Consider the following 57,671-nt stretch of genomic DNA (forward strand, 5'->3'; position numbering starts at 1 on the left):
ACTACCGCGACATCGGCGAGCGACGTAACAGCCTGCCGTATGAAATCGATGGTGTCGTGTTCAAGGTCAACAGCCTGGCCGCCCAGCGCGAGTTGGGCTTCCGTGCGCGTGAGCCACGCTGGGCGATTGCCCACAAGTTCCCGGCCATGGAAGAGCTGACCGAGGTGCTGGACGTCGAATTCCAGGTTGGCCGCACGGGGGCGGTAACGCCTGTAGCGCGCCTGAAGCCGGTCAAGGTTGCGGGTGTGACCGTGTCCAATGCCACCTTGCACAACATGGACGAAATCGCCCGCCTGGGCCTGCGCATCGGTGACACGGTAATCATCCGCCGTGCCGGTGACGTTATCCCGCAGGTGATGCAGGTGGTGCTGGAGCGTCGCCCGGAAGATGCCCGCCCGGTCGAGGTGCCGAGCGCGTGCCCGGTGTGTGGCTCGCAGGTCGAGCGTACTCAATTGGTCAAACGCAGCAAGGGCAAGGAAACCACCAGCGAAGGCGCGGTGTACCGCTGCGTTGGCCGCCTGGCCTGTGGCGCCCAGCTCAAGCAGGCGATCATTCACTACGTGTCGCGCCGTGCCATGGACATCGATGGGCTTGGTGAGAAGAGTGTCGAGCAACTGGTGGACGAAGGCCTGATCGGCTCGCCGGCAGACTTGTACAAGCTGGAATTTGACCAGATCGTTGGCCTGGAAGGTTTCGCCGAAGTGTCCAGCAAGAAGCTGCTGGATGCCATCGAGGCCAGTAAGCGCCCGGCCTTGGCGCGCTTCATCTACGCTTTGGGCATTCCGGATGTAGGCGAAGAGACTGCCAAGGTGCTGGCCCGCTCGCTGGGCAGCCTGGCGCGCGTGCAGCAGGCATTGCCGCAGGTGCTCACCTACCTGCCGGACATCGGCCTGGAGGTTGCCCACGAGATCCACAACTTCTTTGAAGACGAGCACAACCGCAAGGTCATCAAGCAACTGCTCGATAGCGGCATGCAACTGCAGGACGAGGGCGAACTGGCTGCCGAATTCGCCGCCAGCACCACCCTCGCCGGCATGATTGCCAAGCTCGACATTGCCTCGGTCGGCCCGACCGGGGCCGAGAAGCTGGTGGCCAAGCTCGACACCCTGGAAAAGATCATCGCCGCCGACGGCATCGACCTGCGCCAGGCCCTTGCGGCCAAGCAGGCGGATGCCGTGCGTGAGTTCTTCAAGGATGAAGCGAACCAGAAGCTGGCGCGGGACATCGAAGCGCAGTTACTGGCGTTCGGCATGCACTGGACCAGCGAGAAAAAAGTGGCCGAAGGTTTGCCGCTGGTAGGTCAGACCTGGGTGCTCACCGGTACCCTGGAGCGCATGAGCCGCGACATCGCCAAGGACAAGCTGGAAAGCCTGGGGGCCAAGGTGGCGGGTTCGGTGTCTGGCAAGACCCACTGCGTGGTGGCCGGGCCAGGGGCGGGGTCCAAGCTGGCCAAGGCTGCCGAGCTGGGGGTGAAGGTGCTGGACGAAGATGCCTTTGTCACCTTCCTGGCCGGGCAGGGGGTCACGGTTTAAAGGCCGGCGTGCGTTTCTTGTGGGGGCGGGTTTACCCGCGAAAAGGAGGGGGCTGCCACGTCAGCCCTGACAAGTCATTGAGAAATGATGACTTTTTCTCCCGCTAGAGGTTGTATCTGCCCCCAAGACCGGTACAATGGCGCCACTCGCTGCTCAGCGAGGCATGTAGTGGTGGCCCCATCGGTCCCCCCGCATTGATTACCCGTTAACCTGGTCAGGCCCGGAAGGGAGCAGCCATAGCGGGAACATCGAGTGCCGGGGTGTGGCTGGTGGGGCCGCCTCCATTTCCGGGGTCGGAAAACCTCAAACTGCGGCGAACGCCTTCTTACTTTCCTGCTTGTCGTTCAGTGCCCCTGCCGCAGAGAGCTTCATCAGCCTTTGGAATTTCGGGCATGCCAAATGATCTTCTTCCGGACATTGCGCTGCGTGCCGCAAGCCCTTGCTCATCGCCTGTAACCGCTTGATCCGCGCATCCAGCTCGTCCGCCTTGGCCATCAGCATCTGCCGGTTCACCTGCAAGTCCACCAGCATCGCCCCCACTTCATCCAGCGAAAACCCCGCAGCCTGCCCCAGGGCGATCAGCGCCAGCCGGTCCGCCACATCGGCTGCAAACTGCCGCCGTTGGCCGTGCCCGGCGAGTGACTTGAGCAAACCTTTCTTCTCGTAGTAACGCAGTGTCGAGGCGGGTACGCCTGTGCGTTTGGCGACGTCGGCAATGTCCATTTAGGGCCCTTGACTTGAAGTTGACTTCAACTTCTATGCTGCGCGTCATGGTGATGACCGTCAATCTTCGAGGGCTTGTTCTATGACGATTACTGCGATGTTTTCAGCTGCATTGCCGATTGGCATGGGTGCCACGGTGGTGATGGACGTGTGGGGGCTGCTGCTGCGGCGCTTGGGTGTTGCCACGCTTGATTTCGCCATGATTGGGCGTTGGGCGGGGCATTTGCTTAACGGTCGTGTACTGCATCAGGCGATTGCCAAAGCCGAACCCGTGCGATATGAGTTAGCGTGGGGGTGGGTGATTCATTACGCCATCGGTGTGCTGTTCGCAATGCTGCTGGTTGTGATCGTAGGGGAGGGCTGGTTGCTGTCGCCTACTTTGTTGCCTGCAGCAGTTGTTGGCGTGGGTACGGTCGTGGCACCGTTGTGCTTCATGCAGCCGGCGATGGGCGCGGGATTCTTTGCGTCCAGGACGCCGAAGCCTGTGCGAAACTGTCTTAAGAGCCTGGCCACGCATCTTGTGTTTGGCGTGGGGATGTTCTTGAGTGCGGGATTGCTGGCATCGGGCTGGCTTATCAAGTGACGGCGAATGCGCCTGGGTTAGTCGCTGACTATGTTCCACCCGTGGCAAGAGCGGTATCGCTGTCTTCCAATAGCGGTTGTAGTCAGATTGCCTGCTTGCTTGCTGACGCAGGTCAGGGGTGAGCTACAGTCATGGGGTCCGGATTGTCTATCCCCCCATACCGCTGCATTATTCGCTCGACCTCCCCCGATTGCTTCAGTCGCACCAGCGCCCGCAGCACTCCCTGGGTCGGTATCGCCGGGTCATTGCGCACCATGCACCCCAGGTCCTGTTCCTCCAGCACTGCCAAGCCCTGCAGTTGCTGTTCTGCCGGCAAGCCCTGGTTGAACCACTGCAAAGACAGTTGATTGCTCACTGCATGCCGGTACCGACCCGCATGCAGTTTCTGCAGCACCAGCAATTGGCTGCGGCTGTCTTCACGGCGCAACTGGCCCTGATCCAGCAGCGGCTGCAGGGTCGAGTAGGTGTAGCCCAGTACCGTGCCGATAGCCTGGGGTGGCAGTTGCTCCGGGGGCATTGGGGTGCTGTCGCCGACACGACCCACCAACACGTCACGCTGGTGTATCAGCGGGATACTCCAGACAAAATCCCCGGGGCGGTCATTGAACCACTGGGCGCTGACATAGCAGCGCACATCGATATCGCCGTTGTTCATGGCCTCCTGCAGGCGAAGGCGGGCCATGACGTGATACTGGGGGCGTACGCCCACTTCCTTGGCCAGCGCTTGTATCAGGTCATACACCAGGCCTTCCACCGGCTGGTTGCCTTCTATGCGTACTAGCGGCATGCTCCAGCTCTCTGCAACGGAGAAGCGCAGCACGGGCTGTTCAGCCAGGCTGTGCATGGGCCAGAGCAGTAGCAGGGCCAGCAAACTTCGCAAAGGCGTATCCTCCCTGAACAACGCGCCTGCCTCAAAGCTTAGACGACTCGCGCAGGGTGCAATTTTGCCCCCGCTCCGCTAGCATTAGCGCTCTTCCGCTCTATCAGGCTACGATGGTTTTTCGATGAGTTATCAGGTTCTTGCACGTAAATGGCGTCCGCGCTCGTTCCGCGAAATGGTCGGCCAGGCCCATGTGCTCAAGGCCTTGATCAATGCCTTGGACAACCAGCGCCTGCACCACGCCTACCTGTTCACCGGTACCCGCGGCGTGGGCAAGACGACCATCGCCCGTATCATCGCCAAGTGCCTTAACTGCGAAACCGGCATCACCTCCACGCCGTGCGGCACCTGTTCGGTGTGCCGGGAGATCGACGAAGGCCGTTTCGTCGACCTGATCGAAATCGACGCCGCCAGCCGTACCAAGGTCGAGGACACCCGCGAACTGCTCGACAACGTGCAGTACGCCCCGAGCCGTGGGCGCTTCAAGGTCTACCTGATCGACGAAGTGCACATGCTCTCGACGCACTCGTTCAACGCCTTGCTCAAGACGCTGGAAGAGCCGCCGCCCTACGTCAAGTTCATCCTCGCCACCACCGACCCGCAGAAACTGCCGGCCACCATCCTGTCGCGCTGCCTGCAGTTCTCGCTGAAAAACATGAGCCCGGAGCGGGTAGTGGAGCACCTCAGCCACGTACTGGCTGCCGAAAACGTGCCGTTCGAACCGGATGCCCTGTGGCTGCTGGGCCGCGCGGCCGATGGTTCGATGCGTGACGCCATGAGCCTGACCGACCAGGCCATCGCCTTTGGCGAAGGCAAAGTGCTGGCCGCTGATGTGCGGGCGATGCTTGGCAGCCTGGATCATGGTCAGGTCTATGGCGTGCTGCAGGCCTTGCTGGAAGGCGATGCCCGGGCGTTGCTGGAGGCCGTGCGCAACCTGGCCGAGCAAGGGCCGGACTGGGCTGGCGTGTTGGCCGAGATGCTCAATGTGCTGCACCGCGTGGCCATTGCCCAGGCGCTGCCCGAAGCCGTGGACAACGGCCAGGGCGATCGCGAGCGGGTACTGGCGCTGGCCTCGGCGCTGCCGGCCGAAGACGTGCAGTTCTATTACCAGATGGGCCTGATTGGCCGCCGAGACCTGCCGTTGGCCCCGGACCCGCGTGGCGGCTTCGAAATGGTGCTGCTACGCATGCTGGCGTTCCGCCCGGCCGATACCGATGAAGCGCCGAAACCGGTGCTAAAGCCAGCGGGGATCAGCCAGGCCACAGCTGATCCTGCAACGCCGGTGGCAGCGCCAGCGGTAGCCGTGGCGCCGCCTGTCACGGTTGCGGCAGACCCTGTTGTGCCGGCTGTGGCGCCGCAGGCCCAGGAACCTGCGACGGTCGAGCCTGCGCCCCAGCCTGTGGTCGAGCCCGTTGTGGTAGCCGAACCTGTTCCGGTCGCAGAGCCCGAGCCCGAACCTGAGCCTCAAACCGAAGCTGAGGCAGAGGAGGTGCTCGACCTGCCGTGGGAGGCGCCAGCAACGGCCGTCGCGCCGGTCGTGGCTGAGCCTGCTGCAGCACCTGTTACCCTGGTGGCGCCCCAACAGGCCGCGCCGGCCCATGACCTTGAGCCGCCTTTCGATCCGTCCGCCTACGCTTCAGTAGGCATGGACCGCGACGATGAGCCGCCGCTGGACGAAGATTATTACGGTGGCGAAAGCGACCCGGTCGGCTTCAGCTACCTGGACGAGCTGGCTGAGCACATCCAGGAAGAGACACCCAAGCCATTGGCCGAACCGCTGCCTGCGGCCAAACCGGCCACTGGCCTTGCCCTGCAATGGCTGGAATTATTCCCGCAGTTGCCTGTGTCCGGGATGACAGGCAACATCGCGGCAAACTGTACGCTGATTGCTGCCGATGGCGACGATTGGCTGTTGCACCTGGACCCTGGCCAAGGTGCGTTGTTCAACGCCACCCAGCAGCGGCGCCTGAACGAAGCGCTCAACCAGCACCTGGGGCGCACGCTGAACCTGCGCATCGAGTTGATCCTGCCCGAGCAGGAAACCCCGGCTCAGGCCGCCGCGCGCAAGCGCGCCGAGCGCCAGCAGGACGCGGTCACCTCGATCGAGCAGGATCCGTTGATCCAGCAGATGATCAAGTTGTTCGGTGCCAAGGTGCGGCAGGATACTATTGAGCCTGTAGAGGCCCTGGCCAATCAGGGCCAGTAACGGATAACCATGCGGCCGGCCCTGCGCCGGGCCGCATCACATGACCCAATCGAGGTATACCCCCATGATGAAAGGTGGCATGGCCGGCCTGATGAAGCAGGCCCAGCAGATGCAGGAAAAGATGCAGAAGATGCAGGAAGAGCTGGCCAACGCTGAAGTCACCGGCCAGTCCGGCGGTGGTCTGGTGAGCGTGGTGATGACCGGTCGTCACGACGTCAAGCGTGTCAGCATCGACCAGAGCCTGATGTCGACCGACGAGGACGACAAGGAAGTGCTGGAAGATCTGATCGCCGCCGCGCTGAACGATGCGGTGCGCAAGGTTGAGCAGAGCAGCCAGGAAAAGATGGGCGGCATGACGGCTGGCATGCAACTGCCGCCGGGCTTCAAGATGCCGTTCTAAGGGCATTGCCATACCGAAAACCGCCGCTGAATCCAGCGGCGGTTTTTTTTGCAAAGATTTCACCCACGGCGCGGTCTACTGATTTGACGCCACTGCCCTCGCTGGGTATAAACCGCCTCTTATTGAATTGTCAGGCCTTTCTCATGAGCTTCAGCCCCCTCATCCGCCAACTGATCGACGGCCTGCGTATTCTGCCCGGTGTCGGCCAGAAAACCGCCCAGCGCATGGCCCTGCAACTGCTCGAGCGCGACCGCAGTGGCGGGCTGCGCCTGGCTCAAGCGTTGACCCAGGCCATGGAAGGTGTAGGCCATTGCCGTCAGTGCCGTACCCTGACCGAGCAGGAGCTGTGCCCGCAATGCGCCGACATACGCCGTGATGACACCCAGCTGTGCGTGGTCGAGGGGCCGACCGATGTGTATGCAGTGGAGCAGACCGGCTACCGTGGTCGTTACTTCGTGCTCAAGGGCCACCTGTCGCCGCTGGATGGCCTGGGGCCGGAGGCGATTGGCATTCCGCAACTGATGGCGCGTATCGAGGAGCAGGGCACCTTTACCGAGGTGATCCTGGCGACCAACCCGACTGTGGAGGGGGAGGCGACAGCGCATTACATTGCGCAGTTGTTGAGCGAGAAGGGGTTGGTGGCTTCGCGGATTGCCCATGGGGTGCCGCTGGGCGGAGAGCTGGAGCTGGTGGATGGCGGGACCTTGGCCCATGCATTCGCAGGGCGGCGGCCGATTTCGCTCTGATTTGGAAATGCAGGGGGCTGCGAAGCAGCCCCAAAAACCGACTCAGTATTCGCTGAGGGAAAACTCGGTCAGGCAGAAGGTAGGCACACCCGCCGCCTGCAGCCGGCGTGACCCGTCCAGCTCTGGCAGGTCAATGATTGCCGCCGCCTCGAACACCTGCGCCCCGGTACGACGTACCAGGTTGGCCGCCGCCAGCAAGGTACCGCCCGTGGCGATCAAGTCATCGAAGATCAGCACCGAATCACCTTCGCACAGGCTGTCGGCGTGCACTTCCAGGAAGGCCTCGCCGTACTCGGTCTGGTAGCCCTCGCTCAGCACGTCAGCCGGCAGTTTGCCTTGCTTGCGGAACAGGATCAGCGGCTTGTTCAGCTGGTGGGCGATGATCGAACCAATCAGAAAGCCCCGCGCATCCATGGCACCAATGTGGCTGAACTCGGCCTCGACATAGCGCTCGATGAACTGGTCGGCCACATAGCGCAGCCCGCGCGGCGACTGGAACAGCGGGGTAATGTCGCGGAAGATCACGCCTGGCTTGGGGAAATCCACTACCGGGCGGATGAGGGCTTTGAGGTCGAAGGTGTCGCTGTGCATTGTTGCGGGTATCCTGGGAAAACGAATGCCCAAGTATACCCGCTAAACGCTGACCTCAGGCCTCGATTGCACCGCCGGCCAGCGCACACAGCTGGATTGGGTCGAGAATGTGCACTTCCTTGCCTTCGGCGCGGATCAGGCCATTCTGCTGGAACCGGGTGAACACCCGCGAAACGGTTTCCACCGCCAGTCCCAGATAATTACCGATTTCGTTGCGCGACATGCTCAGGCGGAACTGGTTGGCCGAATAGCCGCGGGCGCGGAAGCGCGCCGACAGGTTGACCAGGAAGGTGGCAATGCGCTCGTCAGCGGTTTTTTTCGACAGCAGCAGCATCATTTGCTGGTCGTCACGGATTTCCCGGCTCATGACCCGCATCAGCTGGCGGCGTAGCTGCGGCAGCTGTACCGACAGCTCGTCGAGGCGCTCGAAGGGAATCTCGCACACGGAAGTGGTTTCCTGAGCCTGCGCCGATACCGGGTAGGCCTCGGTGTCCATGCCCGACAGCCCGACCAGCTCGCTGGGCAGGTGGAAGCCGGTAATCTGCTCTTCGCCGCTGTCGCTGAGGCTGAAAGTTTTCAGGGCGCCGGAACGTACCGCGTAGACCGAGCCGAAATTGTCACCCTGGCGGAACAGAAACTCGCCTTTTTTCAGCGGACGGCCGCGTTTGACGATTTCATCCAGTGCATCCATGTCTTCCAGGTTCAGCGAAAGAGGCAGGCACAGGGGGGCCAGGCTGCAGTCCTTGCAGTGGGCCTGGTTGTGTGGGCGCAGTTTGACTGGCTCGGACATTTGAATCGATCCTTGTGGGAAAGCACACATAAGTCGTAAGGGTAACCTACGACACAGGGTGTAGGCCAGTGTGCGCGTTTTTGGTGCGCACTGGCGAAACCCCGGCAGGTGCCCTGCCGGGAGTCTTTGTGCGCCCATAGTGTGCCCGGCAAGGAAACTTGTCCATGCGGTTGAACGCCTCGGTTTTCAGATCACCCGCGAGAAGCGCTGGCGGTTTTGCATGGCCAGGTAGGCGTCGAACACCATGCACACCGAGCGTGCCAGCAAGCGGCCCGCCGGCAAGATGCGGATGCCTTTGTCGTCCAGGCTGATCAGGCCGTCGCGCTGCAAGGTCAGCAGCTCGGGCCAGAGGTCATTGAAGTAACCGCGAAAATCAAGGGTGAAGGCCTGCTCGATCGGCTCGAAATCCAGCTCGAAATGGCAAATCAGTTGCTGGATCACCGCACGCCGCACGCGGTCGTCGTGGTTGCACAGCAGGCCGCGCTGGGTGGCCAGCTGTGCGTTGGACAGGCTGTCCTGGTAGGTGTTGAGGTCGCTGCTGTTCTGGCAGTACAGGTCGCCGATCTGGCTGATGGCCGACACGCCCAGGCCAATCAGGTCGCAATGCCCGTGGGTGGTGTAGCCCTGGAAGTTGCGCTGCAGGGTGCCTTCTTCCTGGGCAATGGCCAGCTCGTCGTCGGGCAGGGCGAAGTGGTCCATGCCGATGTAGCGGTAACCGGCGGCGGTCAGTTGGTCGATGGTGGCGTGCAGCATCTCCAGCTTGGCCGCCGCGCTGGGCAGGTCGTTGTTGTCGATACGCCGCTGCGGCATGAAGCGCTCGGGCAGGTGGGCGTAGTTGAACACCGACAGCCGGTCGGGCTGCAAGCGGATCACCTCTTCGACGGTGCGGGCAAAGCCTTCCGGGGTTTGCTTGGGCAGGCCGTAGATCAGGTCGAGGTTGATCGAGCGGAACTGCAACGTGCGTGCAGCTTCGATCAAGGTACGGGTTTGCTCAAGGCTTTGCAGGCGGTTGACCGCACGCTGCACGGCCGGATCAAGGTCCTGCACGCCCAGGCTGACGCGGTTGAAACCCAGCTCGCGCAGCAGGCCCATGGTCGACCAGTCGGCTTCGCGGGGGTCGATTTCGATGCCGTAGTCGCCAGAATCGTCGTCCAGCAGGTGGAAGTGCTGGCGCAGGGTGGCCATCAGCTGGCGCAGTTCCACATGGCTGAGAAAGGTCGGCGTGCCGCCGCCAAAATGCAGCTGTTCAACACGTTGTTTAGGGGCCAGGTGGCAGGCGATCAGCTGGATTTCCTGCTCCAGGCGCTGCAAATAGGGCGCAGCGCGGGCGCGGTCCTTGGTGATGACCTTGTTGCAAGCGCAGTAGTAGCAGATGTTGGCGCAGAACGGCACATGCACGTACAGCGACAGCGGGCGCACGGCTCGACGGCTCTCGCGCAGGGCATGGAGCAGGTCGAACGAGCCCACCTCGCTGTGCAGTTGCACGGCGGTCGGGTAAGAGGTGTAGCGTGGTCCGGCCAGATCGTAGCGGCGGATCAGGTCGGTATCCCAACGTAGGTCGTCGAGCATGAGGGCGGTCCCCGGAAAGAGCAGCAGTGCACCGGAGTCTATGGCCGTCTGTAGGAAACTGTGTTGATTTGTATCAAGGGCATTGGGGCGTCAAAGCAGCGCCATCAATGCCCCATCAGCCAATGCTGGTGCGGCCCGGGCAGGGTCCACACCCCAAACAGCATCACCAACACCCCGCCAGCCATCCGCACACTGCGCCGTCTCAACAAAGCGTTTACCCGCTCCGCCGCCAACCCGGTAGCCAGCAGCACTGGCCAGGTCCCCACCCCGAACGCCAGCATCAACGCCGCGCTATACCCGGCGTTGCCTTGGCTTGCCGCCCACAACAGGGTGCTGTACACCAACCCGCACGGCAGCCACCCCCACAGCGCGCCCAGCAGTAATGCCCGGGGCAGGCTGGATACCGGCAGCAAGCGCGAAGCGACCGGCTGGATGTGCCGCCACAGGCCCCGGCCCAGCGCTTCGATGCGGGTCAGCCCGCTCCACCAGCCGGCCAGGTACAGGCCCATGGCAATCAGCAGCAGTGCCGCCAGCACCCGCAGTGCCAGTGCTGCCGGGCTGCTGGCCACGGCCCAGCCGGCCAGGCCCAGCAACAGGCCGGCACAGGCATAGCTGGTAATGCGCCCGAGGTTGTACGCCAGCAGCAGGCGCAAGCGCCGGCCACGCTGTTCGGGCGGGATGGCCAGGGTCAGCGCGCCCATCAGGCCGCCGCACATACCCAGGCAATGGCCGCCGCCAAGCAGGCCAAGAACCAGTGCCGAGCCCAGCAGGGGAAGCAGGTCAGGCACGGGGTGGTGGTTCCTTGTCGGTGTCGGCCTGCGCGTCTTCAGGCTTTACCGCCGCCTGGTGGCGCGGGTCCTGGTCGTCGAAGAGGATGCTGTGGGCGGGGCCTTCGAGGTCGTCGTACTGGCCGCTGTCCACCGCCCAGAAGAAGATGTACACGGCCACGCCGACCAGCAGCAAAGCGGCGGGGATCATGACATAGAGGGCGGGCATGACGACTTCCTCCCGGGCAGGGATGCTTCGGTTTTCGGCAAAGCCGCTGCCGGGGGCATGCGGGTCAGACGCAGGGCATTGAGCACCACGATCAGCGAGCTGACCGACATGCCGATGGCGGCCCACACCGGGGTAATCCAGCCGAGCGCGGCAAACGGCAACATCAGGCCATTATACAGCGACGCCCACAGCAGGTTTTCGAGGATATTGCGGCGGGTGCGGCGGGCCAGGTCGAAGGCCTGCACCAGTGCCTGAAGGCGGTTGGACAGCAGCACGGCATCGGCGCTGGTCTTGGCAAGGTCCGTGGCACTGCCCATGGCGATGCTGATATCGGCGGCGGCCAGCACTGGCACGTCGTTGACCCCGTCACCCAGCATCAGCACCTTGCTTCCGGCTGCCTGCAACGCTTTCAGCCGGTCCAGCTTGTCGTCCGGGCGCAGGCCGCCAATGGCCTGGTCGATACCCAGCTGCGCGGCCACTTCGGCGACCATCGGCGAGCTGTCGCCCGACAGCAGCAGCGTACGCCAGCCACCGGCCTTGCAGGCGGCGAGCAGGGCTGGGGCATCGTCGCGCAGGCGGTCGTCCAGGCCGAACCAGGCCAGCGGCCCCTGGCGGTCACCCAGCAGCAACCACTGGCCACGCGGTTCCGGCACGCCGGGGATCTGCGCGCCGCTCAGGGCACAGACGAAGGTGGCCTGGCCAATGCGCAGGCGCTGGCCGTCCACCAGGCCTTCCAGGCCCAGGCCGGGAACGGTCTGCACATCATCCGCGAGTGTGGCGGTACGGCCAAAGGCGCGGGCGATGGGGTGTTCGGAGCGGTTTTCCAGCGCGGCTGCCAAGGCCAGGCAGCGGTCGGCGGGCAGGCTGCCGAGTGGGCGGATGCTGCGCAGGGTTAGGCGGCCTTCGGTCAGTGTGCCGGTCTTGTCGAAAATCACCGTGTCGATCTGGTTCAGGCCTTCCAGCACATGGCCACGGGTGACCAGCAGGCCGAGCTTGTGCAGGGTGCCGGTGGCGGCGGTCAGCGCCGTTGGCGTGGCCAGGGACAGCGCGCAAGGGCAGGTGGCTACCAGCATCGCCAGCACGATCCAGAACGCCCGCGCAGGGTCCAGATACCACCACCACAGGCCGATGGCCACGGCGGCCAGCAACGAGAACAGCAGGAACCACTGCGAGGCCCGGTCGGCGATTTCGGCCAGGCGTGGTTTTTCGGTTTGCGCACGTTCCAGCAGGCGCACGATGGCCGACAGCCGCGAATCGTGGCCCAATGCTTCAATCTCCACGTTCAGCGTGCTTTCGACGTTCAGCGTACCACCGGTGACCCGTTCGCCCACCCGGCGCGGTTGTGGCAGGTATTCGCCGGTCAGCAGCGATTCATCCACACTGGAGCGGCCTTCGACAATGCGCCCGTCGGCGGGGATCACGGCGCCCGGCAGTACTTGCACCGTGTCACCACACTGCAGTTCGCTGAGCAGGATGCGTTCGCTGCGGCCGATGGCGTCGAGGCGCAGGCATGAGGCTGGCAGCAGGTTGACCAGTTGCGCGGTGGCGGCGGCAGTGCGTTCGCGGGCGCGGCGCTCCAGGTAGCGGCCGGTGAGCAGGAACAAGGCGAACATACCCACGGTGTCGAAATACAGCTCGCCACTGCCGGTGATGGCGGTCCAGATGCCGGCGCCGAAGGCCAGGCCAATGGCCAGCGACACCGAAACGTCCATGGTCAGGTGGCGGGTGCGCAGGTCGCGTGCTGCGCCTTTGAAGAACGGCGCGCAGCTGTAGAACACGATGGGGATGGTGAGAAACAGCGCCACCCAGCGCAGGATGGTGTGCAGTTCAGGCGACAGGTCGATGTTGAATTCCGGCCAGGTGGCCATGGTTGCCATCATCGCCTGGAACCACAGCAACCCGGCCACGCCCAGGCGGCGCAGGGCGCTACGGTTCTCGCGGGCCAGCTGTTCGGCCGCCTGGTCGGGTTGGTAGGGGTGGGCGGCGTAGCCGATCTGGCGCAGCTCGGCCAGCAGGCGGGAGAGCGGCTGTTGCTTGTCGTCCCAGTTCAGCAGCAGGCGGTGGTTGGACAGGTTCAGGCGGGCTTCGGCGACGCCGGGCAGGTTGCGCAGGTGCTTTTCGATCAGCCAGCCGCAGGCGGCGCAGCTGATGCCTTCGACCAGCAGGGTGGTTTCGGCCAGCTCGCCCTGGTGGCGCACGAAGCTTTGCTGCACGTCGCTACGGTCGTACAGGGCCAGCTCGTCTTGCAGCTGTTTGGGCAAGGCTTCGGGGTTGGCGCTGTTGTCGCTGCGGTGCTGGTAGTAGTGCTCCAGGCCACCGGCGACGATCGACTCGGCCACCGCCTGGCAACCGGGGCAGCAGAACTGCCGAGGCTGGCCAAGGACCACGGCGGTGAAGCGGCTGCCAGCGGGGACGGGCAGGGCGCAGTGGTAGCAGGGGGTGGGTTGGGTCATAAGGCGAACACGCATTGGCTGACAGGAGCGGACCCTGTGGGAGCGGGCTTGCCCCGCGAATGGGCCGGTACAGGCAACATCATATGCAGGTCTGGCCCCTTCGCGGGACAAGCCCGCTCCCACAGGTATGAAGGTGATGCGGCTATTGGTGTTCGGCACCTTGCAGCGCTTCGTCACCCAGCTGCAAGGTCACACCATGCTCTACTTTTTCCTCTTCGAACAAGCGCCACACCTGGCCACCTTCGCTACCCAGCAGCTCAACAAAGCGCCGCCCGTCCACCTTGTCCTCCAGTTGCCCCATATAACGCCCTGCTTCAACCCGGCTCAGCAGCACCCTGCGGTCTTTCTCCGGCTGGGTAGGCGAAATCAGGTTCAGCTCCAGGCTCTGCGGGCCGCTGTTGCCGGTCAGGCGCAGGTCCACTTCGCCTGTGAGCTCGTCCAGGTGCACGCTGGCCTTCAGCCCCAGCTGCTGCGCCAGCAGTTCGCGGTCCAGCGAGCGGTTGATGCCCTTGCCGGCCTCGTAGTAGTTGTCGTTCACCAGGTTGTCCGGGTTGTTCACGGCGATACTGACCATGGTCAGGCTCAGGCACACGGAGGTGGTGAGGATGCCGATGATGATCCAGGGCCAGAGGTGCTTGTACCAGGGGCTGGCGGCGGTGGCGACAGGCATTGTGCGTTATCTCTCTTAGCGGATCTGTGGGCCGATGAAACGGCTCTTGGCTTCAACCTGAGCGTCACTGTCGTCGGCGCTTTTGAGGATGAAGGTGATTTCGTTGGTGGTCGAGGGCAGCTTCTCGGGGGCGACCGACAGCTGCACCGGCAGGCTGACGATATCACCGGCAGCCACGCGGATCTCGCGCTGGCCCTCAAGCTTGAGGTCTGGCAGGCCGGCGGCGTCCAGTACGTAGACGTGGTCGCGCTGGTCCTTGTTCATCACCTTCAGGCTGTACACGTTCTCGATCCTGCCCTGGGCGTTCTCGCGGTACAGCACGCGGTCCTTGCTGACGTCGAAGCCGACCAGCGAGCGGGTGGCGAAGGCGGTGGCCAGGCCGATGATCATCACCAGCAGCACCACGGCATAGCCGATCAGGCGCGGGCGCAGCATGTGGGTCTTCTGCCCGGACAGGTTGTGTTCGGTGGTGTAGCTGATGAGCCCTTTGGGGTAGTTCATCTTGTCCATGATGTTGTCACAGGCGTCGATGCACGCGGCGCAGCCGATGCACTCGATCTGCAGGCCGTCACGGATGTCGATGCCGGTAGGGCAGACCTGGACGCACAGGGTGCAGTCAATGCAGTCACCCAGCCCCTGTGCCTTGTAGTCGGCATCCTTTTTACGCGGGCCGCGGGTTTCGCCGCGGCGCGGGTCGTAGGAAACAATCAGCGTGTCCTTGTCGAACATCACGCTCTGGAAGCGGGCGTAGGGGCACATGTAAACGCACACCTGTTCGCGCAGCCAGCCGGCGTTGCCGTAGGTGGCGAGGGTGAAGAACCCGACCCAGAAGTAGGCCCAGCCATCGGCTTGGCCGGTGAAGAACTCGATGACCAGTTCGCGGATGGGCGAGAAGTAGCCCACAAAGGTCATGCCAGTGACGAAGCCGATCAGCAGCCACAGGCTGTGCTTGGCGAATTTGCGCAGGAACTTGTTGCCGCTCATGGGGGCTTTGTCGAGCTTCATGCGCTGGTTGCGGTCGCCTTCGGTGACCTTTTCGCACCACATGAAAATCCATGTCCACACGCTTTGCGGGCAGGTGTAGCCGCACCACACCCGGCCGGCGAACACTGTGATGAAGAACAGGCCGAAGGCGGCGACGATCAGGATGCCCGACAGCAGGATGAAGTCCTGTGGCCAGATGGTGGCGCCGAAAATGTAGAACTTGCGCTCGGGCAGGTTCCACCACACGGCCTGGTGACCACCCCAGTTCAGCCATACGGTGCCGAAGTACAGCAGGAACAACACGGCACCGCCGACCATGCGCAGGCGGCGGAACAGGCCGGTGAAGGCGCGGGTGTAGATCTTTTCCCGGGAGGCGTAGAGGTCGACGGAATCCTTCCCTTTGCTGGCAGGCGGGGTGACGTCATGTACCGGAATTTGCTTGCTCATCATCAAGTCCCACGGCAGTGGAGAAAAGCCGCGGCCAGTGCGTGCCGGCCGCAGTCTCGCGCAATCTGCTAGCGCTCTACGGCCCATGATACGCCGCTGATGGCGGTATGGGGTCGCACTGCGACCTTTAGTCGCGTTGGGTTTGTGGTGTGAATCGTGTTATGGCGGGTGTCAATTGATCCAGGTCATCAGCCTGCAAGAAATGCTTGGCTGTACCGGCCTCTTCGCGGGCTTGCCCGCGAAGAGGCCAGACCTGCCTTACTCGGCCTTGGCCGGTTCAGCCTGGTGCGACAGGCTATACACATAAGCCGCCAGCAAGTGCACCTTGTCATTACCCTGCAACTGTTCCTGCGCCGGCATCTGCCCTTGGCGACCATAACGGATGGTCTGTTGCAGCTGGGCAAAGCTGGACCCGTAGATGAACGCCTGCGGGTGGGTCAGGTTCGGCGCACCCATGGCCGGTGTGCCTTTGCCTTCCGGCCCGTGGCAGGCCACGCAGTTGGCGGCGAAGATCTTCTGACCGTTCTCGGCATCGGCCTTGACGCCTTCCGGCAGGGTGCGGCCATCCAGCTTGCTGACCACGAACGCTGCCACGTCGGCCACGCCCTGATCACCGATCACCTCGGCCCAGGCCGGCATCACGCCGTGGCGGCCGCCCATGATGGTGGTCTTGATGGTGTCGGGCTCGCCGCCCCAGCGCCAGTCGTTGTCGGTGAGGTTAGGGAAGCCGAAGGCACCCTTGGCGTCGGAGCCGTGGCACACCGAGCAGTTGGAGGCGAACAGCCGCGCGCCCATTTTCAGCGCCTGCGGGTCCTTGGCCACGTCCTCGATGGGCATGGCGGCGAACTTGGCGAAGATCGGCCCGAAGCGGGCGTCGGCCTTGGCCATTTCCTTTTCCCACTCATGCACGCCGGTCCAGCCCGGCTGGCCGTTGGAAAACTCGGTCTGCTTGTCGTTGTCCAGGTACGAGTAGCCCGGCAGCACGCCTTTCCAGTTGCCCAGGCCCGGGTACAGCACCAGGTAGCCAAGGGCGAAGATGATGGTGCCGACGAACAGCCAGAACCACCATTTCGGCAGCGGGTTGTCATATTCCTCGATGCCATCGAAGGCATGCCCGACGGTTTCGTCGGTCACCTCTTCGCGCTGGCCCTTGCGGGTGGACAGCAGCAGCCAGGTCAACGAGAAGATGGTGCCCAGGGTCAGGACGGTAACGTACAGACTCCAGAAGGTTGTCATTGTTGTTTGCTCCCAGAAGCTTTTGCTTGCTCGACGTGCCGGGTGGCCTCGGGGTCATCCGCGAAGGGCAGTTGGGTCGCTTCGTCGAAGTCCTTTTTACGCCGTGGGTTGAACACCCACAGCGCCAGGCCCACGAACGCCACCATCACCACGACGGTGCCCAGGCCGCGAATCATCCCGATATCCATCAGCGTCACCGTTTGCTTTTGATGATGGTGCCAAGACCTTGCAGGTACGCGACGATGGCGTCCATTTCGGTCTTGCCCTTGACCGCGTCACGCGCGCCGGCAATGTCGGCGTCGGTGTACGGGGTGCCGAGTGTGCGCAGCACTTCCAGTTTTTTCGCGGTGTCCTTGCCGTCGAGCTTGTTCTCGACCAGCCACGGGTAGGACGGCATCTTCGATTCCGGTACCACGTTGCGCGGGTTGTACAGGTGCGCACGGTGCCAGTCATCGGAGTAGCGGCCACCCACGCGGGCCAGGTCCGGCCCGGTGCGCTTGGAGCCCCACAGGAACGGGTGGTCCCACACGCTTTCGCCGGCTACCGAGTAGTGGCCGTAGCGCTCGGTTTCGGCGCGGAACGGGCGGATCATCTGCGAGTGGCAGCCCACGCAGCCTTCGCGGATGTAGATATCGCGGCCTTCAACTTCCAGCGCGGTGCGCGGCTTCATGCCTTCAACGGGTTTGTTGGTGACGTCCTGGAAAAACAGCGGGACGATCTGGGTCAGGCCACCGACGCTCACGGCGATGACCATGAAGAAGGCCAGCAGGCCTATGTTCTTCTCGACGGCTTCATGCTTCATCAGTGCGCTCCCACAACGACGATCTTGGCGGCTTCCTCAGCCTGTGCCGGGTTGGCGGCACGTACGGTACGGAACACGTTGTAGGCCATCAGCAGCATGCCGCTGGCGAAGAACGCACCGCCCAGGGCACGGACGATATAGCCAGGGTGGCTGGCCTGCAGGGCTTCGACGAAGGAGTAGGTGAGGGTGCCGTCATCGTTGATGGCGCGCCACATCAGGCCTTGGGTGATGCCGTTGACCCACATCGAGGCGATATACAGCACGGTACCGATGGTGGCGAGCCAGAAGTGCGCGTTGATCAGGCCGATGCTGTGCATCTGCTCGCGGCCGTAGAGTTTCGGGATCATGTGGTACACGGCACCGATCGAGATCATGGCTACCCAGCCGAGGGCGCCGGCGTGGACGTGGCCGATGGTCCAGTCGGTGTAGTGCGACAGCGAGTTCACGGTCTTGATGGCCATCATCGGGCCTTCGAAGGTGGACATGCCGTAGAACGCCAGCGAAACGACCAAAAAGCGCAGAATCGGGTCGGTACGCAGTTTGTGCCAGGCGCCCGACAGGGTCATCATGCCGTTGATCATGCCGCCCCAGCTTGGCGCCAGCAGGATGATCGACATCACCATGCCCAGCGACTGTGCCCAGTCAGGCAGGGCGGTGTAGTGCAGGTGGTGAGGGCCGGCCCAGATGTACAGGGTGATCAGCGCCCAGAAATGCACGATCGACAGGCGATACGAGTAGATCGGTCGCTCGGCCTGCTTGGGCACGAAGTAGTACATCATCCCCAGGAAGCCGGTGGTGAGGAAGAAGCCCACGGCGTTGTGGCCGTACCACCACTGGATCATCGCGTCGGTGGCACCGGAGTAGGCCGAGTACGACTTGAACAGGCTCACCGGCAACGAGATGTGGTTGACGATGTGCAGCATCGCGGTCACCACGATGAAGGCGCCGTAGAACCAGTTGCCGACATAGATGTGCTTGGTCTTGCGCTTGACGATGGTGCCAAAGAACACCAACCCGTAGGTCACCCAGACGATGGCCAGCAGGATCGCCAGCGGCCACTCGAGCTCGGCGTATTCCTTGGTGGTGGTGTAGCCCATCGGCAGGGTGATCAGCGCGCCGACGATCACCGCCTGCCAACCCCAGAAGGTGAAGGCCGCCATGCTGTCGGAGATCAGCCGGGTCTGGCAGGTGCGCTGCACCACGTAGTAGCTGGTGCCGAACAGCGCACAGCCCCCGAAGGCGAAGATCACCAGGTTGGTGTGCAGCGGGCGCAGGCGGCCGAAGCTGGTCCAGGGCAGGTCCAGGTTCAGTTGCGGCCATACCAGCTGCGAGGCGATGAAGACGCCGAGGCCCATGCCAAGGATCCCCCAGACCACCGTCATGATGGCGAACTGGCGGACGACCTTATAGTTATAAGCAGTCGGACTGATTGCTGTGCTCATGCTAAGGTTCCACGGTTTTGATGTTCTTGTTGGTCGAAAAATCGGCGCCAGTATCGATAACCATCAGGGTTACCGCAACGCAACTTTGGTACGCCGACCCGTGTCCGAGCCCGTTCGCTGATGTCCCGCAGCGATCGGGTCCGGACGATTGTACACAAATAAATATTTGTAATGTGTACCGTTTTTCATCTTTTTCTGATCGATCGGTCAGGCTTTTTACCGGGACGGCGACAGGCTATGCGCCGCGTCTGCATCGGTCCATTCGGAGCGAAGCCCACTGAGGCAACAAGCTTAGTTCTGTTCGGAGGGGGTGCAAGGGAGGGAGTACGGCGGGGGAGAGCTGGGGCCGCAACGCGGCCCCGAGGTATTACTTGGCAGTCACAGTTTCAGCTGCGCCATCTTGCGACAGGCTATACACATAAGCCGCCAGCAGATGCACTTTGTCATTCCCTTGGATCTCGGCCTGCGCCGGCATCTGCCCTTGGCGACCATAGCGAATGGTCTGTTGCAGCTGGGCAAAGCTCGACCCATAGATGAACGCCTGCGGGTGGGTCAGGTCTGGCGCGCCCATGGCGGGAGTGCCTTTGCCTTCCGGTCCGTGGCAGGCCACGCAGTTGCCGGCGAAGATCTCCTTGCCCTTGGCCGGGTCGGCCTTGGCGCCTTCCGGCAGGCTGCGGCCGTCCATGCTGGTCAGCACAAACGCGGCCACATCGGCCACACCCTGCTCGCCGATCACCTCGGCCCAGGCCGGCATCACACCATGGCGGCCGTTCATGATCGACGCCTTGATGGTTTCTGCATCGCCGCCCCAGCGCCAGTCCTTGTCGGTGAGGTTGGGGAAGCCGAAGGCACCCTTGGCGTCCGAGCCATGGCACACCGAGCAGTTGGAGGCAAACAGGCGGCCGCCCATTTTCAGCGCTTGCGGGTCCTTGGCGACTTCTTCCACGGGCATGGCGGCGTACTTGGCGAAGATCGGGCCAAATCGGGCATCGGCCTTGTCCATCTCCTTCTGCCATTCGTTGGCGCCAGTCCAGCCGTTTTCATAACCCGGCAAGATGCCTTTCCAGTTGCCCAGGCCCGGGTAGAGGATCAGGTAGCCGACCGAGAACACCAGGGTGCCGACGAACAGCCAGAACCACCACTTGGGCAGCGGGTTGTCGTACTCCTCGATGCCGTCGAAGCTGTGGCCCATGGTCTGGTCAGTGGTGTTCTTGCTCTCGCCCTTGCGGGTGGCGAGCAGCAGCCAGGTCAGGCCAATCAGGCTACCGATGGTCAGTACGCTGATGTACGTACTCCAGAAGGTGGTCATTGCCCGTTACTCCTTTTTGCAGCAGGTTCCTGCCCGGCAGGGGGCAGGCGGTCGTCGACGAAGGGCAGCAGGCGCGCTTCGGCGAAATCACGGTCGCGGCGACGGTTGAATACCCACAGCGAGAGGCCGATGAAGGCGATCATCACCACCAGGGTGCCCAGGCCGCGGATCATGCCGATGTCCAGTTCCATCGCACTCACCTCTTGTTCTTGATCGCGGTGCCGAGCACCTGCAGGTAGGCGACCAGCGCGTCCATCTCGGTCTTACCCTTGACCGCGTCACGGGCGCCGGCAATGTCAGCGTCGGAGTACGGTACGCCCAGGGTGCGCAGGGTGCGCATCTTGGTGTCGGTGTGGCTGTTGTCGACCAGCTGGGCGACCAGCCACGGGTACGACGGCATCTTCGACTCCGGTACCACGTTGCGCGGGTTGTACAGGTGCGCGCGGTGCCAGTCGTCCGAGTAGCGGCCACCGACACGGGCCAGGTCCGGCCCGGTACGCTTGGAACCCCACAGGAACGGGTGGTCCCATACACTTTCGCCGGCTACCGAGTAGTGGCCGTAGCGCTCGGTTTCGGCGCGGAACGGGCGGATCATCTGCGAGTGGCAGCCCACGCAGCCTTCACGGATGTAGATATCGCGGCCTTCCAGCTGCAGCGCGGTGTAGGGTTTCATGCCTTCCACGGGCTTGTTGGTGACGTCCTGGAAGAACAGCGGGACGATCTGGGTCAGGCCGCCGATGCTGACGGCGAACACCATCAGCAGGGCCATCAGGCCGACGTTTTTCTCGATGACTTCATGTTTCATCAGGCGTTTCTCCTCAAGCCAACTGGGCGTTCGCAGGGGCGACGTCAAGCGATGGCGAACGCACGGTGCGCCAGGTGTTCCAGGCCATCAGGAACATGCCGCTGAGGAAGATCGCGCCGCCAACGAAGCGCACGACAAAGCCTGGGTGGCTGGCCACCAGGGTTTCCACGAACGAGTAGGTGAGCGTGCCGTCGCTGTTGACCGCGCGCCACATCAGGCCCTGGGCAATGCCGTTGACCCACATCGAGGCGATGTACAGCACGGTGCCGATGGTGGCCAGCCAGAAGTGCGCGTTGATCAGGCCGAGGCTGTACATCCGCTCTTTGCCGAACACTTTCGGGATGGTGTGGTACAGCGCGCCGATCGAGATCATCGCCACCCAGCCGAGGGCGCCGGCATGCACGTGGCCGATGGTCCAGTCGGTGTAGTGGGACAGTGCGTTGACCGTCTTGATGGCCATCATCGGGCCTTCGAAGGTGGACATGCCGTAGAACGCCAGCGACACCACCAAAAAGCGCAGGATCGGGTCGCTGCGCAGTTTGTGCCAAGCGCCCGACAGGGTCATCATGCCGTTGATCATGCCGCCCCAGCTCGGTGCCAGCAGGATCAGCGACATCACCATGCCCAGCGATTGCGCCCAGTCGGGCAGGGCGGTGTAGTGCAGGTGGTGCGGGCCGGCCCAGATGTACAGGGTGATCAGCGCCCAGAAGTGCACGATCGACAAGCGATAGGAATACACCGGGCGTTCGGCCTGCTTGGGCACGTAGTAGTACATCATCCCCAGGAAGCCCGCAGTCAGGAAGAAGCCCACCGCGTTGTGGCCGTACCACCACTGCACCATGGCGTCGGTAGCGCCGGCGTACACCGAATACGACTTGGTCAGGCTGACCGGCAGTTCCAGGTTGTTGACGATGTGCAGCAACGCCACGGTCAGGATGAAGGCCCCGAAGAACCAGTTACCCACGTAGATGTGCTTGGTGTTGCGCTTCATCAGCGTGCCGAAGAACACGATGGCGTAGGCCACCCAGACGATGGTGATCAGGATGTCGATCGGCCATTCCAGTTCGGCGTATTCCTTGGAGCTGGTGTAGCCCAGCGGCAGGCTGATGGCCGCCAGCAGGATCACCAGTTGCCAGCCCCAGAAGGTGAACGCGGCCAGGCCCGGTGCGAACAGGGTGGTCTGGCAGGTGCGTTGCACCGAATAATAGGAGGTGGCGAACAGCGCGCAGCCGCCGAACGCGAAGATCACCGCATTGGTATGCAGGGGGCGCAGGCGGCCGAAGCTGGTCCAGGGGAGGTCGAAGTTGAGGGAAGGCCAGGCGAGCTGGGCGGCGATGAAGACGCCGAGCCCCATCCCGACGATTCCCCACACCACCGTCATGATGGCGAATTGGCGGACCACCTTGTAGTTATAGGCGGTACTGCTGGTTGTGTTCATGTATGGGTTCCCATCCACGGTTATTTGGCAGGCTTTACAGCGAGGCAAGCATGATTAATGGGCAAAGTGCCGGTATTGACGGGGATCAATGGGCGAAGGTCGGAAATGTCCCAGGCTTGCGCTGCGATCCTCCACAGGCTGAAGGTAAAGACGGCTACAAGGGCTGCCTGATCCTGGCCCATGGCGCAGGTGCGCCGATGGACAGCGGGTTCATGGACGAAATGGCGCAAAGGCTTGCGGCACTTGGCGTGGCGGTCGTGCGCTTCGAGTTCCCGTACATGGCCGAGCGCAGGGTTACCGGTGGCAAGCGGCCGCCGAACCCGCAGAAGGTGTTACTGGAATGCTGGCGCGAGGTGTACCGGCAGGTGCGACCTTTGGTCGCGGGCAGGTTGGCGGTGGGTGGCAAGTCCATGGGCGGGCGCATGGCCAGCCTGCTGGCCGACGAACTGGGTGCGGATGCACTGGTGTGCCTGGGCTATCCCTTTTACGCGGTGGGTAAACCTGAGAAGCCGCGCGTGGAGCACCTGGCCGGGTTGAAAACACCGACGTTGATCGTGCAGGGCGAGCGCGATGCGCTGGGCAACCGTGAGGCGGTGGCAGGGTATGCGTTGTCGCCGGCGATCGAGGTGAGCTGGCTAGTGGCGGGGGACCATGACCTCAAGCCGTTGAAGGCTTCGGGGTTCAGCCATGAGCAGCATTTGCAGGCGGCGGCTGAAAAGGTTGCGGCATTCCTGAAGGGTTGTTAATGCTGGATTCTTCGCGGGCGAGCCCGCGAAGAGGCCGGATCGGGCTACGGCTTAGTCGCGGTACTCGCACAGGTAGGCGGTATCCACTTTCACCTGCAGCTGGAACTTGCTGTCAGCCGGTACATTGAACTTGTCGCCCGCCTTGAAGGTTTCCCAGTTGGCGCTGCCTGGCAGCTTCACGGTCAGCGCCCCCGACACCACATGCATGATCTCGCGTTTGGCGGTACCGAACTCGTATTCGCCCGGGGCCATCACGCCGACAGTGGCCGGGCCTTCTTCGCCCGCGAATGCGATCGACTTGACGGTGCCGTTGAAGTACTCGTTGACCTGGAACATGGGCGACTCCTGAACAGGGTGATGAAAAAGGGCTGGCCAGTATGCCCAAGCCCATTGCCTGCGTCATCTGCTTTCAGGGGCCATTGGCGGGGAGCGTCAGCGGCAGCAACCGCGCCGTATTGCGCGCGTCTTCCAGCGCCCTGTGCTGCTGCCCGCAAAAGTGCATGCCGGCCAGTTGCAAGGCCCCGTTCAAACCCGTGGGGCGTTGCAGGTGGCGGGCTTTGGCAAAGCGCTGTTTGAGGTTGATGTGCGGCAGGGTGCGCAGCAGGCTGTCGAGCCCGTGCTGCTGCCATTCCTGGTGCAGTTGCTGGCGGTCGTAGTCGCCCCAGCTGACCCAGGCCTGAAGCTGCCCACGGTGGTGCCCGAGCCAGCGCTCGAAGCTTGCCCACACCTCGTGAAACGGTGCGGCGCCGTCCACGCAGGCCTGGCTGATGTGCGTCAGCTCACGGCAGAACGGGGTAAGCTGCGGACGCCGCCGTGGCCGCACAAAACGCTGGAAATGGTCGACCTCGCGGCCTTCGCGGGTGACCAGGCTTGCGCCGATTTCAATGATTTCCATCTCTGTGACCGGCCACCCACCATCGTCGGTGGTGGCTTCCAGGTCGATCACCAACCAATGGCCCATACCAGGCTCCCTTGCAGATCCTGCTAGAGCGTAGCCAATGTCTGGGCATACGGCACCCTATGGCATTTTGCCGCCTGCTTTGGCACAAAGACTGGGAACCGGCAGTTGTGCCGCCAAGGGAAAACGCCTAGCTTAGACGGACCCAGGCATGAACCGTGATGAGTGTCCGTCTTGACTCCAGCGCCCGGCCTCAAGGCCCTGTCCTCCCTGATGCTGCTGGCCGTGTACTGGTTGGCGGTGCCGGCATGGGCCGCAGATGCCGTCGAGGTGAAGATCGGCGCTGCGCACTTCCCGCCTTACACGGTACGCCCCGAACAGGGGGCCGACACCGGCCTGCTGCCGCAATTGGTCGACGCGCTCAACCGCTTGCAACAGGGTTACCACTTTGTCCTGGTGCCCACGTCCATCCAGCGGCGTTTTGGTGACTTCCAGCAGGGCCGCACCGACATGGCCATTTTCGAGAACCCGCAATGGGGCTGGGAGCAGATTGCCCACCAGACCGTGGACATGGGCCTGGAAGATGCCGAAGTGTTCGTCGCCCGCCAGGCCAATGGCCGTGACCCGCATTACTTCGACGACCTGAGTGGCAAACGCCTGGCCTTGTTCAACGGCTACCACTACGCGTTCGCCCGCTTCAACTCCGACCCGGACTACCTGCGCAAGGCGTACAACGCGACCTTGACCTACTCCCATGACAGTAACCTGCTGATGGTACAGGCCGGTCGCGCCGACATCGCCCTGGTCACACGCTCCTACCTCAGCGACTTCATGGCGCGCAACCCGGCCAGCAAGGCGCAGCTGGTGCCTTCGCAACGCATTGACCAGTTGTATCACCACTACGCCTTGCTGCGCCCGGGGGCGCCTATCGGCGAGCAGTCGTTCGCCGGCCTGCTGCGAGACCTGCGTGACAGCGGTGAGCTGGCACGGATCTTCGAGCCTTACCGCATCACGGTTTCGGCCCCGAAAGACTAAATTCATGCGCCATGGCAACGTTCTCAGCAGTGAGCCTTTTCTTCATTTTCGTGAGTCAAGCCCATGCCGTTCGATGCCGCTTCGCAGCCCCTGTCACCGCCACGCTGGCGCCACCTCAGTGCCGAGGAGGGGGGCGGCTGGCTGAGCCTTACCCTTGAAGGCCGGCCGTTGATCCAAGTGCGCCTGGAGGCCGGTGCCACCTTGCATGTTCACCTTGAACGCCTATGCCCCGAGCGCCCGTACCAGGCCTTGTGGGCTGCCTGCTACTGGTTGCTGTCTCGCGACACGGCCTGCCAGCGCCTGGTCTGGCACTTGCCCGAGGCACAGCCTCAGGCGCTGGCTTGTGGTTTGCTGCGGGTGGGCGAGCAGCCTGGCCAATACCTGTGCGAGCGGTCGTTGTTCTGGCAGTTGCCGCAGCCTTGGCTGGGGGAGTCGGTGGCGGCGGTGTACCCGCAGCAGATGCAGATCAGCAACGGCAAACGCCACCCACGCCGCGCGCCCAAGCCGCGTGGTGAGGTGTATCGGCGCTTCGATGCGCGCCTGGGCAGTTGGGTGTCGTTGCGCACCCTGGAGATCGAGCACGACCTGGAGCGTTTCAACCGCTGGCAGAACAACCCACGGGTAGAGGCATTCTGGCAGGAAGGCGGTACGCTGGCGCAGCATCGTGAATACCTGGACAAACTCGAAGCCGACCCGCATACCCTGACGCTGATCGGCTGCTTTGATGACCAGCCGTTTGCCTACTTCGAGGCGTACTGGGCCAAGGAAGACCGCATTGCTCCGTTCTACCCGGCCGATGACTACGACCGTGGCATCCACATGCTGGTAGGCGAAGAGAGCCATCGCGGGCCACACAAAGTGGCCAGCTGGCTGTCGGCGCTGGTGCACTACCTGTTCCTGGATGACCCGCGTACCCAGCGGGTGGTGGCTGAGCCGCGCGCCGACAACGGCAAGATGATCGGCTACATGCAGGACCAGTGCTTCCATTGCGACAAGGAGTTCGACTTCCCGCACAAGCGGGCGGCGTTGATGATTCTGGGGCGGGAACGCTTCTTCGATCGCTGCAAACTGGCTTGAGGGCCATGGGGCCGCTTAGCGGCCCCGTAAGATCAGCCTTGGCGATTGGCCGTCTTGCGGCAATGCACCAGTGCATCGCGGATCATGAAGTTGACCAGTGTCGGCGACACGCCCAGCTCCTTGGCGATGTCTTTCTGCGGCACGCCATGCAGGCGGTACATCTCGAAGGCGTAGCGGGTGCGCTGCGGCAGCTCGTTCAGCGCCTCGGCGATGTCATCCAGCGCGGCGAGGTTGATGTGCGTGGCTTCGGGCGAGGCGTTCTGGATGACCACATTCAGGCCTTCCTCCTCGCTGCCGGAGTATTTCAGCTCCATCGCCTGCTTGCGGTAATGGTCGATCGCCAGGTTGCGCACGATCTGGAACAGGTAGCTGAGCTGCGCCTTGAACGACGATGTGATCTGCGGGGCGGCGCTGAGCCGGAAGAAGGCGTCCTGCACCACATCTTCGGCGCGCGAGCGGCAGCCGGTAATGCGCGCAGCGATCTTGACCAGGATGCTGCGGTTGTCGACGAAGGCCTGCAGTAATGGTGAATCGCACTTACTTGTGGATAGTTGTTCCGCCATGGAAATCACCTTGTCACAGAGGAGAAAGGAGGCACCCAAGGCTGGGAAGCTTCCTACGACGTGCGACAAGCTATTCATAATGATAATGATTGTCAAATGCGAAACGTAATTAGTATCTGTATCTTTCAGTTCTAAGGGGCGCGAGCCTCTGTCCCGTTAATTTCTGCCCCCGCCCATCCGTTCCCCTGTGTACATCCTTGGTCGCCAATTGCTGCCCGCCACGTTCGCGTTGCAGCCGGCCCGACTCAACCAGACACTGGCAGGAACACCCCATGACGGACGCCTTCGAACTCCCGCTCTCGCTGGTCCAGGCTCTGGCGCAACGCGCCGCACAGACCCCGGACAAGGTAGCCTTGCGCTTTCTGGCCGACGCCCCTGGCGAGCAGGCGGTGCTCAGCTATCGGCACCTCGACCAGCGCGCGCGCACCATCGCCGCCGCTCTGCAGGCCCGTGCCAGCTTCGGCGACCGTGCGGTATTGTTGTTCCCCAGTGGCCCGGATTATGTGGCAGCGTTCTTTGGCTGCCTGTATGCCGGCGTGATCGCGGTGCCGGCGTATCCGCCGGAATCTGCGCGCCAGCACCACCAGGAGCGTTTGCTGTCGATCATCGATGACGCCGAGCCGCGCCTGTTGCTGACCGTGGCGGCGCTGCACGGCAACCTGCAGGGCCTGGAAGCCCTGGCAGCGGACAACGGCCCTGAGCTGCTGGCAGTGGACAGTCTGGCCCCGGCGTTGGCCGCGAACTGGCGCGAACCTGTGCTGAAAGGCGATGACATCGCCTTCCTGCAGTACACCTCGGGCTCCACCGCGTTGCCCAAGGGCGTGCAGGTCAGCCATGGCAACCTGGTGGCCAACGAGCAGTTGATTCGCCAAGGCTTCGGCATCGACCTCAACCCCGACGACGTGATCGTCAGCTGGCTGCCGCTCTATCACGACATGGGCCTGATCGGTGGCCTGCTGCAGCCCATTTTCAGCGGCGTGCCGTGCGTGCTGATGTCGCCGGGCTACTTCCTGGCCCGGCCGCAGCGCTGGTTGCAGGCCATCAGCGAGTACGGCGGCACCATCAGCGGTGGCCCCGACTTCGCCTACCGCCTGTGCAGCGAGCGGGTCAGCGAGGCCTCGTTGGCCGGGCTCGACCTGAGCCGCTGGCGCGTGGCCTATTCCGGCTCCGAGCCGATCCGCCAGGACAGCCTGGCGACGTTCGCCGACAAGTTCCAGGCCTGCGGCTTCGACCCGCAGAGCTTCTTCGCCAGCTACGGCCTGGCCGAAGCCACCCTGTTCGTCAGCGGCAGCCGCCGTGGCCAGGGTATCGCCGCGCTGGAGCTGGACGCCGAAGCCTTCGCCGCCAACCGTGCCCAACCGGGCCAGGGCAGCGTGCTGATGAGCTGCGGCTACCCGCAGCCCGGGCACGCCGTGCGCATCGTCGAGCCCCGGCAACTGCAGGTGCTGGGCGATAACCAGGTAGGTGAAATCTGGGCTGGCGGGCCGAGCATCGCCCGGGGGTACTGGCGCAACCCCGAAGCCAGCGCCCGCACCTTCGTTGAAATGGACGGCCAGACCTGGCTGCGCACCGGCGACCTGGGCTTTATGCGCCAGGGCGAGGTGTTCGTCACCGGGCGCCTGAAAGACATGCTGATCGTGCGTGGGCAGAACCTCTACCCGCAGGACCTGGAAAAAACCCTCGAACGTGAAGTTGAAGTACTGCGCAAAGGCCGGGTGGCCGTGTTCGCTGTCGAGCATCAGGGCGAGGAGGGCATCGGCGTGGCGGTGGAGATCAGCCGCAACGTGCAAAAGGCAATCAAGCCCCAGGACCTCATCAAGACCCTGCGCCAGGTAATCGCCGATGCCTGCCGCCAGGCCCCGGCCGTGGTCCTGCTGCTGAACCCCGGCGCGCTGCCCAAGACCTCCAGTGGCAAGCTGCAGCGCTCGGCCTGCCGCCTGCGCATGGGCGATGGCAGCCTGGACTGCTATGCCCGCTTCCCGGATGTGAGCGAAGCCGCTACAGGCGCGGGTGCTGCCGATGAACTGCAGGCACGCATCGCTGCGGTGTGGCGCGACATTCTCAAGGTCGAGGCGATTGCGGCGCACGACCACTTCCTGCTGCTGGGCGGCAACTCCATCGCCGCCACCCAGGCCACCGCCCGACTGGCCGATGAGCTGGGTATCAACCTGAGCCTGCGCACCCTGTTCGAAGCGCCGGTGCTGGCCGATTACAGTAGCGCTGTGGCGTCGATCATCGCGCAGGGCGCTGCCGAAGGCGCCACTATCGCAACCCTGGAACGCGGCCACGCCTTGCCCCAGTCGCTGGCGCAAAACCGCTTGTGGCTGATGTGGCAGTTGGAGCCACAATCGGCAGCCTACAACATTCCGGCCGGCCTGCAGCTGCGTGGCGAGCTGGATGAAAGCGCGCTGGAGGCTGCCTTCCAGGCGCTGGTGGCACGCCACGAATCCCTGCGTACCGTCTTCAGTGAAGAAGACGGCCAGGCCCTGCAGCGTATCCTGCCGCAACAGCCGTTCAGCCTGCGCCGCCTGGACCTCGAAGGCCAGGCCGCAGAGCAGGTCAGCGCCCAGCGTGAAGCCGAAGCCCGTCAGCCGTTCGACCTGACCCAAGGCCCGTTGCTGCGCGTGACCCTGGCCCGGCTGGGCGACGAAGACCACCAGCTGTGGGTGACCCTGCACCACATCGTCGCCGACGGCTGGTCGCTGAACATCCTGCTGGATGAATTCGCCAAGCTGTACGCCGCCCGCTGCCAAGGCCTGGAGACCAGCCTAGCGCCGCTGACCCTGGGTTACGCCGACTATGGCACCTGGCAGCGACAATGGTTGGCCGACGGTGAAGCCGAACGCCAATTGCAGTACTGGAAGGCACAGTTGGGTGATGACCTGCCGGCGCTAGATCTGTGCGCCGACCACCCCCGTGCCAGCCAGCGCGAGCACAGCGCCGCACGCTTCAACCTCAAGGTGCCGGCCAAGCTCGCCGAAGCACTCAAGGGCCTGGCCCGCGAACAACAGGCCAGCCTGTTCATGGTCCTGCTGGCCGGCTGGCAGGCGCTGCTGCACCGCTACAGCGGCCAGGCCGACATCCGCGTCGGCGTGCCCAACGCCAACCGCCCGCGCCTGGAAACCCAAGGCATGGTCGGCTTCTTCATCAACACCCAGGTGCTGCGCGCACAGCTCGACGGTCGCCTGCCGTTCACGCAGCTGCTGGCCCAGGTGCGCCAAGCCACCCTGGACGCCCAGGCCAACCAGGACCTGCCGTTCGAACAGCTGGTCGAAGCCCTGCCCGAAGCACGCGAGCAGGGCCTGTTCCAGGTCATGTTCAACCACCAGCAGCGCGACCTTTCGGCCTTGCGTCGCCTGCCGGGCCTGCTGGCCGAGGAGCTGCCGTGGCACAGCCGCGAAGCCAAGTTCGACTTGCAGTTGCACAGTGAAGAAGACCACCAGGGCCGCCTGAGCCTGGCCTTCGACTATGCCGCCGAGCTGTTCGACGTCAGCACTGTCAAACGCCTGGCCCATCACTTGCTGGCGCTGCTGGAGCAAGTCAGTGCTGCGCCACAGCGGGCCTTGGGCGAGGTGCAATTGCTGGACGAGGCTGGCCGAGCGCAGCTGCTGAGCTGGGGCCAGGCGCCGGCCATCGCGCCGCAACGGCTGCTGGTCGAGCAGCTTAACGAACAGGCCCGACTGACCCCGCAGCGCACAGCGCTGGCCTGGGACGGCGGCAGCCTCGACTACGCCGAGCTGCACCAGCAGGCCAACCGCCTGGCCCATTACCTGCGTGACAAAGGCGTCGGCCCCGACACCTGCGTAGCCATTGCCATCGAGCGTTCGCCGCAGTTGCTGGTTGGCCTGCTGGCCATCCTCAAGGCCGGCGGCGCCTACGTGCCGCTGGATGTCGACTACCCGGCCGAACGCCTGGCTTACATGCTCGCCGACTGCAACGCCGGCCTGTTGCTGAGCCACAGCAGCCTGCTGGGCAAGCTGCCACAGGTCGACGGCGTCAGCGCCATTGCCCTCGACCAGTTGCACCTGGACAGCTGGCCCAGCCACGCGCCCGGCCTGCACCTGCACGGCGACAACCTGGCCTACGTGATTTACACCTCCGGCTCCACCGGCCAGCCCAAAGGCGTGGGCAACACCCATGCGGCACTGGCCGAACGCTTGCAATGGATGCAGACCACCTACGCGCTGAACGACAGCGACGTATTGATGCAGAAGGCGCCAATCAGCTTCGACGTATCGGTATGGGAATGCTTTTGGCCGCTGGTCACCGGTTGCAAGCTGGTACTGGCCGGCCCCGGCGAGCACCGCGACCCGCAGCGCATCGCTGCGCTGGTACAGGCCCATGGCGTGACCACGCTGCACTTCGTGCCGCCGCTGTTGCAAGTGTTCGTCCAGGAGCCGCAGGTGGCCGCCTGCAACAGCCTGCGCCGCGTGTTCTCGGGCGGCGAAGCGCTGTCTGCCGCCTTGCGCGACCGCGTGTTGCAAGTGCTGCCGCAGGTGCAACTGCACAACCGCTATGGCCCGACCGAAACCGCCATCAACGTCACCCACTGGCACTGCCAGGTGGCGGATGGCGAGCGCTCGCCCATCGGCCGCCCGTTGGGCAATGTGCTGTGCCGCGTGCTGGACGATGAGCTGGAACTGACCGCTCCCGGCGTACCGGGCGAGCTGTACCTCGGTGGCGCAGGCCTGGCCCGTGGCTATCTGGGCCGCCCCGGCCTTACCGCCGAACGCTTCGTGCCCCAGGCCGACGGCAATGGCGAACGCCTGTACCGCAGCGGCGACAGCGCCCGCTGGCAGGTTCAGCTTGAGGCCCTGGAGTACCTCGGTCGCCTCGACCAGCAGGTGAAGGTGCGCGGCTTCCGTGTCGAGCCTGAGGAAGTACAGGCCTGCCTGTTGGCCCAGACCGGTGTCGAGCAGGCACTGGTATTGATTCACAAGGATGCCGTCGGCGCGCAACTGGTCGGCTATTACAGCGGCAGTGCCCAACCCGCCGAGTTGCTGGCGGTGCTGGCTGAGCAACTGCCGGCCTATATGGTGCCGGCTCAACTCATCCCGCTGGCACAGATGCCACTGGGCCCCAGCGGTAAAGTCGACCGCAAGGCGCTGCCGGCACCGGTGTGGCAGCAACGCGAACACGTCGAGCCAAAAACCGAACTGCAACAGCAGGTCGCTGCCATTTGGCGTGAGGTGCTGAACCTGCCGCGTGTCGGCCTACAGGACGACTTCTTCGCCCTGGGCGGGCACTCGCTGCTGGCCACCCAGATCGTCTCGCGCAGCCGCCAGGCTTGTGACGTCGAGCTGCCGCTCAAGGCCTTGTTCGAAGCCAGCGAGCTGGGCGCGTTCTGTGCCGAGATCGAACGCATCCGCGCCGCCGGCGAGCGCAACCTGCAAGGCGAAATCGCCCGTGTCGACCGCCGTCAGGCCGTACCGTTGTCGTATTCGCAGCAGCGCATGTGGTTCCTCTGGCAAATGGAGCCGGACAGCCCGGCCTACAACGTCGGCGGCATGGCGCGCCTGCGCGGTACCCTGCATGTAGACGCCTTCGAGCGTGCGTTGCAGGCGCTGATCGTGCGCCACGAAGCCCTGCGCACCACCTTCCCCAGCATCGACGGTGTGCCGTACCAGTGCGTGGCCGAAGACAGCGGCCTGCAGCTGGACTGGCAAGACTTCAGCGCCTTGCCCGCCGATGCCCGCCAGCAACGCCTGCAACAACTGGCTGACGACCAGGCGCACCAGCCGTTTGACCTGGAGCGTGGCCCGCTGCTGCGCGCCTGCCTGGTCAAGGCCGAGGAGCGCGAGCACTTCTTCGTGCTGACCCTGCACCACATCGTCACCGAAGGCTGGGCCATGGACATCTTCGCCCGCGAACTGGGCGAACTGTACGAGGCCTTTGTCGATGACCGCGAATCGCCGCTGGCGCCGCTGCCGGTGCAATACCTGGACTACAGCGTGTGGCAACGGCAGTGGCTGGAAAGCGGCGAGGGGGCCCGCCAGCTGGATTACTGGAAGGCTCGCCTGGGTGACGAACACCCGGTGCTGGCATTGCCCGCCGACCGCCCGCGCCCGGCCGTGCAGAGCCACCGTGGCGAGCTGTACCGCTTCGAGCTCGACCCGGCACTGGTCGCTCGCGTGCATGCCTTCAACAGCCAGCGCGGCCTGACCCTGTTCATGACCATGACCGCCACCCTGGCCGCCTTGCTGCACCGCTACAGCGGCCAGCGAGACCTGCGCATTGGCGCGCCGGTGGCCAACCGCATTCGCCCGGAAAGCGAAGGCCTGATTGGCGCCTTCCTCAACACCCAGGTGCTGCGTTGCGAGCTGGACGGGCAGATGACCGCCAGCGAACTGCTGGAGCAGATGCGCCAGGCCGCCATCGAAGGCCAGTCGCACCAGGACCTGCCGTTCGACCAGCTGGTCGAGGCCTTGCAGCCACCGCGCAGCAGTGCCTACAACCCGCTGTTCCAGGTGATGTGCAACGTGCAGCGCTGGGCCTTCCAGCAAAGCCGTACGCTGGCCGGCATGCAGGTGGATTACCTGGTCAACGACGCCAGCGCCACCAAGTTCGACCTGTACCTGGAGGTGACCGACCTCGACGGCCGCCTGGGCTGCTGCCTGACCTACAGCCGCGACCTGTTCGACGAGCCACGCATCGCGCGGATGGCCGAGCACTGGCAACAACTGCTGGTCGGTCTGCTGGACAACCCGCAACAGCGCCTGTGCGAGCTGCCGATGTTGAGCAGCGCCGAGCAGCAGGTGTTGTTGGGGCAGTTGCAGGGTGAGCAGGACTTCGACCTTGTCCACACGTTGCATGGCCTGTTCGCCGCCCAGGCGGCACGCACGCCACAGGCGGGTGCGCTGACCTTCGCCGGCCAGCACATGACCTACGCCGAGCTCGACCAGCAGGCCAACCGCCTGGCCCGCGCCTTGCGTGAGCGCGGTGTCGGCCCACAGGTACGCGTGGGCCTGGCGCTGGAGCGCTCGCTGGAAATGGTCGTCGGCCTGCTGGCCATCCTCAAGGCGGGCGGCGCCTATGTACCGCTGGACCCTGAGTACCCGCGCGACCGCCTGCGCTACATGATCGAAGACAGCCGCATTGGCTTGCTGATCAGCCAGCGCGAGCTGCTGCAAACCCTGGGCGAGCTGCCTGAAGGTGTGGCCCGCTGGAGCCTGGAAGACGATGCCGCCAGCCTGTCGGCCTACAGCGATGCACCGCTGGACAACCTCAGCCTGCCGCAGCACCAGGCCTACCTGATCTACACCTCCGGCTCCACCGGCAAGCCCAAGGGCGTGGTGGTCAGCCACGGCGAATTCGCCATGCATTGCCAGGCGGTGATTGCCGCATTCGGCATGCGCAGCGATGACTGCGAGCTGCATTTCTATTCGATCAACTTCGACGCGGCCAGCGAGCGCCTGTGGGTGCCGCTGCTGTGCGGTGCCCGCGTGGTGCTGCGTGCCCAGGGGCAGTGGGGTGCCGAAGAGATCTGCCAGCTGGTACGTGATCAGCAGGTAAGCATTCTGGGCTTTACCCCCAGCTATGGCAGCCAGTTGGCCCAGTACCTGGGCGGGCAAGGCGAACAACTGCCGGTGCGCCTGGTGATTACCGGTGGCGAAGCGCTGACTGGCGAGCACCTGCAGCGTATTCGCCAGGCCTTTGCGCCGCAGCATTTCTTCAACGCCTACGGCCCAACCGAAACCGTGGTCATGCCGCTGGCCTGCCTGGCGCCAGAAACGCTGCCGGCAGAGCTGGGCAGCGTGCCGATCGGCCGCGTCATCGGGAGCCGCACGGCCTACATCCTCGACGAAGACCTGGCGCTGTTGCCGCAAGGTGGCATTGGCGAGCTGTATGTCGGCGGTGCCGGCCTGGCCCAGGGTTACCACGACCGCCCGGGCCTCAGCGCCGAGCGCTTCGTCGCCGACCCGTTCAGTACCGAAGGCGGGCGCCTGTACCGCACCGGCGACCTGGTACGCCTGGGCACGGATGGCCTGGTGGAGTACGTCGGCCGTGCCGACCAGCAGGTGAAGATTCGCGGCTTTCGCATCGAGCTGGGCGAAATCGAAAGCCGCCTGCAAGCACATGCCGATGTCGACGAGGCTGTGGTGCTGGCCCTCGACCTGCCCGGTGGCAAGCAACTGGTGGGTTACCTGGTGTGCAAGCAGGCCGCTGCCGGTAGCGAGGCGCAAAACGTGTTGCGCGACGCGGTGAAAACCGATGCCCGCCAGCACCTGCCGGACTACATGGTGCCTGCGCACCTGGTGGTGCTCGAAAGCCTGCCGCTGATGGGTAACGGCAAGCTCGACCGCCGTGCCTTGCCGCTGCCCGATCTGGAGCAGGCCCGCCAGCAATACCAGGCACCCAGCAACGAAGTGCAGGCGCAACTGGCGCAGATCTGGCGCGATGTGCTCAACGTGGCCCAGGTTGGCGTGCAAGACAACTTCTTCGAACTGGGCGGCGACTCGATCCTGTCGATTCAGGTGGTCAGCCGGGCCCGCCAGGCCGGCTTGCAATTCACCCCACGCGACCTGTTCCAGCACCAGACCATCCAGACCTTGGCAGCGGTGGTGAAGCACAGCGAAGCCGTGAGCACCATCGAGCAGGGCCAGCGCCAGGGCCAGGCCGGCCTGACGCCGATCCAGCACTGGTTCTTCGACAGCGAAGTGCCGCAGCCGCAGCACTGGAACCAGGCGGTGTTGCTGGAGGCGCGTCAGCCGCTGGATGAGGCTGCGCTGGCGCAGGCCTTGGCCGCACTGCTTCAGCACCACGACAGCTTGCGCCTGCGCTTCAGCGAGGCCCGTGGCCGCTGGCAGGCCGAGTACGCCCAGCCAGCCGCCGAGCAACTGCTGTGGACCGCCACTGTCGCCGACTTTGCCGATTGCCAGGCGCTGTACACCGACTTGCAGCGCAGCCTCGACCTGCAACAGGGCCCGCTGCTGCGTGCCTTGCTGGTGCGTGACGGGCAGGGCAGTCAGCGCCTGTTGCTGGCGATTCATCACCTGGTGGTCGATGGCGTGTCCTGGCGGGTACTGCTGGAAGACCTGCAGGCGTTGTACCGTGGCCAGCCGCTGCCGGCCAAGACCCACGCCATGGGCGACTGGGCCGCGCGCCTGGCCAGCTACGCGGGCAGCGATTCGCTGCGTGACGAACTGGGCTGGTGGCAAAGCCAGCTGGGTGGCGTGCGCCGCGAGTTGCCGTGCGACCACCCGCAAGGCGGCAACCTGCACCGCCACGCCCACACCCTGGCCATCGGCCTGGATGTGGAGCAGACCCGGCAGCTGCTGCAACAGGCCCCGGCGGCCTACCACACCCAGGTCAACGACCTGCTGCTGACGGCGCTGGCGCGAGCCTTGTGCCGCTGGAGCGGCGATGAGGAAGTGCTGGTGCAGCTTGAAGGCCATGGCCGTGACGGGTTGTTCGAAGACATGGACCTGACCCGTAGCGTCGGTTGGTTCACCAACGCGTATCCGCTCAGCCTGCGCCCACAGCCAGGCGAGGACGATGCGGCGCGGGCCGGTTCGATCAAGCGCATCAAGGAACAACTGCGCCAGGTGCCGCACAAAGGCCTGGGCTACGGCGTGCTGCGCTACCTGGCCGACCCGCAAGGGCGCGAGCAGATGGCGGCCTTGCCGCAGGCGCGCATCACCTTCAACTACCTGGGCCAGTTCGACCAGCAGTTCGACAGCGCGGCGCTGTTCCAGCCGCTGGAAGCCCCGGCCGGCTTGGCGCATGACCTCGACGCACCGCTGCCCAACTGGCTGAGCGTCGATGGCCAGGTGTATGGCGGTGCCTTGCAACTGCGCTGGACCTTCAGTGCCGAACGCTACGACGAACGCACCATCGCAACGTTGGCCGAGGCCTACCGCCAGGAGCTGCTGGCGCTGGTCGCTCATTGCCTGGCCGATGGCAACGGCAGCTTCACCCCGTCGGACTTCCCGCTGGCACACCTTAGCCAGGAGCAGATCGACACGCTGCCTGTACCAGCAGCACAGATCGAAGACGTCTACCCGCTGACGCCAATGCAGGAAGGCATGCTGCTGCACACCCTGCTGGAGCCGGGCACGGGCCTGTACTACATGCAGGACCGCTACCGCATCAACAGCGCCCTGGACCCCGAGCGTTTCGCCCAGGCCTGGCAGGCCGTGGTGGCGCGCCACGAAGCGTTGCGCGCATCGTTCAGCTGGAACAGCGGCGAGGCGATGCTGCAGATCATTCACAAACCGGGCAACCTGGCGGTGGATTACCAAGACTGGCGCGGCCTCGCGGACGACGCTCAGGAGCAGCGCCTGCAAGCCCTGCACAAGCAGGAGCGCGAGGCCGGGTTCGCCCTGCTCAGCGAGGCGCCTTTCCACCTGCGCCTGGTGCGCGTGGCCGACGAGCGCTACTGGTTCATGATGAGCAACCACCACATCCTGATCGATGCCTGGTGCCGCTCGCTGTTGATGAACGACTTCTTCGAGGTGTACCAGGCCCTTGGCGAAGGCCGTCAGGCCCAACTGCCGGTGCCGCCACGTTACCGCGACTACATCGGCTGGCTGCAACGCCAGGGCCTGGACGATGCACGCGCCTGGTGGCAGGCGAACCTGGCCGGTTTCGAGCGCGCCACTGCCATCCCGAGTGACCGCCCGCTGCGCCATGACCACGCCGGCAGCGGCATGGTGGTGGGCGATTGCTACACCCGCCTTGACGCCAGTGATGGCGTGCGCCTGCGCGAACTGGCCCAGGCCCACCAGCTTACCGTCAACACCTTCGCCCAGGCGGCCTGGGCCTTGGTGCTGGCGCGTTACAGCGGCGACCGCGATGTGGCCTTTGGCGTGACCGTGGCCGGGCGCCCGGTGAGCATGCCGCAGATGCAGCGCACCGTCGGCCTGTTCATCAACAGCGTTGCCTTGCGCGTGCAGTTGCCGGAAGCCGGTGAGCGCCACAGTGTGCGCCAGTGGCTGCAAGGCCTGCTGCAAAGCAACATGGAGCTGCGCGAGTACGAATACCTGCCGCTGGTGGCGATTCAGGAGTGCAGCGAGCTGCCCAAAGGCCAGCCGCTGTTCGACAGCCTGTTCGTGTTCGAGAACGCCCCGGTGGAAACCGCCGTGCTCGATCATGCCCAGCACCTGAATGCCAGTTCCGATTCGGGCCGTACCCACACCAACTTCCCGCTGACGGCGGTGTGCTACCCGGGCGACGACCTTGGCCTGCACCTGTCGTTCGACCAGCGCTACTTCGACTTCCCGACCGTCGAGCGCCTGCTGGCCGAGTTCAAGCGCCTACTGCTGGCGCTGGTGCAAGGCTTCGAGGGTGAGGTAAGCGAACTGCCGCTGCTGGGGGCAGAAGAACAGCGCTTCCTGCTGGAAGACTGCAACCGCACCGACCGCGACTACCCGCTGGAGCACAGTTACATTGCGCTGTTCGAAGCGCAGGTGGCCGCGCACCCGGAACGTACCGTGGCCCGCTGCCTGGAAGCGTCCTACGACTATGCCGGGCTGAACCTGGCAGCCAACCGCCTGGGCCACGCCCTGATCGCAGCGGGTGTGAGCGTGGACCAACCGGTGGCGCTGCTGGCCGAGCGCGGCTTGCCGCTGCTGGGCATGATCGTTGGCAGCTTCAAGGCCGGTGCGGGCTACCTGCCACTGGACCCGGGCCTGCCGGCGGCGCGCCTGCAAAGCATCATCCAGCTCAGCCGTACCCCGGTGCTGGTGTGCAGCGCGGCCTGTGCCGAGCAAGGTCGGCAACTGCTGGGCGAACTGGAGGCTGCGGTACGGCCACAGTTGCTGGTGTGGGAGGACATCCAGGCCAGCCCGGTTGCCAGCCATAACCCAGGCATTCACAGTGGCCCGGACAACCTGGCCTATGTGATCTACACCTCAGGCTCCACCGGCCTGCCAAAAGGGGTGATGGTGGAGCAGCGCGGCATGCTCAACAACCAGCTGAGCAAGGTGCCGTACCTGGCGCTGAGCGAGCAGGACGTGATCGCCCAGACTGCCTCGCAAAGCTTCGACATTTCGGTGTGGCAGTTCCTCGCCGCACCGTTGTTCGGGGCCAAGGTGGAGATTGTGCCGAACGCCATCGCCCATGACCCGCAGGGCCTGCTGGCACATGTGCAGGCTACCGGCATCACTGTGCTGGAAAGCGTGCCATCACTGATTCAAGGCATGCTGGCCAACGACCACCAGGCCCTCGATGGCCTGCGCTGGATGCTGCCGACCGGCGAAGCCATGCCACCGGAGCTGGCGGCGCAGTGGCTGCAACGCTACCCGCATATCGGCCTGGTCAATGCCTACGGGCCGGCAGAATGCTCCGATGATGTGGCGTTCTTCCGTGTCGATGCTGCGTCGACCCAAGGCAGCTACCTGCCGATCGGCACACCGACCGACAACAACCGACTGTACCTGTTTGGTGAAGACCAGGCGCTGGTGCCGCTGGGTGCGGTGGGCGAGCTTTGCGTGGCGGGTACCGGTGTGGGCCGTGGCTATGTCGGCGACCCGGTACGCACGGCCTTGGCGTTCATTCCTCATCCTTACGGAGCGCCGGGCGAGCGCCTGTACCGCACCGGCGATCTGGCGCGGCAGCGCCCGGACGGAGTGCTGGAGTACGTCGGGCGCATCGACCACCAGGTGAAGATCCGCGGTTACCGCATCGAGCTGGGCGAAATCGAAGCGCGCCTGCACGAACAGGCGGAAATCCGCGACGCTGCGGTGGGCGTGCAGGAAGGCGTCAATGGCAAGCATCTGGTCGGTTACCTGGTGGCCCACCAGGGTATCGCCGCTGACGCCGGGCTGCTGGAGCAGGTGAAGCAACGCCTGCGTGCCGAGTTGCCGGAATACATGGTGCCGCTGCACTGGGGCTGGTTCGACCACCTGCCGCACAACGCCAATGGCAAGCTCGACCGCAAGGCGTTGCCGGCCATCGACATCGGCGGCCAGCACAGCCAGGCCTATCAGGCGCCGCGCAACGAGCTGGAGGAAGTGTTGGCCGGTATCTGGGCCGATGTGCTCAAGACCGAGCGGGTGGGGGTGCGCGACAACTTCTTCGAGTTGGGCGGGCATTCGTTGCTGGCCACGCAGATCGCTTCGCGGGTGCAGAAACAGCTGCAACTGAACGTGCCACTGCGGGCGATGTTCGAGTGCAGCACGGTAGAGGAGCTGGCCGAGTATGTGCAGGGGTTGCAGGGCAGTGCGCTGGATGACGACAAGGTCGACCGGCTCAGTGACCTGATGGCCGAGCTGGAAGGGTTGTAAACCTGCACTGGCCTCTTCGCGGGTAAACCCGCGAAGAGGCCGGCACAGGCAACCCGTATTTCAGCGCTTGCCGAGAATTTTGCCCAGCATCTCCGGCCGAGGTGCCCCTTGCTGGCTCTGCAAGTTGCCCTGTTCATCCTGATAGAAAATCGCCGGGGTTGCTTGCAACCCCATCTCTTCCATCAACGCCATGTTCGCCGCCAGCTTCTGCTGCACGGCCTCCGGCACCTGCTCCAGTGCCTTCAGCTTGCTGGCCTTGCCGGCTTTTTCATGCGCTTGCAATGCCTTGGCCGGGTCTTTCGCCGCCAGCAGGGCTGCCGATTTGCCCGGGCTGTCCTCGCGGATGATGCCGACCATGATATGGCGCAACTGCACCTTGCCCGATTCCACCCATGGCCGTGCCTGTTCCCAGAACATATTGCAGTACGGGCAGTTCGGGTCGCTGAACAGGTACACCTTGCGTGGCGCATCGGCCTTGCCGTCGGCAATCCACGCGGTTTTCTCCATCTTCGCCCAGATTTCCTTGCTCATCGGCGCATACACCAGCTTTTCCAGCGGTTCGGCGCTCAGGTCCTTGCCTTGTTCGTCGAACAGGCTGCCGACCAGCACATGCTTGCCGTCGGGGGTGAGGTACAGGGCCAGGGCGTTGTTCTGGTACTCGGCGGCGTAACCGCGCAGGCCGTTGGGCGCGTCGAAGCTGCCTTTGATCACGGCGCCCTTGGCTTGCAGTTGCTGAACGGCCTTGGGCAGCTCTTCGGCCTGCAAGGCGGGGTCGGCCAGCAGGGCCAGGGACAGGGGCAGCAGTGCAGTCAGTCGCATGTCAGTTTCCTTGTGCGGCAGGGGCGGGCGCGGTGGCCCGGTCGAAAGGCTCCAGGGCGTGGCGCAGGCTGGCCCGGGAAAGCTCGCCCAGGTGGCTGCCGACCAGCCGCCCGTCGGCGTCGTAGAACAGGGTGGTGGGCAGGGCCATGGAGCCGACGCGCTGGGCCAGCAGGCCGGTGCCGTCGAACAGCACATGGGTCAGGCTCAGGCCGGTGGTGGCAAGGAAGGTGCTGACGTTTTCCGGGGTTTCGCCCTGGTTGACGAACAGGAAGGTCACGTGCGGATAGTCGCTTTGCGCCTGTTGCAGCACCGGCATTTCCCGGCGGCAGGGCGGGCACCAGGTGGCCCAGATGTTGATCACCAGCGGCTTGCCACGGTAGCTGTGCAAGGCGACGGATTGGCCGCCAGCGTTGCGCAGGCTCAGTTCCGGCAGCTCGGTGCCTTTGCTGTACAGGTGCCCGCCCAGGCTGGCCAGGCCCCAGAACAACGCACCACTGAACAGCGCCCAACCCAGCGGGCGACGCAGGCCCGGTTGGCGCCAGCCCTGCCACAGGGCTGCGAGGACGATACCGGCCAGGCCCGACCAGAACAGGAAGCCGCCGTCACGGATGTCGATGATTTGCAGTGGGTCGCCCTGGTACATCGGCCAGTAGGCCAGCACGAAGCCGGCACGGGCACACAGCAGGCCGATCAGGAACAGGTTGAACAGTGCCGACTCCGGGCTTTCGCCACCACGTCGGGCGACGAACCAGCCGACCACGCTGGCGATCCCCAGGGCGGCGAGCATCAGCAGGTGGTTGAGGGCCATGGTCAGTGGCCCGAGGGTTACGGTCAGCATCAGCCTTGGCTCCTGGTTTGGGCCCAGTGCTGCTGGAACGTGGCGGCGTCCACTTCACCTGTGATGCGCCGCGCGCGGCGTTCGTCGCCTTCCGGGCCGATCCAGATGATGCTGGGCGGGCCGGGTACCTGGTAGCGCTGCAGCAGGGCTTTGCTGGCCGGGGTGTCGGCGGTCACGTCCAGGCGCAGCAAGTGCACGCCGGCCAGGCCGGCCTGCACGTCGTTGCGGGCGAACACCTGCTTTTCCATCACCTTGCACGACACGCACCAGTCGGCGTAGTAGTCGAGCATCACCCACTGGCCGCGGGCCTTTGCCGCATCCAGTTCACGTTGCAGGTTTTCAGGGCCGCTCACCGTCACGAAACGGTCTTCGGCATGCTGGGCGGCGGCCGGTGTGGCGCCCCCTGCGAACGGGCGCAGGGGTTGCCAGAGGTCGTCGCCGCCGGCTGCTGCGCCTACCAGCAACAGGCCGCCCCACAGGGCGCCCAGCAGTGGCACGGCGCGCAATGCTGGCTGGCGCTGCAAGGCCGGCCAGCTGGCCCAGGCCAGGGCGATCAGCCAGGCGCCACTCAGCGCCAGCAGCAGGGTGGCGGGCAGCAGGCTGCGCAGGGTGTACAGCGCCATGGCCAGGAACACGAAGCCGAACACGCCCTTGACCCGCTCCATCCAGGCGCCCGGACGCGGCAGGTAGCGGTTGCCCAGGGTCACCAGCAACAGCAGCGGTACGCCCATGCCCAGGCCAAGGCTGAACAGCACCAGCGCGCCTTGCAACACGTCGCCGCTCTGGGCGATGTACAGCAGCGCACCGGCCAGTGGCGCGGTCATGCACGGGCCAAGCAGCAGGCCGGACAACGCCCCCAGCAGTGCGGCGCCATACAGGTTGCCGCCACGGGTGCCTTGCCCGGCGCGGTCCAGGCGGTCGCGCAGGGCGGCGGGCAGTTGCAGTTCGAAGGCGCCGAACATCGGCAGGGCCAGCAGCACGAACAGCCCCGCCAGGCTGCCCAGCAGCCAGGGTTGCTGCAGCCAGGCTTGCAGGCTGGCACCCAGCAGCGCGGCGACCACGCCCAGGGCGGCGTACACCAGCGCCATGCTTAGCACATACACCCCGGCCAGCAGCCAGCCGCGCCGGGCGCTGGCGCCGTTGCCCAGCACCAGCCCGGCCAGAATCGGCAGCATTGGCAGCGAGCAGGGGGTAAAGGCCAGCAGCAGGCCAAGGCCGAAGAACGCCAGCAGGCTCCAGGCCAGGTGGCCCTGTTGCAGGCCGCTGGCCAGTGCCTGGTCGCCGGCTTGCTCGGCGACAGGCGCCACACTGCCACCCAGGTCGATTTGCGTGGTTTGCGGCGGGTAGCACAGGCCGGCGTCGGCACAGCCCTGCCAGCCCAGGCGTAGTTGTCCCTGGGCATTGGCGGGCAGCAGCAGCTCAAGCTGGTCGCGGTACACCGCGCTGTCACCAAAGAACTCGTCATGGTGGTTGAGCGCCGGCGGCAGCTGCGGGTGCTGGTCGGCGGGCAGACCGTCGAACTTCAGGCGCTTCTGGTACAGGTAGTAGCCCTGCTTGATCTGGAAGTACAGGCGCATCTGGCCGTCGGCCTGGCGGTCGTGGGTGAGCACGAAGGCTTGGTTGACCGGTAGAAAGTCAGGTTTGACGTCGAACGGGTTGGCCTGCAAGGGGCCGGCCAGCAACAGTGTCAGGAAGAGCAGGAAAACGCGCATGTCTTCGCCTTGGCAGATCCAGGAATGGGGCCATGCTGGCTGGAGTCGATTAACTCAAGGTTAACCCCTTTTCAACGGATACGAATTGTGGCCCCCTGTATGTCGGTCTTGAATCTCTGCGATTCGTCGAACTGAAGGCGGAGCAAACGTGCAGCATTGTGAACGACAGGTGGTATGCCGGGCGCTGCAGTGGTTTGGCAAGCGCCAGAAGGTGGCGCTGTGAGTGTGATCGCGCTGGTGTTGGCGGCTGGCAGCAGCACGCGCTTCGGTTCCGACAAGCGCCGGGCGACCCTGGCCGATGGCCGCAGCCTGCTGGCGCACAGTGTGGAGCGGGCCAGGGCGGTGTTCGACGAGGTGCGTGTGGTCTTGCGTGAGGGGGAGCGCGGGGAGGATTTCGGGTTGCCTGCCGGTTGCCGGGTAATCGGCAGCCCAGATGCCGCGTCCGGTATGGGGCATAGCCTGGCTGTCGGGGCACGGTCGCTTCACGACAGCCAGGCACAGGCGGTAGCGATTTTGCTGGGTGACATGCCATGGATCGAGCCGACAACCCTGGGCCGGCTGGTCGAGGCCGCCCATGCGTCCCGTATCGTGCTGCCACGCCATGCAGGGCAGCAGGGGCACCCGGTGATCTTCGGGCGGGATTTCTGGCCGGCGCTGGGGCAACTGCATGGCGATGAAGGGGCACGCTCGGTGGTGCATGCTCACCGAGGTAGCTGTGTGGTGGTCGAGCTGGAAGATGCGGGGGTATTGCTGGATGTCGACACGCCGCTGGGCCTCGCTTAGTTCATAATCCCACCTTAATCTGCCCAAGGTGCAATGCCAGCCATACCACTCCGGGAGCCCCACCATGCACGTTCTGCTCTGCGAGGACGACGACCTGATCGCCGCCGGCATCTGCGCCGGCCTTACTGCCCAGGGCCTGACCGTTGACCGGGTGGGTAACGCCGCCGATGCGCGGGCGATGCTGCAGGCCGCGCAGTTCGATGTGATGATTCTCGACCTCGGCCTGCCTGACGAAGACGGCTTGAAACTGCTGCGCCGCCTGCGCCAGCAGGGCGAAACACTGCCGGTACTGGTGCTGACTGCCCGTGATGCCGTCACCGACCGCGTCGATGGCCTGCAGGCCGGTGCCGACGACTACCTGCTCAAACCCTTCGACCTGCGCGAGCTGGCCGCTCGTCTGCACACCCTGCTGCGGCGGGTGGCGGGGCGGGCGGTGAATGTGATCGAACACGGGCCTTTGCGTTACGACCCCAGCAGCTGCGAGGCGACCCTGGCCGGGCGGCCGGTCGACTTGTCCCGCCGGGAGCAGGCCCTGCTCCAGGCATTGCTGCAGAACCCCGGGCGGGTGTTGTCCAGCGAACAACTGAAAGACTGCGTGTATGGCTTTAGCGACGAAGTCGAGAGCAATGCCCTGAACGTGCATATCCACCACCTGCGGCGCAAGCTGGGCAACGGCATCGTCGAGACCGTACGTGGCCTGGGCTACCGCCTGGGCCCGGCGCAGGCGCCGGAAGAGGCCGCATCATGAGCCTGCGGGTACGCCTTAGCCTGATCCTGGGCAGTGCCTTCGTGATCATCTGGGTGCTGGCCGCTGCGTGGATGCTGCGCGACCTGCGCCAGCAAATGATGTTTTCCCTCGACCAGCGCCTGGTGGCGTCGGCGCGTATGGTCGCCGGGCTGATCGACCAGCTGCCGCAGCCGCTCACCGCCAAGGGCGGGGAGGCGCACATTTCTGCCGACCAGTTCAGCGTGCCGGACGGCATGGCCTGCCAGGTCAGCTCGCTGCGTGGCGAGATCCTTGCCAGCAACCACAAGCACGATGGCGCCATGGACGACGAGCGCAGTGGTTTCCGTGACCAGACGATCGACGGTGCATTGTGGCGTACCTTTACCTACAACCATGGTGATGTGCGCATCACCACGGCTGACCGGCACATGGAGCGTGAAGCGCTGAACCAGTCGATTCTGCTGGCGGCTTCGGCACCGGTGCTGATGGCCCTGCTTGGCAGCCTGGGGTTGTTGTGGATTGGCCTGGGCAAAGGCCTGGAGCCGCTCAACCGCATGCGCGATGCGCTACGGCGAAGGCGTGCTGATAGCGTCGAGCCACTGCAGGTGGCAGGCATGCCCAGCGAACTGCAGCCGTTGCTGGAAACCCAGAACCAGCTGTTCCTGCGCATTGCCCAGACCATCGAGCGCGAGCGGCGCCTGACCGACGATGCCGCCCATGAGCTGCGCAGCCCGCTGACCGCGATCAAGACCCACCTGCAAGTGGCGCGCATGACCGACGGTGCCGTGCGCGAGCAGGCGCTGGAACATGCCGAACAAGGGGCCGACCGCATGCATCGCACGCTGGAGCAGTTGCTGATGCTGGCGCGGGTAGAAGGCAGCCTGTCGTTCGAAGATGGCGTGCAGTGCAGCGCCGAACAGGTGGCCCGGCAGGCGGTGCAGGACGCAGGTGGCGGCGATAACCGGCGCATCGTGCTGCGTTTGCCTGAAGAAGCGACGCAGATCTACCTGGGCATGCCGGCCCCCTTGGCGGTGGCCGCACTGCGCAACCTTCTGGACAACGCCTTGCGCCATGGTGGCGACGAGGCAGTAGAGCTGGAGGTGCAGATGGCCGACGGGCAGGTGGGGTTCATGGTGCGCGACCATGGGCCGGGGATTGCCGACGCCGACCTTGAGCACCTGACCGAGCGCTTTTGGCGTAACGGACAGAGTAGTGGGTGCGGGTTGGGCTTGGCGATCGTGCAGGCGATCGTGCAGCGGTGTGCGGGTAGCCTGAGGTTCGACAGCCGTAGCGATGGTTTGCGGGTCTTGCTGCAGGTGCCGGCGCGCTCGGCCAGTTGACTTCGCTGCCGGTGTTTGCCCTTTCGCGGCTTTACGCGCGAAAGGGCCAACACCGGTTAAGTAAAATCCAGTAACAACCGCTAAATCCTCCTAGCACTCAAGCGTTTTCCAAGCGATAACCGCTCATTCGCTTGCTTGCGAGGATTCACCCATGTCCACCGCTTCCAGCCTTGCCCAGCTCCCTGTGGCCAACGCGCCGCAGCCTTTGTACGCATTCACTGATTCGCCTTTGCTGCAACGCCAGCAGCAACAAGAGTCCAACGCCCGCAGCTACCCACGGCGCATTCCGCTGGCACTCAAGCGCGCCCGTGGCATCCATGTGGAAGATGTCGAAGGCCGCCAGTTCATCGATTGCCTGGCCGGCGCAGGCACGTTGGCGTTGGGCCATAACCACCCGGTGGTGGTCGAGGCGATCCAGCGGGTACTGGCCGATGAGTTGCCCCTGCACACCCTGGACCTGACCACGCCGGTCAAGGACCGCTTCGTCCAGGACCTGTTCGGCATCCTGCCCGAGGCGCTACGCCGCGAGGCCAAGGTGCAGTTCTGTGGCCCGACCGGCACCGATGCGGTAGAAGCAGCGCTGAAACTGGTCCGCACGGCCACCGGTCGTAGCACCGTGCTGGCGTTCCAGGGCGCTTACCACGGCATGAGCCTGGGGGCGTTGAGCCTGATGGGCAGCCATGGGCCGAAGCAGCCTCTGGGGGCCTTGCTCGGCAATGGCGCGCAGTTCATGCCGTACCCTTACGACTACCGCTGCCCGTTCGGCCTGGGTGGCGAAGCCGGGGTCAAGGCCAACCTGCATTACCTGCAAAACCTGCTGCTCGACCCGGAAAGCGGTGTGCCGCTGCCGGCTGCAGTCATCGTCGAGGTGGTGCAGGGCGAGGGCGGGGTGATTCCGGCCGATATCGAATGGCTCAAGGGCGTGCGCCGCATCACCGAGCAGGCTGGCGTGGCGCTGATCGTCGACGAGATCCAGAGCGGTTTTGCCCGCACCGGGCGCATGTTCGCCTTCGAGCATGCCGGCATCGTGCCGGACGTGGTCACCTTGTCCAAAGCCATTGGCGGCAGCCTGCCGCTGGCGGTGGTGGTGTACCGCGACTGGCTGGACACCTGGAAGCCGGGCGCGCATGCCGGCACCTTCCGGGGCAACCAGATGGCCATGGCGGCGGGTTCGGCGGTAATCAACTACCTGGTGGAACACCACCTGGCCGAGCACGCCGAGGCCATGGGGCTGCGCTTGCGCAGGCACCTGCAGCAGTTGCAGCGTGATTACCCGCAGTTGGGCGACATTCGCGGGCGTGGGTTGATGCTCGGCGTGGAGTTGGTGGACCCGCAGGGCAAGGATGCGCTTGGCCAGCCGCTGGCCAACCGCGATCTGGCGGCCAAGGTGCAGCGAGAGTGCCTGAAGCGCGGGCTGATTCTGGAGCTGGGTGGGCGGCATGGCGCCGTGGTGCGTTTCCTGCCACCGTTGATCATCAGCGGCGAGCAGATCGATGAAGTGGCGCAGCGTTTTGCCGAGGCGTTCATCGCGGCAGTCTGACCGATAGCCGGGGGCGCACGACGCCCTCGGCTGTCTCACGTCAATCAAAGGTTCGACCGGCACGCCAATACCCCATCAACGTCAGGCATTCTCGCTGCAATCCACGTTCCTTGATCAGGTACCGGCGTATCTCCATCACCGTCGCCGATTCCCCCGCCACCCAGGCGTGAAACTCACTGCTGTCGCTACTGGCCTGTTCCCACAGGATGCGTGTATCAATATCCACGTCTTCCAGCTTCGCCCGTGGTGCGGCGTGCCCAAGCGGCAGGCTGGCCAGCTCGCGCACGGCGTGCTGCATGGCTTGGCCATGTGCGCAGCTCAGCCGTTCGCGCGGCAGCCAGTGCAGTGCAGTGGCATCGCCATGGCGCAGGTTCAGGCAATCCGCCTCCAGCGGCACCTCGATGAACGCGTGCACCGCCAGCTCGGGCTGGGTGTCGGCCAGTTGCTCCAGGATGCCGGCAATCGCCGGCAGTGCGGTTTCGTCACCTACCAGCAGCACATTGCGCACGCCTTGGGGTGGCTTCCATTCATAACCGCCGGGGTCGCCTTCATAGGCCAGGTTGGGCGCGACTATCTGCAAACGGTCACCCACCTGCGCGTGGGTGGCCCAGGCCGAGGCGGGGCCGTTGACACCATGCAGCACGAAGTCGATATCCACCTCCAGCGCCTCACGGCGCAAGGCACGGATGGTGTAGGTGCGCATCGGCGGGCGCTGGGCCGGTGACAGGGCGCTGTGTGCGGCCTTCCAGTGCAGGTCGTTGTTCAGGTTGGGCGGTGAGCCGTCGGGGGAGGGAAACAGCAGCTTGACCCGTTGGTCTGGGGCCAGGGTGGTCATTTCAACAACTTCTGGTCCGGTGAATACCAGCCGGGTGAGCGAAGGGCTGAGCGCGATCCGCCGCTTCAGCTGGATATTGAAGATTCGATAGCTGGGGCGTTTGCCGGGGAGCGCTTGAGTGACCCGCTTGCGCAGGTTGTTGGCCAGGGTGGAGAGCATCGCGAGGGCCGCCTTCTGGAGGATGGGTATGACGTTCAGACGAGTCGCCCACCCGGTGATTTAATCGCGCAGCCTGGGCTGCCGGCAGTGGCCGGGGCTTTGGCTAAATCAGCTCGCGGCTGTTTCGTCTTTGAGGGATGACTGGGCCCTGTGGTCCCGCTTCCTATCGCTAAGGACGCATTGCATGAATGCCGAAAACTCGTTGAAACTCGCTCGCCGCTTTATCGAACTGCCGCCGGAAAAACGCCGTTTGTTCCTGGCCGGGCTAAAGGCAGAGGGCGTCGATTTTTCCTTGTTTCCGATCCCTGCCGATGTTGCCTGCGACGACCGCGATGGGTTGTCCTACGCCCAGCGGCGTATGTCGTTTCTCTGGCAGCTGGACCCTCAGAGCGCTGCCTACAACCTGCCCATGGCTGTGCGCCTAAAGGGCAAGCTCGACCGCCAGGCCCTGCAGCAAGCGTTCGATCGCCTGGTTGCGCGCCACGAGAGCCTGCGTACGCGCCTGCGTACCCAGGGTGAGCATCTGTACCAGGAGGTCCTCGCTGCCGAGTCCGTTGCCATCGTCGAGCACGACCTCACCGCCCTGGCAGCGGCGCAACGCGAAGCCCGTGTCGCGTCACTGGCCGAAGCCCAAGCGCAGGCACCTTTCAACCTGCTGCAAGGGCCACTGTTGCGCGTGAACCTGCTGCAACTGGCCACCGACGAGCACGTGCTGCTGCTCACCCTGCACCACATCGTGGCCGATGGCTGGTCGCTGAACGTGCTGATCGACGAGTTCGTGCGTTTGTACGATGCCGCCTGTCAGGGTAGCGAAGCGACCCTGCCGGCGCTGCCCATCCAGTACCGCGACTATGCGCTGTGGCAACGCAGCTGGCTGCAAGCCGGTGAGCAGGAGCGACAGCTGGGCTACTGGCGCGAGAAGCTGGGCGATGATCATGCCGTGCTTGAGCTGCCGCTCGACCATTCCCGTGTCGGCGCACCGAGCCATCGTGGCGCGCGGCGCGAGTTGCAGGTCGACCCAGCGCTTGCCGAGCGTCTCAGGGCGTTGGCCAGTGCCCAGGGGGTTACCCTGTTCATGGTGCTGCTGGCATCGTTCAAGCTGCTGCTGCAACGCTACAGTGGCCAGCGCGCCATCCGCGTCGGCGTTCCGGTCGCCAACCGCCACCGTACCGAAGTAGAAGGCTTGATCGGTTGCTTCATCAACACCCAGGTGCTGCATACCGATATCGACCCGCTCATGGATGTGAGCCAGCTACTTGGCCGGGTCAAAGACACCGCCCTGGGCGCCCAGGCGCACCAGGACCTGCCGTTCGAGCGCCTGGTCGAGGCGCTCGAACTGGAGCGCAGCAGCGCGCAAAGCCCGTTGTTCCAGGTGCTGTTCAACCACCAGGCGGCCATCGCCGACGCCGGTCAGGTTCGCCTTGGCAGTGGGCTGACGCTGGAAAAAGTCGCCCTGGACAAGCACAGCGCGCGCTTCGACCTTTCCCTGGACACCTATGAAAGTGCCGGGCGTCTGCACGCGGTGTTCACCTATGCGCTGGATGTCTTCGAAGAAGCCACGATCATCGGTTTCGGCGAGGATTGGCTGCGACTGCTCGATGGGCTGACCCAATCGCCCGCCACTGCGGTCGGCGAACTGCCCTTGGCAACCCAGGCGGTACAGCCACTGGAGCCGCAAGCTGCCGGGGCGCAAACGCCCGGCCTGTGCGTCCATCACCTGATCGAAACGGCCGCCAACCTCAACCTGCAAGGCCTTGCAGCGAGCGGCGAGGCCGGTCGAATCAGCTATGCCACCTTGCAGGCACGCTCGGATGCCCTGGCCCACGCACTGCTGGCGCGTGGCGTAAAGCTGGATCAGCGGGTCGGCGTGGTGGCCGACCGGTCCTGCGAGATGCTCATCGGCATCCTGGCCGTGCTCAAGGCCGGTGCCGCCTACCTGCCGCTGGACCCTGACCAGCCTCAGTCGCGCATCGACTTCATGCTTGCCGACAGCAAGGCCAAGTGGGTAGTGGGCCGAGCAGGGCAGATCAGCCTGCCTGAAGGCGTCGCAGCGATTGACGTGGAGGGCGACTACCCGTCTGCGTCGGCGCCCAAGGTGGCGGTCCATGCCGACAACCTTGCCTATGTCATCTACACCTCCGGCACCACCGGCAAGCCCAAGGGCGTCGCGGTCAGCCATGGCGCCTTGGTCAACTACGTGCGCGGCGTCAGCCAACGCCTGCCCATGGACCAGATCGGCAACCTGGCAATGGTCACCACGCCGGCGGCCGACCTTGGCCACACCATGCTGTTCGGTGCATTGTGCTACGGCAAGACCCTGCACATGCTGCCCAAGGAGACCGTGCTCGATGCCCAGGTCTTCGCCGCCTACCTGCAGGCGCATGCCATCGATGCACTGAAGATCGTCCCCTCGCACTTGCAGGCCATGCTCGCCGCAGGCGCCGAAGCCTTGCCACGGCGCTGCCTGGTGGTGGGGGGCGAAGCGTGCACTGCGGCGCTTCTGGGCCGCATCAAGGCCTTGGCGCCCGACCTCGACGTGATCAACCACTATGGTCCCACCGAGACAACGGTCGGCGTCCTTACCCATGCCCTGCAGGATCGCCCGGTGCTCGGCCAGCCGCTGGACAACCTGCGCGCCCATGCGCTGGACAGCTGCCTTCAACCCGTGCCCGGCAAGGCCAGGGGAGAGCTCTATATCGCCGGTGCAGGGCTTGCGCGTGGCTACTTGGGCCAGGCGGCGCTGACTGCCGAGCGCTTCGTGCCCGACCCCTGCGGCACCGAGGGTGCGAGGATGTACCGTACCGGCGACTGGGTACGCCTGAACGCTGACGGCGAATGCATTTTTGCCGGGCGCATCGATGGCCAGGTGAAGATTCGCGGCTACCGCGTCGAACTGGCCGAGATCGATGCCTGTCTGCGGCAGTTGCCGGGGATCGAAAGCGCCGTTGTGCGCGTGGTTGGCGAAGACGCCGATCGGCAGCTGGCCGCCTACCTGGTCCCGCAGCACTGGGCTGCGCAGGACGAAGCCCGTCAAGCTGTCGTCGACGGTATCCGGGCCGCGTTGAAGCTCGCCCTGCCCGAGCATCTGGTGCCGCATTACCTGATGCTGCTGGAGCATCTGCCGGTAACCCTCAATGGCAAGGTCGACGTCAAGGCATTGCCCGAGCCGGTCGCCGTCACAGCCCTTTACCGGGCTCCCGAGACCGCACTGCAGATGCAGGTCGCGGCCATTTGGGCCGACGTGTTGCAACAGGCCCAGGTCGGCCTCGACGACAATTTCTTCGCCTTGGGTGGCCATTCGCTGCTGGCCACTCAGGTGGTCTCGCGGATCAGGCAGCAACTGCGCCTGGACGTGGCCTTGCGGGTGCTGTTCGACACTGCCGACCTGTCCGGTTTCGTCGAGGCGCTGCAGGGGCTGGAGCAGGTCGCCGGAGGCGAGATCCAGGTGCTGGACCGGACGTTGCCGCTGCAGGTTTCGCACGCCCAGTATCGCCAGTGGATGTTCTGGAAGCTGCACCCGCAAAGCACTGCCTACAACACCCCCCTGGCCATCCGCTTGCAAGGCCAGGTGGACCGGGACGCGTTGCAGGCCGCGTTCGATGCGCTGGTGATGCGCCATGAATCCCTGCGCACGATCTTCGAAGAGCATGACGGCATCCCCCGGCAGCGCATACTGCCCGCAGCGTCGCCGTGCATCGAGTACCATGACCTCAGCACTGCCGACAGCCGGGCGCTGCAGCAGCGCCTACACGACGAGGCGCTTACGCCCTTCGATCTCGAACAGGGGCCGCTGATTCGGGTCAAGCTGTTCCAGGGTGGCCCGCAGGAGCAGGTGCTGACCGTGCTGTTGCACCACATCGTCTCGGACGGCTGGTCCATGAGCGTCATGGTCCGCGAGCTGGCTGCCGTCTACAACGCCCACACTACCGGCCAGTCGCTCGAACGCCAGGCGTTGGCGGTGCAGTACGCCGATTACGCCGCCTGGCAGCGCGAACGCCTGGCCTCGGGCGAGCTGCAGGCCCAGTTGGCATTCTGGAAAACCACGCTGGAAGACGATTTCGCAGTCCTCGAACTGCCTGCCGACCGTATTCGCCCTCAGGTCCAGAGCTACCGCGGCGGGCGCGTGGATGTGCGCCTGCCTGCCGCGCTCACCGCCGATCTGCAGCGCCTGGCGGTTGCCGCCAATGCCACGCTGTTCCATGTGTTCCTGGCCTCGTTCGCACTGCTGCTGTCGCGCTACAGCGGGCGCGAAACGCTCAACATCGGCATGCCGGTGACCAACCGCAATCGCCTTGAGCTGGAGGGACTGATCGGTTTCTTCGTCAACACACTGGTCGCTCGCGTGGCGGTCGATCCGTTGCAGTCCTTCAGGCACTTGTTGCTGGCGGTCAAGGAGACCACCCTGCAGGCTCAGGCGAACAAGGACATCCCCTTCGATGTGCTGGTGGAAGCGCTCAAACCCGAGCGGGGGTTGGGCCACAACCCGCTGTTCCAGGTCATGTACAACCACCTGAGCGACCTTGGCGAGCGGGTCTTTGGCGACAGCGTGCAAGGGCTGCGTGTCGAGGAGGTCGACCTGGTCGAGCACACCACGCAGTTCGACCTGTCGCTGGACACCCTCGAACGCAGCGAGGGTGTGATCGCCTCCTTCGGCTATGCATCGGACCTGTTCGACGTCGAGCGTATCGAACGCCTGGCATCGGTCTGGGTCAACCTGCTGGGCGCCCTGGCCAGTAACGCGGCATTGCCGGTGGCCGAGCTGCCTCTGCTTTCGGCTGCCCAGCACAAGCTGGCACTTGAAGCCGTCGACCCGGCCCCCTTGCGTTTCGCCGAAGGCCTCGGCGTGCATCAGCTGTTCGAGGCGCAGGTGCTGCGCGCACCGGAGGCTACGGCGCTGGTCCTCGATGATCAGGCGTTGACGTATCAGGTACTCAACCGCCGCGCCAACCAGCTGGCCCACAAGCTGCGCGAGCTTGGCGTGGGGCCTGAGGTGCGTGTTGGCATCGCCGTGGAACGCAGCCTGGACATGGTGGTAGGCCTGCTTGGCATTCTCAAGGCCGGTGGTGCCTATGTGCCGCTCGACCCGCAATACCCGCAGGAGCGCCTGCGTTTCATGGTGCAGGACAGCGGTGTTCACCTGCTCCTGACCCAGCCCCACCTGACACCGATGCTGCCGGTTTCCACAGCGGTGACCTGCCTTGAAATGCTGGCGGATGAGCACTGGCTGGGCAACTACAGTACGGCCAACCCGGTGAGCCTGACCGTCCCCGACAACCTGGCTTATGTGATCTACACCTCCGGGTCCACCGGCAAGCCCAAAGGTGTGGCCGTCGCTCATCGGGCGCTGTCGGTGTTCTGCAGCGTGGCGGCTGACTATTCGCGGCTCGATGCCAGTGATCGGGTGCTGCAGTTCGCCACGGTCAACTTCGACGGCTTTGTCGAGCAGCTCTACCCGGCCTTGTGTTGCGGTGCCCGGGTCGTCATGCGCGGCTCGCAGCTGTGGGACATCGAAACCCTCAAGCAGGCCATCGTCACCCACGGCATCACCGTGGCGGACCTGACCACCGCCTACTGGCGCATGCTGGCGGCGGAAAAGCTGCCCGCCGGTGCCTGCGCGTCGCTGCGTCAGGTGCACGTGGGCGGTGAAGCCATGCCGATGGAAAGCCTTGGCGACTGGTACGCCAGCGGATTGCAGCAGGCACGTCTGCTCAATACCTATGGGCCTACCGAAGCGACCGTGGTAACCACCGTGCAGGACTGTGCAGGCTTGCAGCCGGGTGCCGGTGGCAAGGCCATCGTGCCGATCGGGCGGGCGGTGGGCGGCAGGGTGACCTATGTCTGTGACGATGGCCTTGTCCTGGCCCCGGCCGGTTGGGTGAACGAACTGCTGATCGGTGGTCGCGGCTGTCTCGCCCGTGGCTATTTCAACCGCCCTGCGCTGACCGCCGAGCGCTTCATTCCCGACCCGTTCGACCCGGTCGGCGGCGGCCGTCTGTACCGTACCGGCGATCTGGCAAGCGCCCGTGTCGAGGGTGTTCTCGACTATGTCGGTCGCATCGACCATCAAGTCAAGATTCGCGGCCTGCGCATCGAACTGGGCGAGATCGAAGCGCGACTGCAAGAGCATGCCAGGGTGCGTGAAGCACAGGTCATCGACATCGACGGGCCCACCGGCAAGCAACTGGTCGCCTATCTGGTGATCGAGGGCGGTGTTGAACCGCAGGATGCGCTGCGTGAAAACCTGGCAAGCCACCTCAAGGCTGCATTGCCGGACTACATGGTTCCGGCGCACCTGATGTTCCTCGGCCAATTGCCGCTGACGCCGAACGGCAAGCTGGACCGCAAGGCGCTGCCAAGGCCCGACCTGAGCCTCGAACAGCCAGCCTATGTGCCCGCTCGCAGCGAACGTGAAAAACAGATTGCAGCCATCTGGGCCCAGGTACTCAAGGTTGAACGCATCGGCCTGACCGACCATTTCTTCGAACTGGGCGGGCATTCGTTGCTGGCTACCCAGGTCACCTCGCGCATTCGCCAGGCCCTGGGCCTGGAAATACCCCTGCGCACGCTTTTCGAAGCCCCGGTGCTGGCTGATTTCGTCGCCTTGACAGGGCAGGGCACGCACGCGGCTGCCCTGGCGTTGCAGCCGGTCGACCGCACCCAGCCGTTGGCCTTGTCTTATGCCCAGCAGCGGCAGTGGTTCTTCTGGCAGATGGCCCCTGAAAGTACCGCCTACAACATGGCCACGGTCTTGCGACTGCGCGGCGAGCTGGATGTCGAGGCACTGCGCCTGAGTTTCGAAGCGCTGATCGCGCGGCACGAGACCCTGCGTACCACCTTCCGCCAGGCCGGTGACCAAGCCCTGCAGGTGATCCACCCGGCGCAGCCGTTCAGCTTGGCCTGCGAAGGGGTCGAACCGTGCGAGGGAGACGAACAGGCCGCGCTGCTCAAGCGCCTGGTCGAGGCAGAGACGCAACGTCCCTTCGATTTGGAGCACGGGCCGTTGCTGCGCGTGAAACTGTTGCGGGTGACCGAGGATGACCATGTCCTGGTACTGACCTTGCACCATATCGTCTCCGATGGCTGGTCGATGCCGGTGATGGTCGATGAGCTGGTGCAGCTGTACCAAGGGCGGCGCAACGGGCAGGCGGCGCAGTTGCCTGCGCTGCCTGTCCAGTACGCCGACTACGCCGTATGGCAGCGGCAGTGGATGGAGGCTGGTGAGCGTGAGCGCCAGCTGGCCTACTGGAAGGCCCAGCTGGGGGACCGGCAGCCGGTACTCGAACTGCCCGGCGATCGCCCGCGCCCGGCTAACCAGGACTTCGCCGGCGCCAGTTTCGCCATCGACCTGGACCGCGACCTCGTGCACGCGCTCAAGGCATTGGCCCAGCAGCAGGGCGTCAACCTGTTCATGCTGCTGTTGGCCAGCTTCCAGACCCTGTTGCACCGCTATTCGGGGCAGGACGACATTCGCGTCGGCGTGCCGATCGCTAACCGTAACCGCCTGGAAACCGAACGCCTGATCGGCTTCTTCGTCAATACCCAGGTGCTCAAGGCCGAGTTCGACCTGCACACCACCTTCAGCCAGCTGCTTGAGCAAACGCGTCAGACGGCCCTGGCGGCCCAGGCTCATCAGGATCTGCCGTTCGAGCAGTTGGTCGAGGCGCTGCACCCTGAGCGCAGTCTGAGCCACAGCCCGCTGTTCCAGGCGCTCTACAATCACCAGACCGAACAGCGGGGGCAGGTGCGCAGCCTGCCCGGGCTGGAAGTTCAAGGCATGGCCTGGGAGCGCTATACCGCACAGTTCGACCTCACCCTTGATACCTTCGAGCATGCCGAGGGGCTGGGCGCTTCGCTGGTCTACGCCACGTCGCTGTTCGACCGCCCGCGCGTTGAGGCGCTGGCGCAGCATTGGTGCAACCTGCTGGCCGACATCGTGCGTCAGCCCCATCAGCGTGTCGCCGAGCTGGCGATGCTGGGCAGCCAGGAGCGTGAACAACTGTTGGCAAGGTGGGACCAGACTGGCGACGACCATCCGGACGACCGTTTCGTCCATCAACTGTTCGCAGACCAGGTTGCCCGCACGCCCGAAGCCATCGCAATCCGCTTCGACGATCAACGCCTGAGCTACCGCCAACTCGATGCGCAGGCCAATCGCCTGGCGCACCGCTTGATCGAGCAAGGGGTCGGCCCGGAGGTCAGGGTGGTCATCGCCATGCGCCGCTCCACCGACATCATGGTGGCGTTCATGGCAGTGCTCAAGGCAGGTGGCGTGTATGTGCCGCTGGACATCGCCTATCCGCAGGACCGCCTGCGCTACATGATGCAGGACTGTGCTGCGGCCTTGGTGCTGACGCAGAGCGATGTGCTGGGCACGCTGCCGATCCCCCACGGGTTGCCGACGCTGTCGGTGGACCTGCCGGCCGCCTGGCAGCAAGGCCCGGACACGGCGCCCGAGGTGGCGCTGTCAAAGCACAACCTTGCCTATGTGATCTACACCTCGGGCTCGACCGGCATGCCCAAGGGTGTCGCAGTGGCGCACGGGCCTCTGGCCTCGCACATTCTCGCCAACGGTGAACGCTATGAAACCGGCCCGCAGGATTGCGAGTTGCACTTCATGTCCTTCGCCTTCGATGGCGCCCATGAGGCCTGGATGCACCTGCTGATCAACGGCGCCAGTGTGCTGGTGCGTGACGACAGCCTGTGGCTGCCCGAGCAGGCCTACGCCGAGATGCACCGGCATGGCGTGACCATTGCCGTGTTCCCGCCGGTCT

Annotated in this window: 39 protein-coding genes and 1 other RNA gene (2 of these 40 only partly in view); 15 read left to right on the forward strand and 25 right to left on the reverse strand. The window is 64.7% G+C overall.

Going from position 1 to position 57,671, the window contains the following annotated elements:
• Positions 1 to 1,532 carry the 3' portion of an NAD-dependent DNA ligase LigA gene (gene ligA, locus PM2_RS17785; protein ID WP_028699375.1) on the forward strand. It extends 799 nt beyond the left edge of the window, so only the last 1,532 of its 2,331 coding nucleotides appear in the window; the start codon falls outside the window, past its left edge; its stop codon occupies positions 1,530 to 1,532.
• A 178-nt stretch (positions 1,533 to 1,710) separates the two neighbouring features.
• Positions 1,711 to 1,807, forward strand: an RNA gene (gene ffs / locus PM2_RS30185) — signal recognition particle sRNA small type.
• Positions 1,808 to 1,835: 28 nt separating this feature from the next.
• On the opposite strand, the gene PM2_RS17790 is transcribed toward ffs, so the two are convergent.
• Entirely contained in the window at positions 1,836 to 2,255 is a 420-nt protein-coding gene (locus PM2_RS17790) for a helix-turn-helix domain-containing protein (protein ID WP_016711715.1), read from the reverse strand.
• Between the two features lie 82 nt (positions 2,256 to 2,337).
• Here PM2_RS17790 and PM2_RS17795 point away from each other — a divergent pair, with 82 nt between their 5' ends.
• A complete protein-coding gene (locus PM2_RS17795; RefSeq protein WP_028699376.1) occupies positions 2,338 to 2,838 on the forward strand; it encodes a DUF2938 domain-containing protein in 501 nt (166 codons plus the stop codon).
• Positions 2,839 to 2,950: 112 nt separating this feature from the next.
• On the opposite strand, the gene PM2_RS17800 is transcribed toward PM2_RS17795, so the two are convergent.
• The gene (locus PM2_RS17800) at positions 2,951 to 3,718 is read right to left on the reverse strand and encodes a substrate-binding periplasmic protein (RefSeq protein ID WP_028699377.1); all 768 of its coding nucleotides are present in this window, start codon (positions 3,716 to 3,718) and stop codon (positions 2,951 to 2,953) included.
• Between the two features lie 124 nt (positions 3,719 to 3,842).
• On the opposite strand from PM2_RS17800, the gene dnaX reads away from it, so the two are divergent.
• The 3 genes from dnaX to recR all read left to right on the forward strand — a co-directional run bounded on the left by dnaX (position 3,843) and on the right by recR (position 7,070).
• Complete coding sequence (gene dnaX, locus PM2_RS17805; RefSeq protein ID WP_028699378.1) at positions 3,843 to 5,924, forward strand: DNA polymerase III subunit gamma/tau; 2,082 nt, start codon at positions 3,843 to 3,845, stop codon at positions 5,922 to 5,924.
• A 64-nt stretch (positions 5,925 to 5,988) separates the two neighbouring features.
• On the forward strand, positions 5,989 to 6,324 hold the full coding sequence (locus PM2_RS17810; protein WP_003254305.1) for a YbaB/EbfC family nucleoid-associated protein: 336 nt from the start codon (positions 5,989 to 5,991) through the stop codon (positions 6,322 to 6,324).
• Positions 6,325 to 6,467: 143 nt separating this feature from the next.
• Positions 6,468 to 7,070, forward strand: coding sequence for a recombination mediator RecR (gene recR, locus PM2_RS17815; protein WP_016711711.1), 603 nt, complete (start codon positions 6,468 to 6,470; stop codon positions 7,068 to 7,070).
• 42 nt (positions 7,071 to 7,112) lie between these two features.
• Here recR and PM2_RS17820 read toward each other — a convergent pair whose 3' ends face one another.
• The 16 genes from PM2_RS17820 to ccoN (PM2_RS17895) all read right to left on the reverse strand — a co-directional run bounded on the left by PM2_RS17820 (position 7,113) and on the right by ccoN (PM2_RS17895) (position 22,602).
• Positions 7,113 to 7,661: an adenine phosphoribosyltransferase gene (locus tag PM2_RS17820; protein ID WP_016711710.1), complete on the reverse strand. Its 549-nt coding sequence runs from the start codon at positions 7,659 to 7,661 to the stop codon at positions 7,113 to 7,115.
• Between the two features lie 55 nt (positions 7,662 to 7,716).
• Positions 7,717 to 8,451: a Crp/Fnr family transcriptional regulator FnrA gene (fnrA, locus tag PM2_RS17825; RefSeq protein WP_016711709.1), complete on the reverse strand. Its 735-nt coding sequence runs from the start codon at positions 8,449 to 8,451 to the stop codon at positions 7,717 to 7,719.
• Positions 8,452 to 8,637: 186 nt separating this feature from the next.
• Complete coding sequence (gene hemN, locus PM2_RS17830) at positions 8,638 to 10,020, reverse strand: oxygen-independent coproporphyrinogen III oxidase (protein ID WP_016711708.1); 1,383 nt, start codon at positions 10,018 to 10,020, stop codon at positions 8,638 to 8,640.
• A gap of 104 nt (positions 10,021 to 10,124) precedes the next feature.
• Entirely contained in the window at positions 10,125 to 10,808 is a 684-nt protein-coding gene (locus PM2_RS17835) for a sulfite exporter TauE/SafE family protein (RefSeq protein WP_016711707.1), read from the reverse strand.
• Complete coding sequence (gene ccoS, locus PM2_RS17840) at positions 10,801 to 11,016, reverse strand: cbb3-type cytochrome oxidase assembly protein CcoS (RefSeq protein WP_016711706.1); 216 nt, start codon at positions 11,014 to 11,016, stop codon at positions 10,801 to 10,803. Before ccoS ends, PM2_RS17835 begins: the two co-directional genes overlap by 8 nt.
• On the reverse strand, positions 10,995 to 13,469 hold the full coding sequence (locus tag PM2_RS17845; RefSeq protein WP_028699379.1) for a heavy metal translocating P-type ATPase: 2,475 nt from the start codon (positions 13,467 to 13,469) through the stop codon (positions 10,995 to 10,997). The genes ccoS and PM2_RS17845 overlap by 22 nt, the downstream gene beginning before the upstream one ends.
• Before the next feature lie 142 nt (positions 13,470 to 13,611).
• On the reverse strand, positions 13,612 to 14,139 hold the full coding sequence (locus PM2_RS17850; RefSeq protein ID WP_016711704.1) for a FixH family protein: 528 nt from the start codon (positions 14,137 to 14,139) through the stop codon (positions 13,612 to 13,614).
• Positions 14,140 to 14,154: 15 nt separating this feature from the next.
• Positions 14,155 to 15,570 carry a cytochrome c oxidase accessory protein CcoG gene (gene ccoG / locus PM2_RS17855; protein ID WP_025754789.1) on the reverse strand — a complete coding sequence of 472 codons (1,416 nt, stop codon included), beginning with the start codon at positions 15,568 to 15,570 and terminating at the stop codon, positions 14,155 to 14,157.
• Between the two features lie 258 nt (positions 15,571 to 15,828).
• The gene (gene ccoP / locus PM2_RS17860) at positions 15,829 to 16,806 is read right to left on the reverse strand and encodes a cytochrome-c oxidase, cbb3-type subunit III (protein ID WP_016711702.1); all 978 of its coding nucleotides are present in this window, start codon (positions 16,804 to 16,806) and stop codon (positions 15,829 to 15,831) included.
• On the reverse strand, positions 16,803 to 16,994 hold the full coding sequence (locus tag PM2_RS17865) for a CcoQ/FixQ family Cbb3-type cytochrome c oxidase assembly chaperone (protein ID WP_003254287.1): 192 nt from the start codon (positions 16,992 to 16,994) through the stop codon (positions 16,803 to 16,805). The genes ccoP (PM2_RS17860) and PM2_RS17865 overlap by 4 nt, the downstream gene beginning before the upstream one ends.
• Before the next feature lie 5 nt (positions 16,995 to 16,999).
• Complete coding sequence (gene ccoO / locus PM2_RS17870) at positions 17,000 to 17,608, reverse strand: cytochrome-c oxidase, cbb3-type subunit II (RefSeq protein ID WP_016488340.1); 609 nt, start codon at positions 17,606 to 17,608, stop codon at positions 17,000 to 17,002.
• Positions 17,608 to 19,050, reverse strand: coding sequence for a cytochrome-c oxidase, cbb3-type subunit I (gene ccoN / locus PM2_RS17875; RefSeq protein ID WP_003254284.1), 1,443 nt, complete (start codon positions 19,048 to 19,050; stop codon positions 17,608 to 17,610). Before ccoN (PM2_RS17875) ends, ccoO (PM2_RS17870) begins: the two co-directional genes overlap by 1 nt.
• Before the next feature lie 367 nt (positions 19,051 to 19,417).
• Positions 19,418 to 20,359, reverse strand: a complete 942-nt coding sequence (ccoP, locus tag PM2_RS17880; RefSeq protein ID WP_028699380.1) for a cytochrome-c oxidase, cbb3-type subunit III — start codon at positions 20,357 to 20,359, stop codon at positions 19,418 to 19,420.
• Positions 20,356 to 20,550, reverse strand: coding sequence for a cbb3-type cytochrome oxidase subunit 3 (locus PM2_RS17885; RefSeq protein ID WP_016711696.1), 195 nt, complete (start codon positions 20,548 to 20,550; stop codon positions 20,356 to 20,358). Before PM2_RS17885 ends, ccoP (PM2_RS17880) begins: the two co-directional genes overlap by 4 nt.
• 5 nt (positions 20,551 to 20,555) lie before the next feature.
• Entirely contained in the window at positions 20,556 to 21,164 is a 609-nt protein-coding gene (ccoO, locus tag PM2_RS17890) for a cytochrome-c oxidase, cbb3-type subunit II (protein ID WP_028699381.1), read from the reverse strand.
• Between the two features lie 13 nt (positions 21,165 to 21,177).
• On the reverse strand, positions 21,178 to 22,602 hold the full coding sequence (gene ccoN / locus PM2_RS17895; protein WP_016711694.1) for a cytochrome-c oxidase, cbb3-type subunit I: 1,425 nt from the start codon (positions 22,600 to 22,602) through the stop codon (positions 21,178 to 21,180).
• 50 nt (positions 22,603 to 22,652) lie between these two features.
• Here ccoN (PM2_RS17895) and PM2_RS17900 point away from each other — a divergent pair, with 50 nt between their 5' ends.
• The gene (locus tag PM2_RS17900) at positions 22,653 to 23,348 is read left to right on the forward strand and encodes an alpha/beta family hydrolase (RefSeq protein ID WP_027615217.1); all 696 of its coding nucleotides are present in this window, start codon (positions 22,653 to 22,655) and stop codon (positions 23,346 to 23,348) included.
• A gap of 51 nt (positions 23,349 to 23,399) precedes the next feature.
• On the opposite strand, the gene ppnP is transcribed toward PM2_RS17900, so the two are convergent.
• Together ppnP and PM2_RS17910 are read right to left on the reverse strand one after the other, a co-directional pair.
• Positions 23,400 to 23,684 (reverse strand): pyrimidine/purine nucleoside phosphorylase, encoded by a 285-nt coding sequence (gene ppnP, locus PM2_RS17905; RefSeq protein ID WP_016711692.1) that lies wholly within the window; start codon positions 23,682 to 23,684, stop codon positions 23,400 to 23,402.
• A gap of 73 nt (positions 23,685 to 23,757) precedes the next feature.
• Entirely contained in the window at positions 23,758 to 24,309 is a 552-nt protein-coding gene (locus PM2_RS17910; protein WP_016711691.1) for a 3'-5' exonuclease, read from the reverse strand.
• Positions 24,310 to 24,480: 171 nt separating this feature from the next.
• Between PM2_RS17910 and PM2_RS17915 the strand changes: the two genes are divergently transcribed.
• Together PM2_RS17915 and PM2_RS17920 are read left to right on the forward strand one after the other, a co-directional pair.
• Positions 24,481 to 25,281 (forward strand): substrate-binding periplasmic protein, encoded by an 801-nt coding sequence (locus PM2_RS17915; RefSeq protein WP_016711690.1) that lies wholly within the window; start codon positions 24,481 to 24,483, stop codon positions 25,279 to 25,281.
• Positions 25,282 to 25,344: 63 nt separating this feature from the next.
• Positions 25,345 to 26,358, forward strand: coding sequence for a GNAT family N-acetyltransferase (locus PM2_RS17920; RefSeq protein ID WP_027615216.1), 1,014 nt, complete (start codon positions 25,345 to 25,347; stop codon positions 26,356 to 26,358).
• Between the two features lie 32 nt (positions 26,359 to 26,390).
• Here the strand turns inward: PM2_RS17920 and PM2_RS17925 are convergent, their stop codons facing one another.
• Entirely contained in the window at positions 26,391 to 26,921 is a 531-nt protein-coding gene (locus PM2_RS17925) for an RNA polymerase factor sigma-70 (RefSeq protein ID WP_016711688.1), read from the reverse strand.
• Between the two features lie 272 nt (positions 26,922 to 27,193).
• Here PM2_RS17925 and PM2_RS17930 point away from each other — a divergent pair, with 272 nt between their 5' ends.
• The gene (locus PM2_RS17930) at positions 27,194 to 40,147 is read left to right on the forward strand and encodes a non-ribosomal peptide synthetase (protein ID WP_028699382.1); all 12,954 of its coding nucleotides are present in this window, start codon (positions 27,194 to 27,196) and stop codon (positions 40,145 to 40,147) included.
• 60 nt (positions 40,148 to 40,207) lie between these two features.
• Here PM2_RS17930 and dsbG read toward each other — a convergent pair whose 3' ends face one another.
• Genes dsbG through dsbD form a run of 3 tightly spaced genes read right to left on the reverse strand, consistent with a single transcriptional unit; the run spans position 40,208 to position 43,516 of the window.
• Positions 40,208 to 40,966: a thiol:disulfide interchange protein DsbG gene (gene dsbG, locus PM2_RS17935; RefSeq protein ID WP_028699383.1), complete on the reverse strand. Its 759-nt coding sequence runs from the start codon at positions 40,964 to 40,966 to the stop codon at positions 40,208 to 40,210.
• 1 nt (position 40,967) lies between these two features.
• A complete protein-coding gene (locus PM2_RS17940; protein WP_028699384.1) occupies positions 40,968 to 41,804 on the reverse strand; it encodes a TlpA disulfide reductase family protein in 837 nt (278 codons plus the stop codon).
• Positions 41,804 to 43,516, reverse strand: coding sequence for a protein-disulfide reductase DsbD (gene dsbD / locus PM2_RS17945; RefSeq protein ID WP_028699385.1), 1,713 nt, complete (start codon positions 43,514 to 43,516; stop codon positions 41,804 to 41,806). Before dsbD ends, PM2_RS17940 begins: the two co-directional genes overlap by 1 nt.
• A gap of 219 nt (positions 43,517 to 43,735) precedes the next feature.
• Here dsbD and PM2_RS17950 point away from each other — a divergent pair, with 219 nt between their 5' ends.
• The 4 genes from PM2_RS17950 (at position 43,736) to PM2_RS17965 (ending at position 47,906) form a co-directional block, all read left to right on the forward strand.
• Positions 43,736 to 44,299, forward strand: a complete 564-nt coding sequence (locus PM2_RS17950) for a nucleotidyltransferase family protein (protein WP_028699386.1) — start codon at positions 43,736 to 43,738, stop codon at positions 44,297 to 44,299.
• A 64-nt stretch (positions 44,300 to 44,363) separates the two neighbouring features.
• On the forward strand, positions 44,364 to 45,047 hold the full coding sequence (locus PM2_RS17955; RefSeq protein WP_028699387.1) for a response regulator: 684 nt from the start codon (positions 44,364 to 44,366) through the stop codon (positions 45,045 to 45,047).
• Positions 45,044 to 46,366, forward strand: coding sequence for an ATP-binding protein (locus tag PM2_RS17960; RefSeq protein ID WP_027609465.1), 1,323 nt, complete (start codon positions 45,044 to 45,046; stop codon positions 46,364 to 46,366). Before PM2_RS17955 ends, PM2_RS17960 begins: the two co-directional genes overlap by 4 nt.
• Before the next feature lie 151 nt (positions 46,367 to 46,517).
• A complete protein-coding gene (locus PM2_RS17965) occupies positions 46,518 to 47,906 on the forward strand; it encodes an aspartate aminotransferase family protein (protein WP_028699388.1) in 1,389 nt (462 codons plus the stop codon).
• Between the two features lie 40 nt (positions 47,907 to 47,946).
• Here PM2_RS17965 and PM2_RS17970 read toward each other — a convergent pair whose 3' ends face one another.
• Positions 47,947 to 48,900 (reverse strand): siderophore-interacting protein, encoded by a 954-nt coding sequence (locus tag PM2_RS17970; protein ID WP_033740473.1) that lies wholly within the window; start codon positions 48,898 to 48,900, stop codon positions 47,947 to 47,949.
• Between the two features lie 184 nt (positions 48,901 to 49,084).
• Here PM2_RS17970 and PM2_RS17975 point away from each other — a divergent pair, with 184 nt between their 5' ends.
• Positions 49,085 to 57,671 carry the 5' portion of a non-ribosomal peptide synthase/polyketide synthase gene (locus PM2_RS17975; protein ID WP_028699390.1) on the forward strand. 5,618 nt of this gene lie beyond the right edge of the window, so 8,587 of the gene's 14,205 nt are visible here — the first part of the coding sequence; it begins with the start codon at positions 49,085 to 49,087; its stop codon lies beyond the right edge, outside the window.

Origin of the sequence: Pseudomonas monteilii NBRC 103158 = DSM 14164 (genome assembly GCF_000730605.1) — a bacterium.
GTDB lineage: Bacteria > Pseudomonadota > Gammaproteobacteria > Pseudomonadales > Pseudomonadaceae > Aquipseudomonas > Aquipseudomonas monteilii.

Bases quoted from the DNA above. Each gene is read 5' to 3' on its own strand.
- PM2_RS17790 (WP_016711715.1), bottom strand. From the start codon at position 2,255: ATGGACATTGCCGACGTCGCCAAACGCACAGGCGTACCCGCCTCGACA.
- PM2_RS17795 (WP_028699376.1), top strand. From the start codon at position 2,338: ATGACGATTACTGCGATGTTTTCAGCTGCATTGCCGATTGGCATGGGT.
- dnaX (WP_028699378.1), top strand. From the start codon at position 3,843: ATGAGTTATCAGGTTCTTGCACGTAAATGGCGTCCGCGCTCGTTCCGC.
- PM2_RS17810 (WP_003254305.1), top strand. From the start codon at position 5,989: ATGATGAAAGGTGGCATGGCCGGCCTGATGAAGCAGGCCCAGCAGATG.
- recR (WP_016711711.1), top strand. From the start codon at position 6,468: ATGAGCTTCAGCCCCCTCATCCGCCAACTGATCGACGGCCTGCGTATT.
- PM2_RS17820 (WP_016711710.1), bottom strand. From the start codon at position 7,661: ATGCACAGCGACACCTTCGACCTCAAAGCCCTCATCCGCCCGGTAGTG.
- fnrA (WP_016711709.1), bottom strand. From the start codon at position 8,451: ATGTCCGAGCCAGTCAAACTGCGCCCACACAACCAGGCCCACTGCAAG.
- hemN (WP_016711708.1), bottom strand. From the start codon at position 10,020: ATGCTCGACGACCTACGTTGGGATACCGACCTGATCCGCCGCTACGAT.
- ccoS (WP_016711706.1), bottom strand. From the start codon at position 11,016: ATGCCCGCCCTCTATGTCATGATCCCCGCCGCTTTGCTGCTGGTCGGC.
- PM2_RS17845 (WP_028699379.1), bottom strand. From the start codon at position 13,469: ATGACCCAACCCACCCCCTGCTACCACTGCGCCCTGCCCGTCCCCGCT.
- PM2_RS17850 (WP_016711704.1), bottom strand. From the start codon at position 14,139: ATGCCTGTCGCCACCGCCGCCAGCCCCTGGTACAAGCACCTCTGGCCC.
- ccoG (WP_025754789.1), bottom strand. From the start codon at position 15,570: ATGAGCAAGCAAATTCCGGTACATGACGTCACCCCGCCTGCCAGCAAA.
- ccoP (WP_016711702.1), bottom strand. From the start codon at position 16,806: ATGACAACCTTCTGGAGTCTGTACGTTACCGTCCTGACCCTGGGCACC.
- PM2_RS17865 (WP_003254287.1), bottom strand. From the start codon at position 16,994: ATGGATATCGGGATGATTCGCGGCCTGGGCACCGTCGTGGTGATGGTG.
- ccoO (WP_016488340.1), bottom strand. From the start codon at position 17,608: ATGAAGCATGAAGCCGTCGAGAAGAACATAGGCCTGCTGGCCTTCTTC.
- ccoN (WP_003254284.1), bottom strand. From the start codon at position 19,050: ATGAGCACAGCAATCAGTCCGACTGCTTATAACTATAAGGTCGTCCGC.
- ccoP (WP_028699380.1), bottom strand. From the start codon at position 20,359: ATGACCACCTTCTGGAGTACGTACATCAGCGTACTGACCATCGGTAGC.
- PM2_RS17885 (WP_016711696.1), bottom strand. From the start codon at position 20,550: ATGGAACTGGACATCGGCATGATCCGCGGCCTGGGCACCCTGGTGGTG.
- ccoO (WP_028699381.1), bottom strand. From the start codon at position 21,164: ATGAAACATGAAGTCATCGAGAAAAACGTCGGCCTGATGGCCCTGCTG.
- ccoN (WP_016711694.1), bottom strand. From the start codon at position 22,602: ATGAACACAACCAGCAGTACCGCCTATAACTACAAGGTGGTCCGCCAA.
- PM2_RS17900 (WP_027615217.1), top strand. From the start codon at position 22,653: ATGATTAATGGGCAAAGTGCCGGTATTGACGGGGATCAATGGGCGAAG.
- ppnP (WP_016711692.1), bottom strand. From the start codon at position 23,684: ATGTTCCAGGTCAACGAGTACTTCAACGGCACCGTCAAGTCGATCGCA.
- PM2_RS17910 (WP_016711691.1), bottom strand. From the start codon at position 24,309: ATGGGCCATTGGTTGGTGATCGACCTGGAAGCCACCACCGACGATGGT.
- PM2_RS17920 (WP_027615216.1), top strand. From the start codon at position 25,345: ATGCCGTTCGATGCCGCTTCGCAGCCCCTGTCACCGCCACGCTGGCGC.
- PM2_RS17925 (WP_016711688.1), bottom strand. From the start codon at position 26,921: ATGGCGGAACAACTATCCACAAGTAAGTGCGATTCACCATTACTGCAG.
- PM2_RS17930 (WP_028699382.1), top strand. From the start codon at position 27,194: ATGACGGACGCCTTCGAACTCCCGCTCTCGCTGGTCCAGGCTCTGGCG.
- dsbG (WP_028699383.1), bottom strand. From the start codon at position 40,966: ATGCGACTGACTGCACTGCTGCCCCTGTCCCTGGCCCTGCTGGCCGAC.
- PM2_RS17940 (WP_028699384.1), bottom strand. From the start codon at position 41,804: ATGCTGACCGTAACCCTCGGGCCACTGACCATGGCCCTCAACCACCTG.
- dsbD (WP_028699385.1), bottom strand. From the start codon at position 43,516: ATGCGCGTTTTCCTGCTCTTCCTGACACTGTTGCTGGCCGGCCCCTTG.
- PM2_RS17955 (WP_028699387.1), top strand. From the start codon at position 44,364: ATGCACGTTCTGCTCTGCGAGGACGACGACCTGATCGCCGCCGGCATC.
- PM2_RS17960 (WP_027609465.1), top strand. From the start codon at position 45,044: ATGAGCCTGCGGGTACGCCTTAGCCTGATCCTGGGCAGTGCCTTCGTG.
- PM2_RS17965 (WP_028699388.1), top strand. From the start codon at position 46,518: ATGTCCACCGCTTCCAGCCTTGCCCAGCTCCCTGTGGCCAACGCGCCG.
- PM2_RS17970 (WP_033740473.1), bottom strand. From the start codon at position 48,900: ATGCTCTCCACCCTGGCCAACAACCTGCGCAAGCGGGTCACTCAAGCG.